Below are 50,333 nucleotides of genomic sequence, written 5' to 3'. Positions count from 1 at the left end.
GTTCGGGCCCCGGACCGCCTGCCGCCCAACACAACACGAGCGAAACTCACCGGCCGCCCGGCCCCACGCGCGCCCGACCCCCGCAACACATCCTCGAACATCCCTCCACCTCCCCGTCGCTGCCGCCCTTGGCGCACAACAACCACCCACGTGGAAGATGCCGCCAACCGCCCAAGGGCCATTTCCGGCCTCCCCAGGCGTGCTCCCAGCCCCCAGACACCGCCCCCAGACACCTCAGGCCCAGACCTCCCAGGGCAGCCCTTTTTCTTAGTCGAGCTCGGGCCACCAGGTGTGGTCTGCGCCGACGTAGTAGAACGCCGTGCGGATGCGTGACTCGGGCACGCCCTTCAACCGCGACCACGCCCTCCGGTACACGCGAAGCTGGAACGCCGCGTGCTCGGCATCCTCGCCCCGAGGCGGGCGCCCGGTCTTCCAGTCGACGATGTCGAAGCCGCCGTCCTCGCCGGCGAACACCGCGTCGATGCGGCCCCGCACGACCGTCCCTTCGAACTCGACGACGAACGGGACTTCCTGCGCGACGACCTGCCGGCTCGCCCATTCGGAGCCCTTGAAGGTCTCCTTGAGCCGGGCCAAGTCCTCGTCGGCGACCGTCTCGTCCGCCGCTCCAGGCAGGTCCGCCGGGTCGAATAGGGTCCCACCGCCGAAGAACTCCTCCACCCACGAGTGGAACTCCGTTCCCCGCTGGGTGACCTCCCGCGGAGGCTGCGGCATCGGCCGGCGCCTCGCCGCTGCGAAGGTCTCCTCGTCCTCCCGCATCGCCATCAGCTGCGAGGTCGACAGCCGTTCGGGCCGCGGCAGCCGCACCACGCCCGATTCGCGCTCGTCCCGCTCGGCCAGCAGCAGTTCCGCCTCCTCGGCCCACTGCCTGGCAGCCGGAGCGTCGCTCAGATCGCCCGCCGCGATCACCAGATCGGCCGCCTCGGCGAACGCCTCCTGCCGGGAGCCCAGCGGCGCCGCCTTCGGCCACTGCGCCGTCCTGGCCTGGTCTTCGAGCGGGTTCGACGGGCCCGGTTCGGTCCAAGCGGCGACCAGCGCCCCCGCATCACGCGCCTCCTCCAGATACGGCGCAGGCTCGCGGCTCCCGTTCTTCTCCGCGTCCCACCAGTACCCGCTCGCCAGCAGCGTATGGCGCGCTCTCGTCAGTGCCACATAGGCCAGTCGGCGCTCCTCGTCGAGCCTGGCGTCCTTGTCATCGGACCTGAAGGCGCGCAGCGCCTTCGCGACCTCGGCCGGTGTGCGGGCCTCCTCCAGGTACAGCAGCGGCAGGTTCGCCGCGTCGCCGCGCAGCGGATACGGCAGCCTCGAGGCGTCGGTCACCCACGTCGAGACCGCCCCGCCGCTCGGCAGGATCCCCTCGCACAGTCCCGGCACCGACACCACGTCCCACTCCAGGCCCTTCGCGGCGTGGACCGTCATCAGCTGCACCACACCGCCCGCCTCTTTCGCGCCTTCCACGACGAGGCCGCGTTCCCGCTCGGCCGCCGATTCGAGGTACGAAAGGAACCCCGGGATGCTCGCGGCGCTCGTGTCGTTCTCGTACGATGCCGCGATATCGGTGAATTCATCCAGGTTGGACAGGTCGCCCTGGTGGAGCATGACCTCCACGTCCAAGCCGGTATGCGCGATCACGTCGCCGACTACGTCCGGGAGGCTCTGCCCCAGTCGGCTCCTGATCCAAGTCAGCTCCTCGTGGAGCTGCCCGAACCGCAGCAGTCCCAGCGCCGAGTAGTTTCCAGGCTCTCCCGGGTCGGCCAGCGCGTCCGCCAGCGACGCCTCGGCCTCGACCCCGGCGTCCGGTTCGAACCCGCGCAGGTCCGGAGCGAGCTCCCGCGCTCTGCTCCACAGTGCGCCGATGTCCCGCGGGCCGATCCGCCACCGCGCCCCGGCCAGCAGCCGCATGAGCGCCGGCCCGTTCGTCGGATCGGCGGCGGCTCGCAGCATCGCGACGACTTCGGCGACCTCCGGGTAGTACAGGAGGCCCAGCGACCCCACGACTTGCACCGGCAGTCCCGCGGCTGTCAGAGCCCGGTGCAGCGGGGGGATCTGGCGCCGCTTGCGCACCAGCACTGCCGCCGTCTCGGTGCCCGCCGGGTCCCAGGCCTCGAGCAGCCGCTCGGCTATCCACGCCGCCTCGTCGTCCATGGTCAGGTGCATGGCCGCCTCGACCAGGCCGTCCCCGTCGACCCCGGCGGTCAGCGGCGGCACCGTCCCGGCGCGCAGCGGCGCCGACACTCCGTTGGCGACGTCGAGGATCCGGGCCCGGTTCCGCCACGACCTGGTCAGGTACACGGTGGACGCGGCCTCGCCAGACGGGGCGGGGAAGTCGGCGGGGAACCGCTGGAGCGTCCCGGCCGAGGCTCCGCGCCAGGAGTAGATCGACTGGTTCGGGTCGCCGACGGCCGTCACCGGGTGCCCGCCGCCGAACAGCTCCCGCAGCAGCGTCACCTGTGAGTGCGACGTGTCCTGGTATTCGTCGAGCAGCACCACCCGCCACCGGTCCCGCTCGGTCCGCGTGATCTCCGGCGAGAGCGCCACGAGTTCGGCGGCGAGCGAGAGCTGGTCGGCGAAGTCCATGACGCTGTGCTCCCGCTTGCGCCGTTCCCATGCCTCGACCAGCGGCAGCAGCTGACCGTGCTTGCGCAGCAGCGCCACGAACGAACGGAAGTCCGCGTTGTCCTTCTTCGCTCGCCGCTGTTCGAGTTCGATCGCCATGTGCCGGTCGAAGGAGCGCAGGTCCTCGCCGTCGCGCAGGTGCTCGGCCAGCTCGCCGGCCAGGCGCAGCACCAGTTCGGTGACATTGTCGACGCCGACGTCGAACTCGGTCATCTCCCCGTCCCAGGCCGTCACGAGGTCGCGCGCGAGCTGCCAGCGCCCGGTCTCGGTGACCACCCGCGTGTTGGGCTCCACGCCGATGCGGATGCCGTGCTCGGACACGAGGCTCGCCGCGTAAGCGTTGTAGGTGGAGACGGTCGGCTCGCCGTGCAGCTCTGACAGTTCGGGGATCCCCTCGGCGAGCTTGCCGAGCTTCTCTCGCACCCGCGCGGCCAGTTCCGCGGCGGCCTTGCGCGTGAACGTGAGGCCGAGGACGTGCTCGGGCCGGGCGACCTGGTTGGCGATGAGCCACACGACCCGGTCGGCCATCGTGGTGGTCTTCCCCGAACCGGCGCCGGCGACCACGAGCAGCGGCGCGGGCCCGGCCTCGATGACCGCCTGCTGCTCGGTGGTGGGCGTGGGCTGCCCGAGCCGGTTCGCTATCCCGACGGCGCTGTACGGGTGGCGTCTACTCATCGGTGACCTGCCGTCCCTCGTCGGCGATGGGGCAGCAGTTCCGGACCGAGCAGGTGGTGCACTTGCCGGAGTGCCGGGCTTCGAAGGTGGCCCCGCCCATCTGGTTCGCGGTGTCGGCGACGAGGTCTCTCGCCCAGTCGGGGTTCTCGGCTTCGCCGAGCGGGCCCTGCGAGCGGACGGTGATCGACCTGGCGTCCTTGCTCGGGTAGACCAGTTCGGCGCCTCCCGCCTCCGAGCCCTCCTCGAAGGCGCCTTCGGCGACGGCGAGCTGGTAGGCGCCCATCTGCGGGTTCTCCTCGGTGTCCTTCTGGCTGGGGACCTGCTTGCCGGTCTTGAGGTCGACGACGTAGACGCGGCCGTCCGCGTCGCGTTCGAGCCGGTCGACCTGGCCGGACATGACGACTTCGACGCCGGGCGGCCCGATCGCGAGCTCGACGCGGAAGGACCGCTCGGCGCCGAGCAGCTCGCGCTCGTTGGCGCGCAGCCAGCTCGCGAATCGCTCGACCGCGCCGGAGACGCGCCTGCGTTCCTGCTCGGCCTGCCACGGCGCTTCGAACGGCAGCCGGTCGAAGTGCTCGCCGACGACTCGCTCCATCACCTCGGCGGGTTCGGCGCCGGGGGATTCGGCGACGGCTTCGGCGGCGGCGTGCAGGAGGGTGCCCATGTGCCTCGGCAGCAGGTCGCCGTCGTCGCCGCCGTGGGATTCGAGGACCCACCGCAGCCCGCACTGCTGCGTCTTCTCCACTTGCGACGGCGAGATCCTGATCCTCTCCCCGGCCAGGGCGAGCGCGCGCTCGTCGGACAGCTCGGCCAGGCCCCACCAGCTCGCCGGGTCGGCGCCGGGCACGAGGGCCTCGGCGAGGCGCCGAAGCTGCGCCGCCGCGGCCTCGCGGCCGGGGTGCCGGGTGTCCACGACGACCTCGCGCAGCCGCGCGACCAGCGACGCGAGGCTCAACGGGCGCACGCTGCGCGGCGGCGTGGCCGGCTCGACCCCGAGCTCGGCGCTGAACCGGCTGGGCTGCATGTCGTCGGAGTCGACGGCGGTCACGGTCAGCGCCTTCCGCGCCCGCGTGCAGGCCACATAGAACAGCCGCCGCTCCTCGTCGAGCAGTTGCGCGACGGCGTCCACGTCGGCCCTCCCGTCGAGGAGGTCGACCAGCGCCTCGGCGCCCAGAACCGACCCGCGCAGGCGCAGGTTGGGCCACACACCCTCCTGCGCCCCGGCGACGACGACGAACTCCCACTGCCTGCCGTGGGCGGCGTGCGCGGTGGTGAGCGTGACCGCGTCGCCGACGTCGGCTGCGGCCGACAGGAAGTCGCCGGGGAGCTCCTGGTGCAGCACGTGCTCGCAGAACACGTCGACGCCCGCTCCGGGCTGCTTGTGCTCGTAGTCCGCGGCGAGGTCGAACAGGGCGATGACCGCGTCGAGTTCGGCGTCGGCGCGCTGCGCGCGCCGGTCCGGGGACAGGGCCCGGCGGCGCAGCCGCTCACCCATGCCCGAGGCCTCCCACACCGCCCACAGCACCTCGCACACCCCGTGCCCGGAACGGGCGGCCTCGAACAGCGTCGAGAGCCGCCGGGCCGGCTCGGCCCACGCCTCGTCCGGGAGCGAGGCGATCTCGCCGGGGTCGCTGAGGGCCTCCACGAGCAGGTCGGACGCGGGGGAGAAGTCGTCGGCGGCGACGGCGATGCGCCGCAGCTCCTGGCGCAGGCGCCGCTCGGCGAACGGGTCGGCGCCGCCGTACGCGGAGTGGAGGAGCCCCGCCGCGGTGGACTCGTCGAGCCTGCCGGGTTGGCGTCCGATGAGGATGATCCGCAGCAGGTCCCTGACGGTGGTGTGGGCCGGGAGCGGCACGTCGTCGGCGGCCTGCCGGGTGGGCACGCCCGCGTGCTGCATCGCCCGGCGCAGCTGCCCGATCGCCGAGGCGGACTTGACGACGACGGCCATGTCGCTGTATGCGGTGCCGTCGAGCAGGTGCGCGCGCCGCACGGTGTCGGCGATGTGGACGGCCTCCCGCGTGGCCGACGGCAGATGCACCACCGCCACCGATCCTTCCTCTTCGGAGTCGGTGCCGCGCCGCCGGTCGCGGTCCGGGCCTCGCAGCCGCCGTGACAGCGTCGTGGTGGCCGCCAAGGGCGCCAGCGCGACCGTGTGGGTGTTCGCCAGCTGCACCGTCGGCGCGTCCTCGCCGGTGGGCGTGGCGAAACGGTCGGGGAAGTCGCGGACGGCCTCGGGGTCGCCGCCCTGGTAACCGAATACGGCCTCGTCCGGGCAGGCCGCGGCTACCAGGTTGCCGCCGCCCCCGGCCAGCAGCTCCAGCAGTTCGAGGTGCGCGGGAGTGGCGTCCTGGAGGTCGTCGACGAACACCCATGCCGGGCGCGGCAGCAGGTCGGGACGCTCGCGCAGCTCGACCGCGGCGGCGCGGACGATCTCGGCCGAGTCGTACAGGGCGCTGGCGACCGACTGGACGGCCAGCGTCGTGACGTAGCGGTCGTAGAAGCGCGCGGCGGCGATCCACTCGGGCCGGTCGTGCTCGCGGCCGAACGCGGCCAGGGCTCGCTCGGAGACGCCGCGCTCGCCGCAGCGCAGCACCAGGTCCCGCAGCTGCTGCGCGAACGCGTACGTGCGCAGCGCCTCCGAGAGCCCTTCAGGCCAGCCGAAGTCCTCGGCGGCGAGCATGGAGCGGATGAGCGCGTCGGCCTCCGGTCCGGTGAGCAGCCGCGGCTCCTCTCGGCCGTCGGCGACGGCGGCGGCCCGCAGTACCGCGAACGCGAAGGCCGGGAAGGTGAACGTGCCGACCTCGGCGGCCGATCGCGGGGCCGTCAGGGCGTTCACGCGCCCGCGCAGATAGGCGGTGTCCTGCCGCCGGAGCCCGAGCACGAGCACCGAAGCCGGGTCGGTGCCGGCCTCGATTCGCGCCGCGGCACTTCGGATGAGCGCCTCGGTCTTGCCGGTGCCCGGCCCGCCGCGCACCAGCATCGGGCCCGAGGCGTGGGCGACGACCGCCCGCTGCGCCTCGTCGAGTGTGAACTCGGACGGCGCAGCGGGCGGATCGATCAGCTCGTATCGAAGTTCGGCCGGCCCCCTCATGGGTGCCTACTCAACCACAGGGGTCTGACAACCGGCTAGGCGAAGTGGAGATTGCGGCGCCGGACTCCCGCAAGGCCGAGCGCCGCGATCGCGGCCCCGACGACGAGCAGCACGGCGATCGACAGCCACTCCACGTCCTGGGCCGGGTACGCGCCGGCGTGCTCGAACGGCGAGACGTCTCTGGCCCGGCCCGGCACTTCCAGCAGGTCCCCGTAGTACCCGACCACGAACGTGTACACCCATGGCAGCCAGCGCAGCCAGCCCGCCCGCGGCAGCCAGCCGAAGCAGGCGAACGCGAGCGCCACCATCACCCAGACGGCGGGGATCTGGATGACGGAGGCGAGCAGCAGTTTGCCGAAGTAGGACCAGTCGCCGACCGAGCCGGCGGCGGCGAGTCCGAGGCCGATCCCGCCGACGACTGTGGCCGTGGCGCTGACGAGTAGTGCCGCGGGCAGGTACGAGCCGGGCCAGCCGGACCGGGGGACGGGCGCGGAGGCCAGGAGCTCTCCGCGCCCCCCGGTTTCCTCTTTTCTCGCCCGGCCGATGACCAGCAGCCCGAAGATCGTCGCGAAGAACGCGTCGATCTTGGCGATCGTGGCCGAGAAGTTCTCCGCCATGCTGCCCCCGCCCTGGTCGATGAGCTGGCGCTGCGTGTCCGAGAGCCCGGAGAGCATGTCGTCGGCGGATCCGACGACCGAGCCGTACGCGGCGCCGAGCACCAGCATCGTGATGACGCCGGCCCACAGCAGTCCGCGCGTGAGGCGGAACGTCAGCGTGCCGATGCTGTTCAAGCCGGGTGCGGCGATCGAGGGCCCGGGCCGTCCCGGGAGCATGCCGAGACCGAAGTCGCGCTTGGCGACCAGCGCGAACGCCAGCCAGACCAGGAGAGCTCCGACGACCGCGGCGACGGCGAGCGGCCACCAGCGCTGCTCGGGTGTGAACACGTATGTCAGCTGCGCCCATCCGACTGGTGAGAGCCACAACGGCCAGCTCTCCTGGGCGCTGCCGATCGCGCCCATGAGCACGGTGAAGCCCAGCGTGCCGAACGCGAGCCCGTTGGCGCTCGACCCGTAGCTCGCGAGCTGGGCGGCCACGGCGGTCACGGAGGCGAACACGATGCCGATCGCGGTGAATCCGAGCCCGTACAGCAGCGCGCCTTCGGCGTCGACCCCTTGCATGCCGGAGACGGCCAGCGCCATCAGCAGGCCGAGCGCCACGGCCGCGAACGCGGCCAGCATCAGCGCGGCGGCCAGGTCGGAGCGGCGGCCCACCGGCAGGGAACGGATGACCTCCAGACGCGAGGTCTCCTCGTCGGAGCGGGTCAGGCGGGTGATGAGCAGGATGAACATGACCGCGGCGATCGCCCCGGTCCACAGGATCATCTGGTGGGCGAACATCGCGCCGGTGCTGGCGGCGTAGGCGTCGAGGTACTCGCCCGGCCCGGTCATCGACCGCATCGCGGGCGTGTCGACGGTGAGCGCGAACTCGGCGCGGTCCTCGGGCGACGGGTACAGCTCGGGGAAGCTCGCGGCGACCAGCCAGGACATGCCGACCAGGCCGACGAACCAGCCGGTCAGGTAGACCCTGGTGCGACGGGCCTGGAAGCGCAGCAGCCTGCCGGTGCCGGCTAGCGTGCCGAGCGTTTGCTCGCGCGCGGTCGAAGATGCGGCGGTAGCGGTGGCCATGGCTAGTCCCCGTTGCCGTTGTCGAGGCCCCTGGAGGCCAGTTCATCGCCGTAGTAGCGCAGGAACAGCTCCTCCAGCGAGGGCGGCTCGCAGGTCAGTGCGGCCACGCCGGAGACGGCCAGCTGCGTGAGCACGTCGTCGAGCGCCCCGGCGTCGACCTGGAACCGCACGTCGAGGCCGTCCGCCTTGAGATCGTGGACACCTTCGTGGTCGCCGAGTCCTCTGACCGGGTTCTTCAAGGTCGCGTGGATCTGCGAGCGGGTGAAGTGCCGCATCTCGGTGAGCGTCCCCGACTCGACGACGACGCCCTTGCGGATGATGCTGACCTTCTCGCACAGCGCCTCGACCTCGCTCATGACGTGGCTGGACAGCAGCACGGTCTTGCCTTCGGCGGCGACCTCGCGTACGCACTCGTTGAACACGGCTGCCATGAGCGGGTCGAGACCGGAGGTGGGCTCGTCGAGCAGCAGCAGCGGGACGTCGGCGGCGAAGGCGGCCACGAGCGCCACCTTCTGCCGGTTGCCCTTGGAGTAGGAGCGGCCCTTCTTGCGCGGGTCGAGGTCGAAGCGCTCCAGCAGCTCGTCGCGCTTGCGCTTGTCGATCCCGCCCCGCAGCCGCCCGAGGACGTCGATGGTCTCGCCGCCGGACAGTCCGGGCCAGAGGGCGACGTCGCCGGGCACGTAGGCGAGCCTGCGGTGGAGCTCGGCGGCGTCGCTCCACGGGTCGGCCCCGAAGAGGCGGGCGGCGCCGCCGTCGGCTCTGAGCATCCCGAGCAGGACGCGGATTGCGGTGGACTTGCCGGCCCCGTTGGGGCCGAGGAAGCCGTGGGTCTGGCCTTCGGCGACTTCGAGGTCGAGTCCGTCGAGCGCGGTCACGTGGCCGAAGCGCTTGACCAGTTTCTCGGTGTGGATGACTGAGGTCATCCCAAGAAGCTATCACAAATTTCATAAAGTTGTGAAATGTATGATCGGTTGGCATACGATGAAGGCCGCTGACTAGGGGGAATGACGATGCCGGACCGCTTGAGAGAACGCGCCGACCTCCTCGACTACGTCGAGCGCTTCTCCGAGATCCTCATCGCCAGCGGCGTGCAGCGCATGTCCGCCCGGGTCTTCAGCTACATCCTCGCCGACGACGCCGCCTCCTACACCGCCGCCGAACTCGCCGACGGCCTCGACGTCAGCCTCGCCGCCATCTCCGGCGCCGTACGCGAACTCACCACCATGGGCCTGCTGTTCAAGGGACGGCGCCCCGGCACCAGAGCCGACGTGTACCAGCTGAACGAGGACGACATCTGGGGCTCGATCATCCTCGAACGCTCCCCGCTCATCGAGCGCTACAAGTCGCTCGCGCTCGAAGGCATGGACACCCTGCCCCCCGGCCCCGGCCGCGACCGCCTGGAGCAGACGGCCGAGTTCATGCAGTTCTGGCTCGACGAGGTCCAGGGCATGGGCGAACGCTGGACCGCCCGCCTCAGGGCGCGCCGCGCCGCCCAGGACCACGGCGACGGAAGCGAGGCCTGATCGGCACGTACGGTATGCTCCGGTTCTGAGTGCCCCACGCAGAAGACGCTGACGTTCACTCAGCCGACGAACCCTGGAGGAAGCCGACGTGGCCGACGACACCAGCCGCTCCGACACGACCGCGGGCAAAGGTCGTCCCACGCCCAAGCGCGGCGAGGGAAGGCCCGGGCGCAACCCCTTCAAGCTGCTGGGACGCTTTCTCCGCGAGGTCGTCGAGCAGCTCCGCAAGGTCGTCTACCCCACCCGCCGCCAACTGGTGACCTACAGCATCGTCGTGCTGGTCTTCGTCGGCATCATGATGGCCTACATCGGCGGTCTCGACCTGCTCTTCGGCGACCTGATCCGCCGTGCCTTCGGAGCCGACTCCTAAGCTCCCCTTCGAGGCGTGACCCGCGCCGTTTCCGAGGTGCCTGAGGTGCCTTGTCCGGGCCACCAGTTACTCTAGTGGTATAACGCGCGCTGGCTCTGCCGGCGCGTGCCTGTTAAGGAGCCGCGGCGACCTACGAGAAGCCGGGTGATTCTGCGGATCGTTCACCGCAGTCAAGAGAGAATTGTGGATCCCCGCGGGTGCGGGGAAGAGCCGGAATGAGAGCCAAGCGTGTCTGAGTTCGACGAAGCCTTCAAGATCGACGCCGAGGCCAAGGCGGCCGCGGCGAAGGGCGCGAGCGCCGACGAGGAGTCCGACCTCGAGGCCGTCGAGACCATGACCGCCGAGGTCGAGTCCGAGAGCGGCGAGCCCGACATCGACCCGGCCGAGGCGCTGCGCGCCAAGCTGCGCTTCGCGCCCGGCGAGTGGTACGTGCTGCACTCCTACGCCGGCTTCGAGAACCGGGTCCGATCGAACCTGGAGAACCGGATCCAGTCCTTTGACATGGAGGATTACATCTACCAGATCGAAGTCCCCACCCACACCGAAGTCGAGATCAAGAACGGCAAGCGGTCCAAGGTAGAGGCGAAGGTCTTCCCCAGCTACGTGCTGGTCCGGATGGAGATGACGCCCGAGTCCTACTCGGTCGTGCGCAACACGCCGGGCGTCACCGGCTTCGTCGGCGTCGTCGACCGCACCGACCGCCCCAGCCCGCTCCCGCTGGACGAGGTCATCCAGTGGCTGCTGCCGCCGGAGCAGAAGCCGGCCACCGAGGCAACCTCTGAGGAGGCCGCCTCCCAAGAGCCCGAGATCAAGGTCGACTTCACCGAAGGCGAGTCGGTCACCGTCGTCGACGGCGCCTTCGCCTCCATGCCCGCCACGATCGCCGAGATCAACGCCGAGCAGCAGAAGCTCAAGGTCCTGGTCTCGATCTTCGGGCGAGAGACCCCGGTCGAACTGAACTTCAACCAGGTCTCCAAGCTGTAGCGGGCCATGAGTTGGCTCGGTTACAGCTCACACCTGCCATTGCCGTCCGCGGCGGTGCGCAGGGTACCCTAGAAAAGTTGCGTGCCTGCTGGTCGCGGGCGCGCGCCATTCAAAGACGGGGCTCAACGCCCCGTGTCAGCCCAGGAAGAGAAGGACACGATGGCTCCCAACAAGAAGGCCGTTGTGACGTTCAAGCTGGAACTCGCGGGTGGCCAGGCCACTCCGGCTCCGCCGGTGGGTCCCGCCCTCGGTCAGCACGGCGTCAACATCATGGAGTTCTGCAAGGCCTACAACGCGGCCACCGAATCGCAGCGCGGCGAGGTCCTGCCCGCCGAGATCACGGTGTACGAGGACCGTTCGTTCACGTTCGTCCTCAAGACCCCGCCGGCGGCGAAGCTGCTGCTCAAGGCCGCAGGCGTCGCCAAGGGCTCGGGCGAGCCGCACAAGGCCAAGGTCGGCAAGGTGACCGAGGCCCAGGTGCGCGAGATCGCGGAGAAGAAGCTCCCCGACCTCAACGCCAACGACCTCGACGCCGCCTCGAAGATCGTCGCGGGCACCGCCCGCTCCATGGGCATCACCGTCGAATAAGCCAACCCTGTGGAAGGGCGAGCGCTCGCCCTCACCACGACATCCGAAGGATGGATCATGAAGCGCAGCAAGAAATACTCCGACCTCGCAAAGAAGGTCGACAAGACGCAGCTCTACGGGCCCACCGAGGCCGCCGAGCTCGCCAAGGAGACCTCGCCGACGCAGTTCGACGCCACCGTTGAGGTCGCCATGCGCCTCGGCGTCGACCCGCGCCAGGCCGACCAGCTCGTCCGCGGCACCGTCTCCCTGCCCCACGGCACCGGCAAGACCGTCCGCGTCATCGCCTTCGCCGAAGGCGACAAGGCCGAGGCCGCTGTCGAGGCCGGTGCCGACGAGGTCGGCTCCGACGAACTCGTCAAGCGGATCTCCGAAGGCTGGCTCGATTTCGACGCCGCCGTCGCCACGCCCGACCAGATGGCCAAGATCGGCCGGATCGCGCGGATCCTGGGCCCGCGCGGCCTGATGCCGAACCCGAAGACGGGCACGGTCACCCCGGACGTCGCCAAGGCGGTCACCGAGATCAAGGGCGGGAAGATCTCCTTCCGCGTCGACAAGCACGCCAACCTGCACCTGATCATCGGAAAGACGAGCTTCTCGTCCGAGCAGATCGCCGAGAACTACGCCGCCGCCCTCGAAGAGGTGCAGCGACTCAAGCCGGCCAGCTCCAAGGGCGTCTACGTCAAGAAGGTCACGCTGACCACCACGATGGGCCCGGGCATTCCGGTCGACCCGGCGGCCGTGAAGGCCGCCAAGTAACGGCGAGTGTGACGTGGCCCCGGCGCAGGCTCCTGCGCCGGGGCCTCTTCGTTTCCCCTGATAAGCTTGCTTCGTTTTCCACAACCCGAAGACCGTAGGTCACCGCCTCGCGCGGTTGTAAACCATCCGGGACCAACGTAGGGCGACTCGAAGCGACCATGGTGTCGGCCATTACCGGTTGACCTCCGTCAAGTGCTGAGGCGTCCCGAGGGGGCGCCTTTTTTGTCGCCCCCGTGACGGTTGGGGATGCATCAGCCGAGAAAGGAGGGAAACATGGCTGAACGACAGGAATACCCGGCGGACAAGCAAGCCGCCATCGCCGAGCTGACCGACCGCTTCTCGAACGCGTCGGCCGCCGTGCTCACCGAGTACCGCGGGCTGAGCGTCGAAGAGCTGCAGGAACTTCGGCGTTCCCTCGGCGAGGGGACGCGCTACCGCGTCGCAAAGAACACCCTTGCCAAGCGAGCGGCGACTCAGGCCGGCGTTACCGGTCTGGACGACCTGTTCACCGGCCCCACCGCGATCACCTTCATCGAAGGCGACCCGGTTGAAGCCGCGAAGGGCCTGCGCCAGTTCGCCAAAGAGCACGAAGCCCTGGTGATCAAGGGCGGATTCATGGAGGGCAAGTCCCTCTCCGTCGAAGAGATCACCCGACTCGCCGACCTCGAGTCGCGCGAAGTGCTCCTCGCGAAGCTGGCCGGTGCGCTCAAGGCCAACGCGCAGAAGACCGCTGCCGTCCTCGCCGCCCCTGCCTCGCAGGTGGCGCGTCTCGGTGCGGCGCTGCAAGACAAGAAGGCGGCCAGCGGGGAGTAACCCCGCCGGCCACAGACTTTAGAAAGGAAACACCATGGCTAAGCTGTCCACCGAAGAGCTTCTTGAGACCTTCAAGGAGATGACCCTTCTCGAGGTCTCCGAGTTCGTGAAGGCGTTCGAGGAAGAGTTCGACGTCACCGCCGCCGCCCCGGTCGCCGTCGCCGCCGCAGGCCCGGCCGCCGGTGCCGAGGCCGTCGAGGAGAAGACCACCTTCGACGTGGTCCTCGAGTCCGCCGGTGAGTCGAAGATCAAGGTCATCAAGGAAGTCCGCGGCATCACCAGCCTCGGCCTGAAGGAAGCCAAGGAGCTCGTCGAAGGCGCGCCCAAGGCCGTCCTCGAAGGCGCGAGCAAGGAAGACGCCGACAAGGCCAAGGAAGCCCTCGAGGGCGCCGGCGCGACGGTCTCCCTGAAGTAGGAGCCGCGCTCAGCGACCGCAGAAGGGGCCTCCCAGCCCTGTGCGAACCGGGGCCGCACCGCCGGAAGGCGGAGCGGCCCCGGTTCTTTCGTGCCCGGAGAAAAACTCCGATCCGCTTGCAACGATTCACGGTTCCCCAGGCGTCTTCCGCATAGGCGCCCGAAGGCGCCGTCGGCCGAATGAATCGGGGTACCGCCCGGGTCGCGCAGATGGGGCGCGGCCCGGGCATCTCCATGAATTCGGCGGAACATCCCTCATCCGCCCATAACCTCTAGATATCGGATATGTAACGACTCGAGGCACCTGCAACGAAACCGGGCACTGGTCACGTCTCCATGTCAAGACGTCTCCATGGAAGACGAACGAGGACCCGGAGGGAAGCCCGAAATGAGACAAGGGAAGCGAGCCTCAGCGCTCCTCGGCGCCGCTGCGCTGGTCGCCACCAGCTCCTGCGGCGTGTACGGCGGTGACGACGAGGGAGGCGGCGACGAGACCCGCCTGGTCGAGTTGATGAACGAGACCTACGGCCTCGAAGCCGACCTGTCCGAGGCCGAGTACCGCATCATCCAGAACTGCCTCGAAGAGCAGGGCCACACCGTCCACGACCAGTGGGAGATGCAGACCTGGGAGGCCTTCGAGCTGGAGTCCCTCACCGACTACTACCCGTACGAGTCGTTCCTGCCCGAAGCCGACAGCGCCGCGAAGTGGGGCTTCGGCCAGTGGAGCAACGCGGAAGAGGCCTGGGAGTCCGGCGAGGCCGATGAGTACCAGGACGAGCGGTCGGGCGAGGATGAGGAAGGCTTCGACGACGTCGACAACTCCGAGTTCGAGTCACTCTCCCCGCAAGAGCAGTTCGACTGGTACTCCGCCTACTACGGCGACGAGTACGCCCACGAGTACTACTCCTGGACCCTCGATCCCGAGGACGGGCTCGAGGACGGCGAGCCCTACGAGGAGGAACTCCTCGAAGAGGAGTCCGACGGCGAACTCGAGGTCGAGGGCGAATCCTACGACGAGCCCAAGCCCGGCGGCTGCAAGCTCGAAATGATCGAGGCCCTCTACGGCGAGCCGCGGCAGGTCACGAACGACGAGGGCGGCGAGGGGACCCACACCTACTGGGAGTGGCGCCCCTCCGGCCCCGAGGAGGAAGCGGACTGGGAAGAGCTCAGCCTGACCTACCGCGCCGCCGTCCAGGACGAGGAGTACGCGTTCCTCGACTGCATCGCCGAGGCCGGCTACGGCGACTGGGAGTTCAGCGAGTGGGGCGAACTGCTGATCTGGAGATACTTCGAACCGGTCTACTTCGAAGACGAGGAGGCCAGCATGGTCTACGCCGACGGCTACGCGCCCGAAACCCCCGAGCCTCCCGCCGACGTCCCCTCCGACTACGAGGGCAAGAAGGCCTGGGAGATCGACATGGCCGTGGGCTTCGTCGAGTGCGGTGAGTCCACCGGATACCGCGACGCCGCCGAGAGGGCCTGGGACGAGACTCAGCTCGACCACTACCTCGCCATGGAAGAGGACATGTTCGCCCACCAGGAGCAGATGCGCGAGGCCATCGCCAAGGCCCAGGACCTCATCGACTCCTGAGCCGCGACGACGTCCGGGCCGCGCCTCGCGCGGCCCGGACCGCGCGACCGGGGACAAGGCCGAACGAGTCCTGCAACGCCCCGGGCCCTCCGGCGGGTCTTGGAGGTCCGAGGCCCCGAGCATCGACGGCACTGCTATCGAAGACGCCTTCGCCGAGCGCACCGCCGCCGTCGGCGAGGACCTCCTCGCCTGCGTGGCCGAGCGCGGCAGGGGCGAGTGGCGATTCGCCGAGGACGGCCGTCTCCACACGGCCTCCTACGGCCTGCGGTTCTACCTCGACGGGAGATCGGGCATCGACGAGTCGTTCGAATCGGAGGGCGAGACGGAGATCCCCGAGGCCCCGGCGCTCCCCGACGACATCCCCGCAGACTTCGACGACAAGCGGGCCTACGAGGCCGACATCGCCGTCGACTTCGCCGAATGCGGGGACGAGACCGGCTATCGGCAGACGGCCACCGAAGCCTGGGAAGCGGCCCACGCCGAGCAGTATGCCGCGATCGAGGCCGAGACCTACGCTTGGCAGGAGGAGATGCGGGCCGATATCGAGCGCGCCCAGGACCTCATCGACTCCTGAGCGAAAAACTTCTGAGTTCGCGTCACTTTTTGAGCGCGGGCTCGTTGTACACGCTGAGGCGGCCTTTCCACGGCCGCCGAAGGTGCGGAGCGATCGGGCCGCGGCCCGCCGCGGCCCGCCGACCGGCCCGGTGTGCGGAAGACCAGGCGTCGCGAGGCAACAGGCGACGCAGCGGCGCCTCGTCCCCGCACACCGGGCGGCAATGCCGGCAGGCGCCCGCCCCCGCGAGCCCTCGCAGCGGCTCGCGAGCTCCGCGGCGCCGCGCGGCAGGCGCGGCCCGCGAGCGAACGCAGTGGCGCCGAGCCGGGGAGGGGACGGCTCGGCGCCCGCATGTTTGACCGTCCGCCGACCGGATACTCCACTGCCCGACCCAGCGCATGGAACCCGCGTCGTTATGAGGGCGACGGCACGAGGTCCCTTCGCCCGCCGGACCGGCCATCGGCATGCGCCACCGGGCGGGCCGCTCGGGAGTCGCCGGCGGCCGTCCAGGCCGCACCGGCGCTCCCGACGGCGCTGGGCCTCCACCGCCCCGACACGGAGCGGATCACGACACGCAAGGGCCAGCTGGGATCCCTGCGAACCATCGCACCGCGACGCATTAGACGCTTGACTTGACGAAGTGTGACTTGATCCTGCAAACTAGTGGCTCAAGCGCCACAACGTGGCGTGCGCAACGTCTGCATGTGCAGTGCGAGGCGGCCCCGTGGAGCATCCGGAGCACGCCGTCGGCACCGCCCGTCCAGCGAGGCGCTGGCAGGATCGGGCCTCGCGGCCCGTAAGGACACGACATTGAGTCGGGAGGAGCTTCGGCAGCCGGAGAGATCGTCGTCACCGCACACCCCGCTGACCCGGCGGGGAGTTGACAGTTGCCGAAGCTTACACTAAGCTATTAATTTGCGCTGCCTCCTTCACGCCTTCTTGACGCGGTGAGGGGCGTGGACGGTGGGAAACCCAGGCTATCGACGCTCGATCAATCGAGCATTTGCGCTCATAGGAGCACATGTTCCGGTGCCTGCCTCCGGCTGTCCTCGTCGATCCCGCTCTCGTCGTGACCCTGGCACGCGCCGGCCGTCGTAACAATCAGGTCCTCGGAAGGACGAATCTTGGCAGCTTCCCGCACTGGCAAGACCAGCTCCAGCAAGAGCAAGCACGCACCCAGCCGGACCTCGTTCGGCAGGATCGAAGAAAAACTGGAAGTCCCGAACCTACTGGCGCTCCAGACGGATTCCTTCGACTGGCTTATCGGCAACGAGGCCCACAAGGGCCGTGTCGGTGAGGACGCCAAGTGCGGTCTGGACGAGATCCTCGAAGAGATCAGCCCGATCGAAGACTTCTCGGGCACCATGAGCCTGTCCTTCTCCAACCCGCGATTCGACGAGGTCAAGGCCCCGATCGAAGAGTGCCGTGAGAAGGACCTCACCTACTGCGCTCCGCTGTTCGTCACCGCGGAGTTCATCAACCACACCACCGGCGAGATCAAGAGCCAGACGGTGTTCATGGGCGATTTCCCGATGATGACCCCGAAGGGGACGTTCATCGTCAACGGGACCGAACGCGTCGTCGTGAGCCAGCTGGTCCGCTCGCCCGGCGTGTACTTCGACAAGCAGCCCGACAAGACCTCCGACCGCGACCTCACCAGCGCCAAGGTCATTCCCGGCCGCGGCGCCTGGCTCGAGTTCGACGTCGACAAGCGCGAGACCGTCGGCGTCCGCGTCGACCGCAAGCGCCGGCAGGCCGTCACGGTCCTGCTCAAGGCGATCGGCTGGGACGCCGACCGCATCCGCGAGCGCTTCGGCTGGTCCGAGCTCATGATGGCGACCTTGGAGAAGGACACCATCAACTCGCAGGACGAGGCGCTGCTCGACATCTACCGCAAGCTCCGCCCGGGCGAGCCGCCGACCAAGGACAACGCGCAGACGCTGCTGGAGAACCTGTTCTTCAACCCGAAGCGCTACGACCTGGCCAAGGTCGGCCGCTACAAGGTCAACAAGAAGTTCGATCTCGACAGCCCGATCAGCACCGGCGTCCTCACCGAGGACGACCTGGCCGCCACGATCGAGTACATGCTGCGGCTGCACTCGGCCGAGCCCGGCCACCAGGCCGACGACATCGACCACTTCGGCAACCGCCGCCTGCGCACCGTCGGCGAGCTCATCCAGAACCAGATCCGGGTGGGCCTGTCTCGCATGGAGCGCGTCGTGCGTGAGCGCATGACGACGCAGGACGTCGAGGCGATCACGCCGCAGACGCTCATCAACATCCGCCCGGTCGTGGCCGCGATCAAGGAGTTCTTCGGAACCTCCCAGCTGTCGCAGTTCATGGACCAGGTCAACCCGATCACGGGTCTGACCCACCGCCGGCGCCTCTCGGCGCTGGGCCCGGGCGGTCTGTCGCGCGACCGCGCCGCGATGGACGTCCGCGACGTCCACCCGTCGCACTACGGCCGGATGTGTCCGATCGAGACGCCGGAGGGCCCGAACATCGGCCTCATCGGCGCCATGTCGACCTTCGCGCGGGTGAACCCGTTCGGCTTCATCGAGACGCCGTACCGCAAGGTCGTCGACGGCCTCGCGACCGACCAGATCGAGTACCTCACCGCCGACGAAGAGGACAAGTTCGTCATCGCGCAGGCGAACGCGAAGCTCAAGACCGACGGCACCTTCGTCGACGCGCAGGTCCTGGCCCGTGGCCGGGGCGGCGAGGCCGAGCTGGTGCCCGGTAAAGAGATCGACTACATGGACGTCTCGCCGCGCCAGATGACCTCGGTCGCGACCGCGCTCGTGCCGTTCCTGGAGCACGACGACGCCAACCGCGCCCTCATGGGCGCGAACATGCAGCGCCAGGCCGTGCCGCTCATCAAGACCGACTCGCCGCTGGTCGGCACCGGCATGGAGTACCGCGCCGCGGTCGACGCCGGCGACGTCGTCGTCGCCGAGGCCGAGGGCCTTGTGGAGGACGCCAGCGCCGACTACATCACCATCGCCCAGGACGACGGCATGCGCCGTACCTACCTGCTGCACAAGTTCCGCCGCTCCAACGCGGGCTCGTGCATCAACCAGGTGCCGCTGGTCACCGAGGGCGAGCGGGTCGAGGCCGGTCAGCCGATCGCCGACGGCCCCTCGACCGACAAGGGCGAGATGGCCCTGGGCAAGAACCTGCTCGTCGCCTTCACCTCGTGGGAGGGCCAGAACTTCGAGGACGCGATCATCCTGTCCTCACGCCTGGTCGAGAACGACGTGCTCACCTCGATCCACATCGACGAGCACGAGGTCGACGCCCGCGACACGAAGCTGGGCCCCGAGGAGATCACCCGGGACATCCCGAACGTCGGCGAGGAGATGCTCTCCGACCTCGACGACCGCGGCATCATCCGCATCGGCGCCGAGGTCGAGGACGGCGACATCCTGGTCGGCAAGGTCACGCCGAAGGGCGAGACCGAGCTGACCCCCGAGGAGCGCCTGCTGCGCGCGATCTTCGGCGAGAAGGCCCGCGAAGTCCGCGACACCTCGCTCAAGGTCCCGCACGGCGAGGCCGGCACCGTCATCGGCGTCCGGACCTTCAGCCGCGAGGACGGCGACGAGCTGTCCCCGGGCGTCAACGAGCTGGTCCGCGTCTACATCGCGCAGAAGCGCAAGATCGGCGTGGGCGACAAGCTCGCCGGCCGCCACGGCAACAAGGGCGTCATCTCGAAGGTGGTGCCGCAGGAGGACATGCCGTTCCTGCCGGACGGCACGCCGATCGACATCCTGCTCAACCCGATGGGTGTGCCGGGCCGTATGAACATCGGCCAGGTCCTGGAGGTCCACCTCGGGTGGGCCGCGAAGTGCGGTTGGAAGATCGAGAACTTCGACGAGGCCTGGGCGCAGGCGCTCAAGGACATCGGGGCCGACGAGTCCGAGTCGGGCACCAAGGTCGGCACTCCGGTGTTCGACGGCGCCCACCCGGACGAGGTCCAGGGCGTGCTCGCGAACGCGCTGCCGAACCGCGACGGCGACCGCATGGTCGCCCCGACGGGCAAGGCGCAGCTGTTCGACGGGCGCACCGGGGAGCCTTTCCCGGAGGCGATCAGCGTCGGGTACATGTACATCCTGAAGCTGAACCACATGGTGGACGACAAGATCCACGCCCGCTCGACCGGTCCGTACTCGATGATCACCCAGCAGCCGCTCGGCGGCAAGGCCCAGTTCGGCGGCCAGCGCTTCGGTGAGATGGAGTGCTGGGCCATGCAGGCCTACGGCGCGGCCTACGCGCTGCAGGAGCTGCTGACGATCAAGTCCGACGACGTGGTCGGCCGCGTGAAGGTCTACGAGGCCATCGTCAAGGGCGAGAACGTCCCCGAGCCGGGCATCCCGGAGTCGTTCAAGGTGCTGCTCAAGGAACTCCAGTCGCTGTGTCTCAACGTGGAGGTGCTGTCCGCCGACGGGCAGGCCATCCAGATGACCGAGACCGACGACGAGGTGTTCCGGGCGGCCGAGGAGCTGGGGATCGACCTGTCGCACGAGGAACCCAACAGCGTCGACTTCGAAGGCGCCTGACGTCGAGTGAGGGCAGAGCGGGAAACCGACGCTCTGCCCCGCCAACGTCTCATCCAATCCTTACAGCAACATCTGAGCAATCAGGGACAAGGGAAGAGTTCAGTGCTCGACGTCAACTTCTTCGACAAGTTGAAGATCGGCCTCGCCACCGCCGAGGACATCAGGCAGTGGTCGCACGGCGAGGTGAAGAAGCCCGAGACCATCAACTACCGGACCCTCAAGCCCGAGAAGGACGGCCTCTTCTGCGAGAAGATCTTCGGCCCGACCCGGGACTGGGAATGCTACTGCGGCAAGTACAAGCGCATCCGCTTCAAGGGCATCATCTGTGAGCGCTGCGGCGTCGAGGTGACCCGCTCGAAGGTCCGCCGCGAGCGGATGGGCCACATCGAGCTGGCCGCCCCGGTCACGCACATCTGGTACTTCAAGGGCGTCCCCTCCCGCCTCGGGTACCTGCTCGACCTGGCGCCGAAGGACCTGGAGAAGGTCATCTACTTCGCCGCCTACGTCATCACCGGCGTCGACGACGAGGCCCGCCAGCGGGACATCCCGACGCTGGAGAACGAGATCGTCGCCGAGAAGCGCACGCTCGAGCAGCAGCGCGACGCCGCGATCGAGGACCGCGCCTCGAAGCTGGAGGCCGACCTGGCCGAGCTGGAGGCCGAGGGCGCCCGCGCCGACGTCCGCCGCAAGGTCAAGGACGGCGGCGAGCGCGAGATGCGCCAGATCCGCGACAAGGCCCAGCGGGAGATCGACCGCCTCGACGAGGTCATGGACACCTTCCGGAAGCTCGAAGTGCGCCAGCTCATCGGCGACGAGATGCTCTACCGGGAGCTCCAGCAGCGCTTCGGCGAGTACTTCCAGGGCGGCATGGGCGCCGAGGCGATCAAGAACCTGCTGCAGACCCTCGACCTCGACGCCGAGGCCGACCTGCTGCGCGAGATCATCGCCACCGGCAAGGGCCAGAAGAAGCTGCGCGCGCTCAAGCGCCTGAAGGTCGTGGCGGCGTTCCAGGCCACCGGCAACTCGCCGCTGGGCATGGTGCTCGACTGCGTGCCGGTGATCCCGCCGGAACTGCGCCCGATGGTGCAGCTCGACGGCGGCCGCTTCGCCACCTCCGACCTCAACGACCTGTACCGCCGGGTCATCAACCGCAACAACCGCCTCAAGCGACTGATGGACCTCGGCGCGCCCGAGATCATCGTCGCGAACGAGAAGCGGATGCTGCAGGAGTCGGTGGACGCGCTGTTCGACAACGGTCGGCGCGGCCGCCCGGTCACCGGGCCCGGCAACCGCCCGCTCAAGAGCCTGTCCGACATGCTCAAGGGCAAGCAGGGCCGGTTCCGCCAGAACCTGCTGGGCAAGCGCGTCGACTACTCGGGCCGTTCGGTCATCGTGGTCGGCCCGCGCCTGAAGCTCCACCAGTGCGGTCTGCCCAAGCAGATGGCCCTGGAGCTGTTCAAGCCGTTCGTGATGAAGCGTCTGGTCGATCTCAACCACGCGCAGAACATCAAGTCCGCCAAGCGGATGGTCGAACGCGCCCGGCCGGTGGTGTGGGACGTGCTCGAAGAGGTCATCTCCGAGCACCCGGTGCTGCTCAACCGCGCACCCACGCTGCACCGCCTCGGCATCCAGGCGTTCGAGCCGCAGCTGGTCGAGGGCAAGGCCATCCAGCTGCACCCGCTCGTCTGCACCGCGTTCAACGCGGACTTCGACGGCGACCAGATGGCGGTCCACGTGCCGCTGTCGGCCGAGGCACAGGCCGAGGCGCGCATCCTCATGCTCGCCTCGAACAACATCCTGAAGCCGTCGGACGGCAAGCCGGTGGCCCTGCCCACGCAGGACCAGATCATCGGCCTGTACTACCTGACCCACGGCAAGGACGGCCTGGTCGGCGAGGGACGCGCGTTCACGGACGTCGGCGAGGCCATCATGGCCCACGACCGGCGCGAGCTGAACATCCAGGCGCCCATCAAGATCCGTCTCGACGGGATCACCTCCGTCGACAACGGTCCGGCCGAGGCATGGAAGGCCCCCGAGGACTGGGAGCCGGGTCAGAGGCTGCTGGTCGAGACGACGCTGGGCCGGGTGTTCTTCAACGAGTGCCTGCCGCCGGACTTCCCGTACATCAACTACGAGGTCCGCAAGGGCCAGCTGTCGGACATCATCCACGACCTGTCGGAGCACTACTCGAAGGTGCAGCTGGGCGCCTGCCTGGACGCGCTGAAGTCCGCGGGCTTCAAGTGGGCCGGCTGGTCGGGTGTCACGATCGGCATCGAGGACGTCATCGAGCCGGCGCACAAGGCCGAGATCCTCGAGAAGTACGAAGCCGACTCCGCCAAGATCGACAAGCAGTACATGCGCGGCCTGATGACGGCCGAGGAGCGCCGCGGCGAGCTGACGGAGATCTGGACCAAGGCCACCGCCGAGGTCATGGAGGACCTGAACGACACCCTCCAGCCCGACAACCCGCTGTGGCAGATGATCAACTCCGGGGCGCGCGGCAACATGCTGCAGCTGCGGCAGATCGCCGGCATGCGCGGCCTGGTGGCCAACCCGAAGGGCGAGATCATCCCGCGCCCGATCAAGTCCTCGCTGCGCGAGGGCCTGACGGTGCTGGAGTACTTCATCTCCACGCACGGCTCCCGGAAGGGCCTGGCCGACACCGCGCTGCGGACCGCCGACTCGGGTTACCTGACCCGGCGTCTGGTGGACGTGTCGCAGGACGTCATCATCCGCGAGGAGGACTGCGGCACCGACCGGGCGCTGGACTACCCGATCGCCACCGACGTCGACGGCCGGCTCATCGAGTCCGACATCGCCGAGACCGCAGTCGACGCCCGAACGCTGGGCGACGACGTCGAGGTCGACGGCAAGGTCGTCCTCGAGCGGAACACGGCGCTGAACTCGGACAACATCGCCAAGCTCATCGCCGCGGGCGTCACGACCGTCAAGGTGCGCTCGGTGCTGACCTGCGAGTCCCGCCAGGGCGTGTGCGCCGCCTGCTACGGGCGCTCCATGCCGACCGGCGAGAAGGTCGACCTGGGCGAGGCCGTGGGCATCATCGCCGCACAGTCGATCGGTGAGCCCGGCACCCAGCTGACGATGCGGACCTTCCACACCGGCGGTGTGGCCGGGGACGACATCACGCAGGGCCTGCCGCGTGTGCAGGAGGTCTTCGAGGCCCGCATCCCGAAGGGGAAGGCGCCGATCGCCGAGGCGAGCGGCACCGTGCGGATCGAGGACGCCGAGAAGAGCCGGAAGATCATCATCACGCCCGACGACGGCTCCGAGGAGATCGTGGTCGACAAGGTGCCGAGGCGCCTGCGCCTGCGCGCGGTCGACGGCGAGCACGTCGAGGTCGGCGAGAAGCTGGTCGAGGGCACGATCGACCCGCACGAGCTGCTGCGTGTGCTGGGCCCGCGGAAGGTGCAGCGGCACCTGGTCGGCGAGGTCCAGGACGTGTACCGCTCGCAGGGCGTCATGATCCACGACAAGCACATCGAGATCATCGTCCGTCAGATGCTCAAGCGGATCACGATCATCGACTCCGGCACCTCGGAGTTCCTGCCCGGTTCCCTGGTGGACCGCCTGGAGTTCGAAGAGGTCAACCGGAAGATCATCGCCGACGGCGGCGAGCCGGCCTCCGGCCGTCCGCAGCTGATGGGCATCACCAAGGCGAGCCTTGCGACCGAGTCGTGGCTCTCGGCGGCCTCCTTCCAGGAGACCACCCGGGTGCTCACCGAGGCCGCGATCTCCGGCAAGTCCGACAGCCTCGTCGGCCTGAAGGAGAACGTCATTCTCGGCAAGCTGATCCCGGCAGGCACCGGCATCGCGAAGTACCGGAACGTCTCGGTGGAGCCCACCGAGGAGGCGAAGGCCGCGGTGTACAGCCTGGGAGGCTACGAGGACACTGCGACGCCGGCGTTCTCCTACGGAGCGGGCCCGGCGGTGTCCCTGGAAGACTCCTACGACCTGGGCACCTACTAGAAGCTGAACCCAAGCCGATTCCCGACGGCTGATCGAGAGGGGCCCGCCGCGCGAAGCGCGGCGGGCCCCTCTTCTGCTCATCCGCGTGTAGTCGAGGCGGTGGGTCCGATATGCCCGTGCAGAGACGCGGGCATGGCGACGATTCACATTCGAGAGGCCCCGGGAGAGGTTCGAGCAGCGATCGTTGCGGAACCGAAGAGCTGGGAAAACCATGAGTCCTACCTGCTGGAGCTGCCACAGCGGGTACGGAAGGCGGGGCCGTCGGGCGGTCGAGGCACGGAGCGGCGGGTGCTTCTCGGTCGCCTACAGGAGCGGGTTGCGTGTCTTGAGCCCGGGGAAGCGGGAATAGTCCCTGTCGACGGTCCAGAACTCCTCGATGCCGTTCTCTATGCAGATCGCGGCGATCTTGGCGTCGTAGACCATCGACCCGCGGACCTTGCCGGTTTCGAGCAGGGGCCTCAAGCGTGGCCAGTATCCTCCGCTTTCGCTGAACAGCGCCAGCGCTGGTGAGCTGATCCAGGCATCGATCTGGTGGATGGCCTGCTCGGCCGGTGTAGGCGGGTCGTAGATCTTCGGGTGAGTGACCACGCAGAAGAACTCATGCAGACACGGCCATGGCAGGGCCCAAAGCCGATTTCCTTCACTCAAGTCTCGAATGACTTCCGCCGCGGTTGAGTGGAACTCGCTTTCGGTTCGGTGGGCGTAGACCAGGATGTTCGCGTCGACGGCGATCACAGGCGTTCCTCCCGCGCGAACGTCTTGATCGTCTCCCAGTCGGCGCCTTCGAGATGCTGTTGCAGTCCGTTGCCCTGAAAACTGAAGTCGGGCAAGGTGTAGCCCGACTTGCCGCTCCCCGGCTTGGCGAGGATGACGCGAAGTCCTTCCTCGATCAGCGCTCTGAGAGTGGTGCCTTCGTTGCGTGCGTGTTCCTTCGCCTCTTCGAGCAGGGCATCTGCGATCACGACCGTCGTCTTCATATTGGCAACCATACCTCGGGAACCATATAGCCGTACACTGATTCGAAGTGCATCGGTCTTCCATCAGGGGATGTCGTTCGAGCCGAGAATCCTGTCCGATTCGTAAACCGTGCGAACGACGAACCGCCGCCGGAGCGCGATGGCGACTCGCGGGAAGTCCGGGGAGCGGAACCGAGGCGGGTTCTTCCATAGCCTGGAAGAACTTTTCCAACCTCGACCGGGACCGTGGGCCCGGGGACTGTGAGGTGCCAGGCGAATAGGATGGGCCGGTGATCGAAGTGCAGCAGGGAGGCGGGGTCCGCCACCCCGATGATCCGGACCCGGTCGAGTCGACCAAGGTGGTCGCGGCAATGACGCTCGCGGTCCTTTCGGTCGCGTTCGCCCCGTTCGTCGGCGGCGCCGTCCCGGCTCTCATCGCGCTCATGCTCGCCCGACAGGCCGAGGCCGACATCCGGGCCTCCGAAGGCTTCCTCCTCGGGGCCGGGAAACTGCCCCGCATACGGCGGCTGGCCTGGATCGCCCTCGGAATCGCCGCCGCCGTTGTCATCGCGATCGTGCTGGTCTGGGTCATCGAGGCGGCCCGCTCGGCGGGGGAGCCGACCTACGGGGGCGATTTCGCCGCGCGCTCGCCCGGGCAGTGAGGCGGGATACCCCCGCGACGGGGCGGCCCCCTCGATCCACCTGCGTTCGGCGAGCTACGATAGGACACGGTGTGTCTACCGCATCGAACGAACAATGCCACTGCCCTTCGCCTGTCCCGCACTCCGTGACTCTGAACACGGATGCATTGGGGCCGAAATCGGCTTTGACGCAGTTCGTTAGGCTAGGTAGGCTTCTCCCTTGCGCCTGGACACCGCTTTGAGCGGCATGGTGGCCCTGTCTACTCCGGCAGCTCGGTCCCCGTGAGAGCCAGGCCAGGTTGCGTGCCTGCAAGGCGGCAAGGCCCTCATTAGGCCGCCCCGCCTGGCGTCATCGGCACGCACACCCTCGCACTGGGGGCTTCGTGAATATTGACTCCTATAGTCAGTCTCGCTTGGCTCGAGCCGGTCATCGGCTCGCAGGCTTCGCCGAGTGACCTCACGAACGCGTCTGAACCAGCCAGAACGGCGAAGTTCGCTTTGCCCAAAGGACTGGTATGGGTCCGGAGAGACGCGACACGCCCGAACGCGGGGGCCGGGAACCTGCTCTTCTGAGCAGGCTTTCAGATGGCGCCGCCAAGACAGGAATACGCAACCGTCACACTGCTGAAAGGGGTCTGGCTCAGTGCCAACCATCCAGCAGCTGGTCCGCAAAGGCCGCAAGGCCAAGGCCAGCAAGAACAAGACGCCCGCGCTGAAGGGCAGCCCGCAGGCGCGCGGTGTCTGCACGCGCGTGTACACCACCACGCCCAAGAAGCCGAACTCGGCGATGCGCAAGGTCGCCCGCGTCCGGCTCATGAACGGCACCGAGGTCACCGCCTACATCCCGGGTGTGGGCCACAACCTCCAGGAGCACTCCATCGTGCTCGTGCGCGGCGGTCGTGTCCGCGACCTCCCCGGTGTCCGATACAAGATCATCCGCGGCGCGCTCGACACGCAGGGTGTCCGCGACCGCAAGCAGGCCCGCAGCCGCTACGGCGCTAAGAAGGAGAAGTAAGCCATGCCGCGTAAAGGTCCCGCGCCGCGCCGGCCGCTTACCGCCGACCCGGTGTACAACTCGGTGCTCGTCACCCAGCTCATCAACAAGGTCCTCAAGGACGGCAAGCGCCGCCTCGCCGAGCGCATCGTCTACGAAGCCCTCGAGAACTGCCGCCAGAAGGCCGACCAGGATCCCGTGGTCGTGCTCAAGCGCGCCCTGGACAACGTCAAGCCCACCCTGGAAGTTCGCTCCCGCCGAGTCGGCGGCGCGACCTACCAGGTCCCGGTCGACGTCCGTCCGCAGCGCGCTACGACCCTGGGCCTGCGCTGGCTGGTCGGCTTCTCGCGCGACCGCCGCGAGAAGACCATGGTCGAGCGGCTCACCAACGAGATCCTCGACGCCTCCAACGGCCTCGGCGCCGCGGTGAAGAAGCGCGAGGACACTCACAAGATGGCCGATTCCAACAAGGCATTCGCCCACTACCGCTGGTAGTGACCTCAAGAGAAGGCAATCGTGGCTAATAAAGCGAACGAGGCCCTGGCCAAGCTCCGCAACATCGGCATCATGGCCCACATCGACGCCGGCAAGACCACCACCACCGAGCGCATCCTGTACTACACGGGTGTCTCGCACAAGATCGGTGAGGTCCACGACGGCGCGGCGACCATGGACTGGATGGAGCAGGAGCAGGAGCGGGGCATCACCATCACCTCCGCTGCTACCAAGTGCGAGTGGGACGACCACATCATCCAGATCATCGACACGCCCGGCCACGTCGACTTCACGGTCGAGGTCGAGCGGTCCCTGCGTGTTCTGGACTCGGCGATCGCCGTCTACGACGGTGTCGCGGGTGTGGAGCCGCAGACCGAGAACGTCTGGCGTCAGGCCGACAAGTACAGCGTTCCGCGCATGTGCTTCGTCAACAAGCTCGACCGCACCGGCGCGAACTTCTTCCGCTGCGTCGAGATGATGACCGACCGCCTCAACTCCAATGTCGCGGTGATCCAGCTCCCGATCGGGAACGAGTCCGACTTCATCGGCGTCGTCGACCTGGTCGAGATGAACGCCAAGGTGTGGCGCGGCGAGACCGGTCTCGGCGAGAGCTACGAGACCGAGGAGATCCCCGCGGACCTGGCCGAGCAGGCCGAGGAATACCGCGAGAAGCTCCTGGAGACCCTCGCCGACTGCGACGACGACTTCGCCGAGAAGTTCCTCGAGGGCGAAGAGATCACCGCAGCGGAGGTCAGGGCCGCGATCCGCAAGGGCACCATCGCGAACCAGATCAACCCGGTGCTGTGCGGCACGGCTTTCAAGAACAAGGGCGTGCAGCCGCTGCTCGACGCGGTGGTCGACTACCTGCCTTCTCCGCTCGACATCCCGGCCATCCAGGGGACCCTCCTCGACAACGAGACCCCGGCCGAGCGTCACCCGGACGTCACCGAGCCCTTCAGCGCGTTGGCGTTCAAGATCCAGACCGACAAGCACCTTGGTCGTCTCACCTACGCCCGTATCTACTCGGGCACCATCGAGACCGGCACTCAGGTCATGAACTCGACCAAGAGCCGCAAGGAGCGCATCGGCAAGATCTACCAGATGCACGCCAACAAGCGTGAAGAGCGCAGAGAAGCCCAGGCGGGCGACATCATCGCGATCCAGGGCCTGAAGCAGACCACCACCGGTGACACGCTGACGGACTCCGGAAGCCAGGTCATCCTGGAGTCGATGATCTTCCCCGAGCCGGTCATCGACGTGGCCATCGAGCCCAAGTCGAAGGCCGACCAGGACAAGCTGGCCACCGCGATCCAGCGTCTCGCCGAGGAAGACCCGACCTTCCGGGTCCAGACCGACGAGGACTCCGGCCAGACGATCATCTCCGGCATGGGCGAACTGCACCTCGACATCCTGGTCGACCGCATGAAGCGGGAGTTCAACGTCGAGGCCAACATCGGCAAGCCGCAGGTCGCCTACCGGGAGACCATCACCCAGCGGGTCGAGAAGATCGAGTACCTGCACAAGAAGCAGACCGGTGGTTCCGGTCAGTTCGCGCGGGTCATCGTCAACCTCGAACCGCTGAAGATGGACTCGAACGAGAGCGAGATCTTCGCCTTCGACGACCAGGTCACCGGTGGCCGCATCCCGCGCGAGTACATCCCGTCGGTCAAGGCCGGCGCGGAGGACGCGCTTCCGGACGGCGTCCTTGCGGGCTACCCGCTGGTGGGCGTGAAGCTGGAACTGGCCGACGGCCAGTACCACGAGGTCGACTCCTCGGAGATGGCCTTCAAGATCGCAGGCAAGATGGTGCTGAAGGAGGCCGCGAAGCGGGCGAAGCCAGTACTGCTCGAGCCGATGATGTCGGTCGAGGTCATCTGCCCTGAGGAATCGATGGGCGATGTCATCGGCGACATCAACTCGCGACGCGGCATGGTCCAGGAGATGGGCGAACGGGGCAACGACCGGACGGTCAAGGCCCAGGTGCCGCTGTCGGAGATGTTCGGCTACGTCGGAGACCTCAGGTCGAAGACGGCCGGCCGCGCGAACTACTCAATGCAGTTCGACACCTACGCCGAAGTCCCGGCGAACGTCGCCAAGGAGATCATCGCCAAGGCGACAGGCGAGTAATCGGGACCGGGAGGGCAAGCCTGCCCTCCCGCCCGTGAACCCACCTGTTGCCGGCGGGGCATCCGCGACGCAATGGGTCAGTTAAGTCAATCCAGATTTATTCAGTCCACAGGAGGACGAAGTGGCTAAGGAAAAGTTCGAGCGGACTAAGCCGCACGTCAACATCGGCACGCTCGGTCACGTCGACCACGGCAAGACCACGCTGACGGCCGCCATCACCAAGGTCCTGCACGACAAGCACCCGGACCTCAACCCGTACACGCCGTTCGACGAGATCGACAACGCGCCGGAGGAGAAGCAGCGCGGTATCACGATCTCCATCTCGCACGTCGAGTACCAGACCGAGGGCCGGCACTACGCCCACGTCGACTGCCCGGGCCACGCCGACTACATCAAGAACATGATCACCGGCGCGGCCCAGATGGACGGCGCGATCCTGGTCGTGTCGGCCGCCGACGGCCCCATGCCGCAGACCCGTGAGCACGTGCTGCTCGCCCGCCAGGTCGGTGTCCCGTACATCGTCGTGGCGCTCAACAAGGCCGACATGGTCGACGACGAGGAGATCCTCGAGCTCGTCGAGATGGAGGTCCGCGAGCTGCTGTCCGACCAGAACTTCCCGGGCGACGACGCTCCGGTCGTTCAGGTCTCCGCTCTCGGCGCCCTGGAGGGCGAGGAGAAGTGGGTCGACGCGGTCGCCGAGCTCATGCAGGCCGTCGACGACTCCATCCCGGAGCCGGAGCGCGAGATCGACAAGCCGTTCCTCATGCCCGTCGAAGACGTCTTCACGATCACCGGCCGCGGCACCGTCGTGACCGGTCGTGTCGAGCGCGGCGTGCTGCTCCCGAACGAGGAGGTCGAGATCACCGGCATCAAGGAAGGCTCGATCAACACCAAGGTGACCGCGATCGAGATGTTCCGCAAGACCCTCGACGACGCGCGCGCCGGTGAGAACGTGGGGCTCCTGCTCCGCGGCACCAAGCGCGAAGAGGTCGAGCGCGGCATGGTCGTCGTCAAGCCCGGCACCACGACTCCCCACACGGAGTTCGAGGCCGAGGTGTACATCCTGTCGAAGGACGAGGGTGGCCGCCACACGCCGTTCTTCAACAACTACCGTCCGCAGTTCTACTTCCGGACCACGGACGTGACCGGCGTCGTGACCCTCCCCGAGGGCACCGAGATGGTCATGCCCGGCGACAACACCTCCATGAAGGTCGAGCTCATCCAGCCGGTCGCCATGGACGAGGGCCTGCTCTTCGCGATCCGCGAGGGTGGCCGCACCGTCGGCTCCGGCCGTGTGACCAAGGTCGTCAAGTAGCACCGAGTACCGGGGAGGCCCCGCCGAGGCGATGTCATCTAGCCTTGAATCGGCACAGGGTCTCCCCGGTCCTTTTGCGTTACAGCTCCATACGCGTAACCTGCCCCACTGTCTCCGCCCCGCCTTACCGGGCGAGTGCGGGGACCTGCATAATAGGGAGGTTGCGTTTGCATCGGGCGTGCCCAGTCGGACCCCTGATGCTCACGCCCGGCCCGCGGGCCCAAGTAGGCACCACCAGGCGCCGAGAGGGACCGTTCACGGCGGGCAGGCGGGCGAGCCAAGACCTCAAGACACGGGAACTCCTGTGTCCAACTCCGTCTGAAGCTCGCGACACGCCCGACCGCGTGGAGCGGTCTCAACAGCCAATTTACGTTAGGTAAGGAACCATGGCGGGACAGAAGATCCGCATCAGGCTGAAAGCCTACGACCACGAGGTCGTGGACTCCTCGGCCCGCAAGATCGTGGAGACGGTCACCCGGACCGGGGCTGCCATCTCGGGGCCGGTGCCGCTGCCGACTGAGATCAACCGTTTCTGTGTTATCCGGTCGCCGCACAAGTACAAGGACTCGCGCGAGCACTTCGAGATGCGCACGCACAAGCGCCTCATCGACATCCTCGACCCGACCCCGAAGACGGTCGACTCGTTGATGCGCCTCGACCTGCCGGCGGGTGTCGACATCGAGATCAAGCTGTAGGGGCACCAATGGACAGGCAGATCAAGGGAATCCTGGGCACCAAGCTCGGCATGACCCAGGTTTGGGACGAGAACGGCCGCGCCGTTCCCGTCACCGTGGTGCAGGCCGGGCCGAACGTCATATCCCAGATTCGTAAACCGGACGTCGACGGCTACTCGGCTGTGCAGCTGGGCTTCGGCGACGTCAAACTCAAGAACGTCACCAAGCCGATTCAGGGCCACTTCGAGAAGGCGGGCGTCGCTCCGCGTCGCCACCTCGTCGAACTGCGCACTTCGGATGCCGCCGACTACGAGCTCGGCCAGACCGTCGAGGCCTCGATCTTCGAGGCGGGCGACCTGGTCGACGTCACCGGCACCACCAAGGGCAAGGGCTTCGCCGGCGTCATGAAGCGTCACGGCTTCGGCGGCCTCGGCGCCAGCCACGGTGCGCACAAGGTCCACCGTGCCCCCGGTTCGATCGGCGGCTGCGCCACGCCGGGCCGCGTGTTCAAGGGCATGCGCATGGCCGGCCGTATGGGCGGCAACCGCCACACGACGCAGAACCTGCGCATCCAGGCGGTCGACGCCGAGCGCGGGCTCCTGCTCATCGTGGGCGCCGTCCCCGGCCCGAAGAACGGCCTGGTGCTCGTCCGCAGCGCAGTGAAGCAGGTGGCCTAGCAATGAGCCTTGAAATCAAAGTCAAAGACGCCGCTGGCAAAGAGACCGGGAAGACCATCGAGCTCCCGGCGTCGATCTTCGACGTCGAGCCGAACATCCCGCTCATGCACCAGGTCGTGACCGCGCAGCTCGCTGCCGCGCGTTCCGGCTCGGCGAACACCAAGACCCGCGCAGAGGTCCGCGGCGGCGGCAGGAAGCCGTACCGCCAGAAGGGCACCGGTCGCGCCCGCCAGGGCTCGATCCGCGCCCCGCAGTTCGCCGGCGGCGGCGTCGTCCACGGCCCCAAGCCGCGGTCGTTCGCCGAGCGCACGCCCCGCAAGATGAAGGCGGCGGCCCTGGCCGGCGCTCTCACCGACCGGGTGCGCGGCGGCAACGTGCACGTCGTCTCCTCCTTCATCGACGGGGACTCCCCGAAGACGAAGGACGCCAAGGCGGCTCTGGCGGCCAACACCGAGGGCAAGAAGGTCCTCGTGGTACTGGCCCGCGACGAGTCCACGGCCCAGCTGAGCCTGCGGAACCTCCCCGAGGTCCACATCCTCGACTGGGGCCAGGTCAACACCTACGACGTGCTCAACAACGAGGACATCGTGTTCAGCGAAGCCGCCATTGAGGCGTTCATCGCTGACCGGACCGAGCAGGAGGTCGCGGCATGAGCGAAGTGACCGTCGCCGACCCGCGCGACATCATCATCAAGCCGGTCATCTCGGAGAAGACCTACACCCTCCTCGGCGAGGGCAAGTACACCTTCGAGGTCGACCCGCGCGCCAACAAGAGCCACATCAAGATCGCGATCAAGCAGATCTTCGGTGTGGACGTCAAGAGCGTCAACACCCTGAACCGTGACGGCAAGCGCAAGCGAACCCGTGACGGCTGGGGCCAGCGCAAGAGCGTCAAGCACGCGATCGTCACCGTCGAGGGCGACCCCGGTCGTCTCGGTGAGATCTTCGGCGGACAGATCTCGTAGGGACGCAGGGAGTTAACCGATTATGGCTATTCGCAAATACAAGCCGACGACGCCAGGGCGTCGTGGTTCCAGCGTCTCCGACTTCGCCGAGATCACGCGCTCGACGCCCGAGAAGTCGCTCGTCCGTCCGATCACCAAGACCGGCGGCCGCAACAACTCGGGCAAGATCTCGACCCGCCACCGCGGCGGCGGCCACAAGCGCCGTTACCGCGTGATCGACTTCCGCCGCCACGACAAGGACGGCGTGCCGGCCAAGGTCGCGGAGATCGAGTACGACCCCAACCGCACCGCGAACATCGCGCTGCTGCACTACGCCGACGGCGAGAAGCGCTACATCCTGGCCCCCAAGGGCGTCAAGCAGGGTGACCGGGTCGAGAACGGCCCCGAGGCCGACATCAAGCCGGGCAACTCGCTGGAGCTGCGCTACATCCCCGTCGGTACGACGGTCCACGCGGTGGAGCTCAAGCCCGGCGGCGGTGCCGCTCTGGGCCGCAGCGCCGGCGCCTCGATCCAGCTGCTCGCCCGCGAAGGCAAGTACGCGCACCTGCGCATGCCCTCCGGTGAGATCCGCCTGGTCCAGGTGACCTGCCGCGCCACGGTCGGCGAGGTCGGCAACGCGGAGCAGGGCAACATCAACTGGGGCAAGGCGGGCCGCATGCGGTGGAAGGGCTGGCGCCCGACCGTCCGCGGTGTCGTCATGAACCCGGTCGACCACCCGCACGGCGGTGGCGAGGGCCGGACCTCCGGTGGTCGTCACCCGGTGAACCCGCAGGGTAAGCCGGAGGGCCGCACCCGGAAGAAGAACCACCCGAACGACAGGCTCATCGTCCGTCGTCGCAACGCCAGCCGGAAGCGGGGTAAGTAAGCATGGGTCGCAGCCTTAAGAAAGGGCCGTTCGTCGACGACCACCTGCAGAAGAAGGTGGACGCGGCGGTCGAGTCCAAGTCGAAGACCGTCATCAAGACCTGGTCGCGTCGCTCCACGATCACGCCCGACTTCATCGGGCTGACCTTCGGGGTTCACGACGGGCGGAAGCACGTTCCGGTGTACGTCACCGAGAACATGGTCGGGCACAAGCTCGGGGAGTTCGCTCCCACCCGCACGTTCCGGGGCCACGAGAAGGACGACCGCAAGAGCCGTCGCCGCTAGGCCACGGGCTTGAAGTAACGAACGAAGGAATAGAACGATGGCAACACTGGAGCAGGAGGCTCCGAAGGCGCGCGCGTCGGCGCGGTATGTCCGCGTCGCTCCGCGCAAGGCGCGCCGCGTCGTCGACCTCGTGCGTGGCCTGCCCGTGGACGAGGCTCTGACGACCCTCGAGTTCGCGCCCTACAGCGCGGCCGAGATCGTCTACAAGGTCATCGCGTCGGCCTCGGCCAACGCGGAGAACAACCTTGGCCTCGACCCCGAGTCGCTTTTGATCTCCGAGATCAAGGTCGACGAAGGCCCGACGATGCGCCGCTACCGCCCGCGCGCCCACGGCCGCGCCTACAGGATCAACAAGCGCACCAGCCACATCACCGTGGTGGTGGAGTCCGTCCAGGCCGCTCAGGCCGACGCGGGTTCGATCCGCCGGCCGAAGGCCGCAGCCAAGGCCGAGCCGAAAGCGGAGAAGCCGGCCGAGACCGGCGAGTCGAACGAGTCCGCTGAGAAGGAGGAGACCGAGTAATGGGTCAAAAGGTTCACCCGCACGGGTACCGCCTCGGCATCAGCAGTGACTGGACGTCGCGCTGGTACGCCGACAAGGAATACGCCGACTACGTCGGCGAGGACGTGAAGATCCGTCAGCTCATGACGAAGGGTCTGGAGCGGGCCGGCATCAGCAAGGTCGACATCGAGCGCACCCGCGAGCGGGTCCGCGTCGACATCCACACCGCCCGCCCGGGCATCGTCATCGGCCGCAAGGGCGCCGAGGCGGACCGGCTGCGCGGTCGTCTGGAGAAGCTGACCGGCAAGCAGGTGCAGCTGAACATCATCGAGGTCAAGAACCCCGACGTCGATGCGCAGCTCGTCGCCCAGGGCGTCGCCGAGCAGCTGGCCAGCCGCGTCAACTTCCGTCGCGCGATGCGCAAGGCCATCCAGTCGGCCATGCGCAACCCGACGGTCAAGGGCATCAAGGTCCAGTGCGCCGGCCGTCTGGGCGGCGCCGAGATGAGCCGTTCGGAGCAGTACCGCGAGGGCCAGGTCCCGCTGCACACGCTCCGCGCGAACATCGACTACGGCCTGTTCGAGGCCCACACGACCTTCGGCCGCATCGGCGTGAAGGTGTGGATCTACAAGGGCGAGGCCACGCTCAAGGAGCAGGCCGAGCAGGTGCAGCGCCGTCGTGACGCCGGTGGCGGCGACCGCGGTGGACGCGGTGGCGGCGGACAGGCCCGCGGTGGACGCGGCCGTGGCGGCCGCGGTCGCCAGGGTTCGGCCCCCGCCGGCGCGAGCGCCGCTCCGGCCGCCGAGGCTCCCGCCGCGCCCGCCGAGACTCAGAAGCAGGAGGGCTAAGCGACATGCTCATGCCACGGAAACCGCCGCGCGGTTACCGCAAGCCCCACGCGCCGAAGCGCAAGGGCAAGGCGACTCGCGGCACCCGAGTGACGTTCGGCGAGTACGGCATCCAGGCGATGGAGCACAGTTATGTGACCAACCGCCAGATCGAAGCGGCTCGTATCGCGATGACCCGCCACATCAAGCGTGGCGGCAAGGTCTGGATCAACATCTTCCCGGACCGCGCCATCACGAAGAAGCCGGCCGAGACCCGTCAGGGCTCCGGTAAGGGCTCGCCCGAGTTCTGGGTGGCCAACGTCAAGCCGGGCCGCGTGATGTTCGAGATCTCGTACCCGACGGAGACGATCGCCCACGAGGCGCTCATGCGCGCTATTCACAAGCTGCCCATGAAGTGCCGCATCGTGACGCGTGAAGGTGCAGGTGAGCTGTAATGGCGACTGGTATCGACACCGGTGAGCTCCGCGAGCTCAGCGACAAGGAGCTCCAGGCCAAACTCCTGGACAAGAAGGAAGAGCTGTTCAACCTGCGCGTCCGCGGAGCCACCGGGCAGCTGGAGAACAACCACATGCTCGGCCTGGTCCGCAAGGAGATCGCGCGGATCTACACCGTCATGAACGAGCGCCGGTTGGGCCTCAGCGCCACGCCGGAGGAGGTTGAAGAATGAGCGAGGAAGAGATCACTCGCGGCCGGCGCAAGGTGCTCGAGGGCGTCATCGTCGGCGACAGGATGGACAAGACCGCTGTGGTCGAAGTCGAGGACCGCAAGAAGCACCCGCTGTACGGCAAGGTGCTCCGGTCCACCAAGAAGTACAAGGCCCACGACGAGACCAACGAGTGCGGCGTCGGCGACCGCGTCTCCATCATGGAGACCCGGCCGCTTTCCAAGACCAAGCGCTGGAGGGTCGTCGAGATCCTTGAGAAGGCCAAGTAGGGAGATCGGGACGTGATTCAGCAAGAGTCGCGGCTGAAGGTCGCCGACAACACCGGTGCGCGGGAGATCCTGTGCATCCGGGTGCTGGGCGGCTCTGGCCGACGCTATGCCGGTATCGGCGACACGATCGTGGCCTCCGTCAAGGACGCCATCCCTGGCGCCGGAGTCAAGAAGGGCGATGTGGTCCAGGCCGTCATCGTGCGCACCGTCAAGGAGCGCCGCCGCCCGGACGGCTCGTACATCAAGTTCGACGAGAACGCCGCCGTCCTCGTCAAGGACGGCGAACCGCGAGGGACCCGTATCTTCGGGCCGGTCGCCCGCGAGCTGCGCGACAAGCAGTTCATGAAGATCATCTCCCTCGCACCGGAGGTGTTGTAAGAGATGAAGGTGAAGAAAGGCGACCGGGTCCGCATCATCGCGGGCAAGGACAAGGGCGCCGAGGGCCTGGTGCTGGAGGCGTACCCCACCCGCGAGCGCGTGCTCGTCGAGGGCGTCAACCGCATCACCAAGCACACCAAGGCCGGACAGACGGCGCGCGGTTCGCGCACCGGTGGGATCGTCACCCAGGAGGCGTCGATCCACGTGTCCAACGTGCAGGTGCTCGACGCGGACAACCAGCCCACTCGCGTGGGCTACCGGATCGGCGACGACGGCCGCAAGGTCCGCGTCTCGAAGCGGACGGGTAAGGACCTGTGATGACTGACGTTGCAGAGAAGATCGCTCCGCGCCTGAAGGAGACCTACAAGTCCGACATCAGGCCGCAGCTGACCGAGCAGTTCAAGTACGGCAACATCCACCAGATCCCCGGTCTGACGAAGATCGTGGTGAACATGGGTGTCGGCGAGGCGGCCCGGGACTCCAAGCTCATCAACGGTGCGCTTGAGGACCTGGCGACGATCACCGGGCAGAAGCCCATCGTGCGTCGTGCCAAGAAGTCGATCGCGCAGTTCAAGCTGCGCGAGGGCCAGGCGATCGGCGCGAAGGTCACCCTTCGCGGCGACCGCATGTGGGAGTTCCTCGACCGGCTGCTGTCGATCGCGCTGCCCCGTATCCGCGACTTCCGCGGCCTGTCGGACCAGCAGTTCGACGGCAACGGGAACTACACGTTCGGCCTGACCGAGCAGGCGGTGTTCCCCGAGATCGACCAGGACAAGATCGACCGGGTTCGCGGCATGGACATCACGGTGGTCACCACCGCGAACACCGACGACGAAGGCCGGGCGCTGCTGAAGCTCCTCGGCTTCCCGTTCAAGGAGAACGACTAATGGCGAAGAAAGCCCTCATCGCGAAGGCGAAGCGCAAGCCGAAGTTCGCCGTGCGCGCCTACAGCCGCTGCCAGAAGTGCGGTCGCCCCAAGGCGGTCTACCGCAAGTTCGGCCTCTGCCGTGTGTGCGTCCGCGACATGGCCCACGCGGGAGAACTCCCGGGCGTCCACAAGGCCTCCTGGTAGCGACTTCGACTCCGATCGCCACAGGCCCCCGACATCGCGGGGGAACCGGGGTGAGAAAGGTAAAACACGAGCATGACAATGACCGACCCGATCGCAGACATGCTGACGCGTCTGCGAAACGCCAACCAGGCTTACCACGACACCACGTCGATGCCGCACTCGAAGATGAAGGCCTCCATCGCGGAGGTCCTCAAGAACGAGGGCTACATCGCCGGCTGGCGCGTCGAGGATCCCGAGGAGGGCAAAGTCGGCAAGAAGCTTGTCGTCGACCTGAAGTTCGGCGAGCACCGCGAGCGTTCCCTGGCAGGGGTTCGCCGCGTCTCGAAGCCGGGCCTGCGGGTATACGCCAAGTCCACTGAGCTGCCGCGAGTCCTCGGCGGCCTGGGTGTGGCCATCGTGTCCACGTCCCAGGGCCTGCTGACCGACCGCCAGGCTCGCAAACGCGGCGTGGGCGGCGAAGTCATCGCCTACGTCTGGTAGTCAAGGAGGGTATGAAGCATGTCCCGCATTGGGAAGCAGCCGATCCAGGTGCCCTCCGGCGTCGACGTCAAGATCGACGGCGCGACGGTCACCGTGAAGGGCCCGAAGGGCCAGCTCGTCCGCGAGCTGCCCGAGCCCATCGGTATCGAGAAGAACGAGGACGGGTCGCTCCAGGTGACCCGCCCGAACGACGAGCGCAAGTCGCGGGCCCTGCACGGTCTGGCGCGGAGCCTCGTCAACAACATGGTCGTCGGCGTCTCCGAGGGTTACAAGAAGTCCCTGGAGATCAACGGCACCGGTTACCGGGCGCAGGCCAAGGGCAAGGGCGTGGAGATGAGCCTCGGCTTCTCCCACACCATCCAGGTCGACGCCCCTGAGGGCATCTCGTTCCAGGTCGAGAGGCCGACCCTGCTGCACGTCGAGGGCATCGACAAGCAGCTCGTGGGTCAGGTCGCGTCGAACATCCGCCGACTGCGTCCGCCGGAGCCCTACAAGGGCAAGGGCGTGAAGTACGTCGACGAGCGTATCCGCCGCAAGGCCGGGAAGGCAGGTAAGTAATGGCGAGCAAACTCGAGCGCCGTCGCCCGTCTGGGTCCGTCTCCCAGCGCCGTCGGATCGCGAAGAACCGGCGCCACTTCCGTGGCCGCAAGAAGGTCGAGGGCACGGCCGGCCAGCCGCGCCTGGCGGTGTTCCGCTCCTCGAAGCACATCGTGGCCCAGGTCATCGACGACGTGAAGGGCCACACGCTGGCCGCCGCGTCGACGGTGGAGCCGGGTCTGCGCGCCTTCGAGGGCGACAAGACCGCGAAGGCCAAAGAGGTCGGCAAACTCGTCGCCGAGCGCGCGAAGGAAGCCGGCGTCGAAGCGGTCGTGTTCGACCGCGGCGGGCTGAAGTACCACGGCCGCGTCGCGGCCCTGGCCGACGCCGCCCGCGACAACGGCCTGAAGTTCTAGCAGCTAGAACGGCTTGAGAGGCCGGGACGGAGCCCAGCTCCGTCCCGGCTTTTCGTGTGTCTGCGGGAGAACGCCTCCACCGGTTCTCCATACCTCGCCCTGCGGCTGTGCCCGGCTATGGCCTGGTGACGCGCGATACGGCACGGTTCAGGCCTGTTCTCCTGAAATCGAGGTCATGAGGCCCGAATGATCTCCTTTGGGTGATCCGACACAGGCATCCCTCCCCGGTTGGATCCCGCGGCGGGCTTCGGGAAGACTGGGCGCGTGGGATCCGCCAAGATGAGCCGCAAGACCGTACTCGCCTCCGGCCTCGCCGGAGCCCTCGCCGCCGCCGGCTGTTCAAGAGCCGAGCCCCCGCCCGAGGACGCTCCGAGGGAGGATGAGGCCATCGACGATACCGAGACGTATGTGACCGAGCGGCTGGCGTCGATGACCGTCGAGGAGAAGGTCGGCCAGCTGTTCATGGTCTACGTCTTCGGTTCGAGCGCGGAAACCGACCATCCGGACTACGTCGCCGCCAATCGCGACCACCTCGGCGCCGACAACGCCGCCGAGTTCATCGAGGCCTACCGGCCCGGCGGGATCGTGTACTTCACGTGGTCGGACAATGTGAACGACCCAGGGCAGATCGCCGAGCTGTCGAACGGGCTCCAGGAGGCGGCGACCGCGGGCGACGGCGTCCCGCTGCTCATCGCCACCGACCAGGAGTACGGCCAGATCGTGCGCATCGGCGAGCCCGCCACGCAGTTCCCCGGTGCGATGCCGCTCGGGGCGGCCCGCGACGCGAAGGCCGCCGAACGGGCCGCCGAGTTCGCCGGCGTCGAACTGCGGGCGATGGGCCTGAACCACGACTTCGCGCCCGACGCCGACGTCAACGTCAACCCGGCGAACCCGGTCATCGGGGTGCGGTCCTTCAGCTCCGACCCGGACCTCGCCGCCGAGCTGACCGCGGCGCAGGTGACCGGCTACCAGGCAGGCGGCGTCGCCGCAACGGCGAAGCACTTCCCGGGCCACGGCGACACCGATGTGGACAGCCATGTCGGGCTGCCGGTCATCACCCATTCCGAACAGGAGTGGTCCGAGATCGACGCGCCGCCGTTCGAGGCCGCGATCAAGGCCGGCGTCGACATGGTCATGTCGGCCCATATCCAGTTCCCGGCCCTCGACGACTCGCTCACCCCCGCGACGCTGTCCGAGCCGATCCTCACCGGGCTCTTGCGCGAGCGGCTCGGCTTCGAGGGCGTGATCGTCACCGACTCGCTGGAGATGGAGGGCGTGCGCAGCGAGTACGGCGACGACCGTGTCCCGGTGCTGGCGCTCTTGGCCGGAGCGGACCTGCTGCTCATGCCGCCGGACTTCCGCCAGGCCCGGGACGCGGTCCTCGCGGCGGTCGAGTCGGGGGAGTTGACCGAGGAGCGCCTTGACGCCTCGGTGGGGCGCCTGTTGGCGCTCAAGCACTCGCGGGGCATCGTCGAGGACCCCTTCACCGACGCCGATGCGGTGTCCGATCTGGTCGGCACCGACGAGCACGTCGCGGTTGCCGACGACATCTCGGACCGCGCGGTGACCCTGCTGCAGAACGACGGCGTCCTGCCGCTGACCGCGGACGGCGCGTCGGTCCTGGTGACCGGTCGGGGCGAGCAATCGGTCGCCGCGATCGCCGACGAGCTGAACCGCCTCGGGCTGCGGGCCGAGGCGTTCCCGAGCGGTGACGATCCCGACGGAGCCGCGATCGATCGGGCACTCGGCCTCGCCGATGGCAAGGACGCCGTCGTGGTCGCGACGTTCAACGTCGCCGCCGGTTCGGCGCAGGCCGACCTCGTCGAGTCCCTTCTGGGCTCCGGCGTCCCGGTGGTCGCCGCCGCCCTCGGCACTCCCTACGACATCGCGCATTTCACCGGAGTCAACGCGTATCTGGCGACCTACTCAGGCACCACGGGTTCACTCGCCTCGCTGGCCGGAGTCCTCACCGGGGAGATCCGTCCCCAAGGCAGTCTCCCGGTGGACGTTCCAACAGCTCAAGACCGCGATGAGGTCCTGTTCTCCTTCGGTTCCGGTCTGGACTACTAGAGGCCGAACCGCCGTGAAGTCCAGGTCGTGTCGCGAAGTCGCAGAGGATCTTTTTCACGCGCTCGGCCATTCGGGGGAGTGCTCACCATGATGAGGACCGCCGGCACGGCCTCCAAGGCCCGCTGCGGGCGGCCCACCGGGGCGTCTCCCGGCCTTCCCGGCGGAGGCCGCCGGACACCCTCTACGAGGCGGGCCGCAGCCGGTCGGAGACGGCGGCGGCAGTGGCGGCCAGGGCTTTGGCGCTGCGGCGCCGCAGTTTCGCCGCGACACCGACGAAGAGGCAGTCGACGACCATGAGCTGCGCGATCCGGCTCACCGTCGCCCCCGAACGGAACGTCGTCTCCCTGGCGGCCGTGGTCAGCACGTGATCGGCCACTGCCGCCAGCGGCGACCTCGCGTGGTTGGTGATCGCGATCGTCGCCGCGCCGCGGTTCCCGGCCGCCTCCAGGAATTCGACGGTCTCCGTCGTCGCACCGGAGTGCGAGATCGCCACGGCCGCGTCGCGATCGCTCTGCAAGGCGGTCGCGACGAGCGCTGAGTGGATGTCGGGCCAGCAGAACGCGGTGCGGCCGATGCGGTGCAGCTTCTTCGTCAAGTCGGCGGCGACGATCCCGGAGGCCTCGACGCCGAACGCGTCGATGCGCCCGGCGGCGGCGAGCGCGGCCACGGCGGCTTCGCAGGCGGCCGTGTCGAGCGCGTCGGCGGTGTCGGTGATCGCCCCCATGTCCGCGTAGCCGACGGTGGCGATGATGCGCGACATGTCGGCGCCGGCCGGAATGTCGCCGCCGGCGATCTCCCGGTCAGGGCCCGCCTCGGCCCCGATGATGGCCTGCGCCGCCCGAATCCGCAGCTCGCGGTGCCCGTCCAGGCCAAGCGACCGGCAGAACCGCACGACGGTGGCCTCCGAGGTCCCGGCGGCCCGCGCCAGCTCGGTGATCGTGCGCGCCGAAGCGGCCTCAGGCTCGCGGATGATCTCCTGCGCGACCTTCGTCTCCGCCTTCGAAAGGGACGGCAGGACGGACTTGATGAGCACCAGGAGGTTGGGGGTATCGGTGCGGCTCACAGACATGAGCACACGGTACACCCGAACGTCCGGTGTATTTCTTCATCAAACCGTATGATAGTGAAATTTATCTTCACTACGCTAGGCTCTCACCTGTGAGTGACACGACCGACGACCCAGACCGTGCGCATGCCGCACTGGCATCGCTGGCAACCGAACAAGCCGACCCGCGATACGCCTCGATCGACCGCCTCGGGACGCTCGAACTGGCCCGCACCATGAACGAGGCCGACGCGACCGTGCCAGCCGCCGTGGCCCGGGCGCTCCCCGAACTGGCCGAGGCCATCGACGCCGTCGTCGCACGCCTCGAAGCCGGAGGGCGACTGCGGTACGTAGGCGCCGGGACCGCCGGACGGGTCGCTCTCATGGACGCCGCCGAATGCCCGCCGACGTTCTCCACCCCGCCCGACCTCGTCAAGGCCATCCTCGCCGGAGGCAGGGCCGCCGAAGGCGGCGCCGTCGAAGGCACCGAGGACGACGCGGACTCCGGCAAGGCCGCCGTCGCCGCCGAGGACGTCGGGCCCGACGACGTCGTCGTCGGCATCGCCGCATCGGGCCGAACGCCGTTCGTCGTCGCCGCCGTCCGCGAGGCGCGCCGCCGCGGGGCGCTCACCGTCGGCCTCTCGTGCAACACCGGGACCGTCCTGTCGCGCGAGGCCGAGCACGCCATCGAGATCCCGGTCGGACCCGAGGTCGTCGCGGGTTCGACGCGCCTCAAATCCGGCACGGCCCAGAAGTTCGCGCTCAACATGATCTCGACGATCACCATGGTCAAACTTGGCAGGGTCTACCGCAACCACATGGTCGACATGCGTGTGCTCAACTCCAAGCTCGCCGACCGGGCCGTCCGGATGGTCAGCGAGATCACCGGCGCCGATGAGGGTATCGCCGAGGCCGCGCTCGACGAGGCCGGGAACCGCATCAAGACCGCCGTGGTCATGATCGAACACGGCGTCGACGCGAAGAGCGCCGATCTGGCGCTCGACGAGGCCGGAGGAAGGCTCGCCAGGGCCCTGGCCGATCCGAGAGGTGAGGCTGGAGGTGCTATTGCTTGACCCAGGAACCGCAGCCCGAGGTCTCGAACGCCGCATCGCTGTTATGGAGCTCGACGGTGACCTTCGCTGAGCCGAAATGGTTGTCGAGGATGTCGGAGGTGTCGAGCGAACCGAGCCGGGCCCAGTAGCAGGCCGATCCCGAGCCCTGCGCCTTATAGGTTCCAGGCTCGACTTCGTCGCCGACGACCCAGATGCCGTCTCCCGGTATGGTGTTCTCTTCGATTTCATCTTCGGTCTCGGTGATCGACTCTTCGCGCGAGTCGAGCTCTCCCGCCAGATCATCGAGTTCCTGTTCGCGCTCGTCCATCGCGGATTCGCGCTCGTCGAGCTCGGCTTCGCGCTGATCGACCTCGTCGAGCTCGGCTCCTTGCTGCTCGATCTCGAACTCGAGATCGGCGATGTGGTCCTTGAGGCCATCGAGTTGGTCCTGCAATGCCTCCGCTGACTCGACTTCGGCGGCGTACGTCGCCTCGAGGTCGGTCAACCGGGACCTATCGGAGGCGGAGAGGGCGTATCCCGCGATCATTCCCAGTACGAGAGCGAACACGGCCGCCGCCAAGGGCGGCATGAGACGGTTCGCGAGGAATCGGTCCCCGGTGTGTTTGAGGCGTTGGCGCCAATCCGGCGGGCGGTATTGAGCGTCTGATGGCGGTCCGTTTCCCCCGCTGAAACGCGAGGGATTTTCGTCAGGGCCCATCAGTTCACATTAAGTCATTTCCGGATCGGGTGTTCCTGGCTGCGACTAATCCGTTCCAAGGGGTAGGGGGCATTTCGAACCCCCAGCGATGTCGTTCGCCGATGTCGAAACCTCGGTCATCGCGCGAATTCCCGCTCCCATCCCAGGTGCCGCGCGGATGGCCGCTGAGGTCCGATTCGTGCACGTCGGCGAAGATATCGTCCCGTGCGCCTAGCGCCGGGCGAGCTCGCGGTGGAGCCGCTGGCGCTCCTCCTCGTCGGGCCGGAACGTGCGGGCCGCCAGCCAGGCGGCCCCCACTGCCGGGGCGGTCGCCTGGCTGATCCCCGCCTTCGGGTAGACGAGCCGGAAGCGCTCGCGCAGCATCACCGCCACCGGCGTCGGGCGCGTCAGCAGGGACCCTGCCATGACGATCGGCAGCTCCGGGTCCACGACCGACGCCGCCGTCTCGGCCAGGTGCCCCACGGCCCTGGCTACGATCGACTTCGCCATGGCGTCGCCGCCGTCCGCGGCCTCGCACACCAGCGACGCGAACCGCGCCAGGCGCGCCGGAGGGTCGGTCATGCACCGCGCGACGAGCGCGCCCGAGCGCCGCTCGCCCGGCGAGACCGCCGAGATGATCGCCTCGACCAGTCGCCCGCCCGGGCCGCTCCCGTCGATGTGCCGCAGCGCTGCGACCACGGCCTCCCGCCCGATCCAGAACCCCGAGCCCGCGTCCCCCAGCAGCCAGCCGTACCCGTCGGCCCTGCGCGCGGGCACCATATGGTCGCGGATCCCGAACGCCACCGCTCCGGTCCCCGACACCACCACGGTCCCGTCCGGGGATGCCGATCCGGCGGCGAACGCGATGACGGCGTCGCTGACCAGCTCCACTTCGCAGTCGGTGCCGAAGCGGCCCCGCAGTTCGGCGGCGAGCTCCCTGACCTCGTCGGTCACCGACAGCACCCCGGCCGTCCCGGCGCACACCGCCGCGATCTCGCGCGGATCGATGCCGCCCAGGGCCCGCCGCAACGCCAAGGCCATATTCGACAGAGCGGTCTCGCGGTCGCCGCCGACCGGATTGGACGGCCCTGCGGCCCCGGTCCCGAGCACCGCGCCGGTCTCGTCGATGAGGATGGCACGCGAGCTCGTGCCGCCGGCGTCGATGCCGACGGCGAGTTTCTGATCCATGGCGTCCCCCTGCCTCTAGGGTTACCGGCACTGTCCACGAGAGCCAGTAAAAATAATTCTCGTGTTATTGACATGCGGGTGTCTCGGACAATAGTTTTTCTTGAGCACACGTTGTGAAGGGGGTCACGTGGATCGGAGTGAAGTTGACGACGCGGTGAACGGGAGCGTCCTCGACAGGATCCGCCGCCAGGCCGGCGAACTGTCCGATGCGCTGTCCAAAGTCGCCGACCAAGTCCTCGCCGATCCCGAGGGCGCCGCCCACGCGACCATCATGGACCTCGCCGAACTCTCCGGCACCTCCCCGGGCACCATCACCCGATTCTGCCGCCACCTCGGCTACGACGGCTACGCGGCCCTCCGCGTCGCCATCGCCACCGAGACCGGCCGCGCCTCCGCCCGATCCGAGACCGGCTGGGACGTCAACATCGGGCAGGAGATCGCGCCCGACGACCCCCTCGACCGCGTCCTCAAACAGCTCATCACCGTCGACGCAGCCATGTTGCGCGACACCGTCGACACCCTCGACCTCGACGCCGTCGAACGCGTCGCCGCCCGAGTCTGCGACGCCCGCCGCGTCGACGTCTACGGCGTCGGCACCAGCGCGATCGTCGCCCGCGAACTCCAAATGGGCTTCTACCGCACCGGCGTCGCAGCCTGGGCCTGGACCGAGGTCCACGACGCGCTGGCCAGCGCCGCGCTGCTCGGCGGGGACGACGTCGCGATCGCCGCGTCCCACTCCGGGACGACCGCCGAGACCATCGAAATGCTCACCGAGGCCGGCAGCCGCGGCGCTCTCACCGTCGCGATCACCGCCTACCCCGACTCGCCGATCACCGAGGTCGCCGACGTCGAACTGCTCTCGGCTACTCGCCAGACCGGCTTCCGCGCCGATCTGCTCGCGGCCCGGCACTCCCAACTGCTCGTCGCCGACCTCGTCTACATCGCCGTCGCGCAGCGGCGCTTCCCCGAAACGATGGAGGCCCTCGAATCCCGTGCTCGCGCCGTGGTGGGCCACCGTCCACTGAAGCGCACCGACATCTGAAGGAGCAACAAGCCCATGAGGAAGCCGATCTCAACACCGAACTTCACCCGCCGCCGACTCCTGGGGACCGGCGCCGCCGGACTGGCCGCGAGCTCCCTGGGAGCCTGCGCCACCAGCGGCGCCGACGACGATTCCGAGGACGTGAGCGTCGGCGACGACGCCGAGAACCCCTTCGGCGTCGACCCGTCCGCGCCGCTCGACGTGGTCATCTTCGACGGCGGCTTCGGCAACGAGTACGCCGTCCAGCACCAGGAGCTGTACAACGAGAAGTTTCCCGACGCCGAGATCTCCCACCTGGCCACCCAGCAGATCTCCGAGACCCAGCAGCCGCGCTTCGCCCAGGGCGAGCCGGCCGACGTCATCGACAACTCCGGGGCGCAGGAGATCCCGATCGACTCGCTCATCAACGACGGCGAGCTGGCCGAGCTGACCCCGCTGCTGGACGCCCCCTCGATCGACGACCCGAACGTGACCGTCCGCGACACGCTCCGCCCGGGATCGCTCGCCAAGGGCACCTTCAACGGGAAGGTATACGGGCTCAACTACGCCTTCTCGGCGTGGACGATCTGGTACGACGACAAGCTCTTCACCGACCACGGCTGGACCGCGCCGACCACCTGGGAGGAGATGCTCGACCTGTGCCCGGCAATCCAGGCCGAGGGCATCGCGCCGTGGGTGTACACGGGCGTCCACCCGGTGTACCTGTACGACATGTTCCTCATGCTCACCGGCCGCCACGGCGGCGTCGACGTCCTCAAGGCGATCGACAACCTCGAACCCGACGCCTGGTCGCAGGAGTCGGTGGGACTGGCCGCCGAGGCGATGTACAAGCTCTGGGAGGACGGCTACATCCTCGAAGGATCCCCCGGACTCGACCACATCCAGTCCCAGACGGCGTTCAACGAGCGCCAGGCCGCGTTCATCCCGGTCGGCTCCTGGCTGCCCAACGAGCAGAAGGGCATCGCGCCCGACGACTTCGAGTACGCCCCGATCGGCGTGCCCTACCTCGAAGGCTCGCGGCAGCCGGGACTGATCAGCGCCGGCGGCGAGGAGCCGTTCATCGTCCCCCAGAAGGCCGCCAACAAGCCGGGCGCGTACGAGTACCTGCGCATCATGCTCTCCAAGGAGGGCGCGCAGATCTTCGGCGACACCGTCTCGGCCGCGACCGTCGTCGAGGGCGTGAAGCTCGACAACCTGGCCGCCAAGCTCACCGACGAACTCGTCTCCAACCCCGACGACCTGTTCCAGCCGCAGTTCCGCTTCTGGTACTCCAAGATGGACGAGGAGGTCAGGCCCGCGCTCGGCGCGCTCATGTCCGGCGAGTCCACGCCCGACGAATTCGTCGACCGGATGCAGACCATCGCCGACGAGACCGCCGCCGACGACTCCATCGAGCATTTCACCCACGGCGCATAGCGACGAGGGTCTGAGGAGAGCGGTCCACTCATGAGACACGGCAAGTACCCGTTCATCCTGAGCTTCCTGGCATTGCCGGTAGGGCTGTACGCCTGGCTGGTCATCCTCCCGTTCGCCCAGGCCTTCCAGATCTCCTTCACCGACTGGAGCGGATCGACCAACCAGTTCGACTACATCGGGTTCGACAACTACGTCAACCTGTTCAAAGACGGTCGCTTCGTCATCCCGGCTATCAAGCACACCGCAGTCATCCTCGTGGTTCTGCCCATCGTCACCATCGCCCTGGGCCTGTTCTTCGCGTTCATGCTGAACATCGGGGGACGGTCCCGGCAGGGCCGCATCGAGGGCGTGCGCGGCGCCCGCTTCCACAAGATCGTCTACTTCTTCCCGCAGGTGCTCTCGCTGGCCATCATCGGCATCCTGTGGAAGCAGATATACGCCCCGCCCGGCTTCGGGGGGCTCCTCGCCAACGGGCTGCAACTGTTCGGGCTGCCGGCGCCCGCCAACGGCTTCTTGGCCGAACGGGCCCTGGTGCTGGGCGCCGTCATCGCAGTTCTCGTGTGGAGCTCGGTCGGGTTCTACCTGGTGTTCTTCTCATCGGCGATGGCCGCCATCCCGCGAGACTTCTACGAAGCCGGCATCATCGACGGCGCCGGCCGGTTCCAGCTGTTCTTCCGGATCACCCTGCCGCTGCTGTGGGAATCGGTCCAGACCGCTTGGATCTACCTGAGCATCGTCGCGCTCGACGTCTTCGTCCTGATCTACACGATGACGCCCGATCAGGGCGGCCCCGACGGTGCCAGCGAGGTCGTCGGCGGCGTGATCTGGAAGTACGCCTTCAGGTTCGCCGACCAGGCATTCGCGTCCGCGCTGGGCGTCGTCCTGTTCTTCGCCGCGCTGACCCTCGCGGTCGTGGCGCTGCGGGCGGGCCGACGCGAGACGATCGAGTACTGAGGAGCGGACCATGGCGACCCGGACCCCCGAAACGACCGACCAGTCCCAGGCGAAGCCCCCACGGCAGGGCCGCCGTCCGGCGCGGCGCGAGGGCGCGGTCATGAACGTCTTCTCCCAGGGATTCCTGTGGCTGTGGGCGGTCATGGTCGTCGTCCCGATCGTTTGGATCGTGCTGACTTCGTTCAAGACCGATCGCGAGATCGCCTCCGACCCGTTGGGCCTGCCCGCCGCCCTCCAATGGGAGAACTACGTCAACGCCTGGAACAACGCGCGCATCGGCCAGTACTTTCTCAACACCGTCCAGGTCATGGTCTTCTCCGTCACCGGCACCATGCTGCTGGGCGCCATGGCCGCATACGTGATCGCCCGCTACACCTTCCGCGGCAACCGACTGCTGTACTTCACTTTCGCCGGCGGCATGATGTTCCCGGTGTTCCTGGCGTTGTTCCCGCTGTTCAAGACCCTGCAGAACGCCGGACTGCTCTTCACCTACCCCGGCCTGATCCTCGTCTACATCGCCTACTCGCTGCCGTTCACGGTCTTCTTCCTGACCGCGTTCTTCCGCACCCTGCCCAGCGGCGTCGCCGAGGCCGCCCTCATCGACGGCGCCGGGCACTACCGCCTGTTCTTCCAGGTCATGCTCCCCATGGCCAAGCCCGGCCTGATCGCCATAACCATCTTCAACGTCATCGGACAGTGGAACCAATTCCTGCTGCCGCTGGTGCTGCTCAGCCGCAACCCCGACGACGCGGTCATCTCGCAGGGCCTGGCCAACCTGGCAGTGCGGCAGGGATACGAGGGGGACCCCGGCGCCCTGTTCGCCGGGACTGTGCTGGCCATGGTTCCGATTTTCATCGCCTACATCATCTTCCAGCGCCAGATCCAATCCGGCCTGACGGCCGGCGCGATCAAGTGACACGCGGAGACCGATCCGATGACTAGAGCCAGGACGACTTTCGCGGGCCTGCTGGCGGTCGCGGCGCTCTTGGCGGGTCGCCTCCCCGTCCCGATCGGCCCGGCTTGCGGCAAAGCAATGGCGCCCGGATGAATTGCTGCTTTCGCGTGCATCGGCGGTCGCCGTCTTTTTGATTGGGGTTCGCCTGGGGAGTCCGGCAATGGCCGCGCGTGCGCTGGCGGGGGCAGTGTTGGATGGATGGTTGCTCTGCGCCAAGAGCGGCAGCGATAACGAGGTAGCGGGATGGGAGGGCTGAGGTCGTCGGCTCGCTCGTGCTTTTCGGTCGGTCTTCAGGCGGGCAGCGATGAGGAGCTGAGTGGAGGTCGGGGGTGCCCTGTCGGCCACGGAGGTTAGTCGTGGGGAGCAGGAGCAGGAGCAGGAGCGGGACCGTAGGGTCCGGTTCGGCGGCTGTGGCGGGGCGCGGGGGGTTGTGGCGGTGTCGGTTTCGGGGGCTGTCGCATCTGGTTCGGTGGGCTGCGGGGGTGTGGAGACTTGGGGCGCTTGGGTGTGGTGTTCTGGTCCTGGACACGGGGAATGGC

49 protein-coding genes are annotated in these 50,333 nt (G+C 68.0%); 40 read left to right on the top strand and 9 right to left on the bottom strand.

The features are described 5' to 3' along the window. Positions 1–267: 267 nt before the first annotated feature. The 4 genes from L0U85_RS15385 to L0U85_RS15370 are packed head-to-tail and all read right to left on the bottom strand — an operon-like array spanning position 268 to position 9,008. A complete protein-coding gene (locus tag L0U85_RS15385) occupies positions 268–3,309 on the bottom strand; it encodes a UvrD-helicase domain-containing protein (RefSeq protein ID WP_277605875.1) in 3,042 nt (1,013 codons plus the stop codon). Next, positions 3,302–6,400 (bottom strand): ATP-dependent DNA helicase, encoded by a 3,099-nt coding sequence (locus L0U85_RS15380; protein WP_241378641.1) that lies wholly within the window; start codon positions 6,398–6,400, stop codon positions 3,302–3,304. The genes L0U85_RS15385 and L0U85_RS15380 overlap by 8 nt, the downstream gene beginning before the upstream one ends. Before the next feature lie 35 nt (positions 6,401–6,435). After that, positions 6,436–8,085 (bottom strand): hypothetical protein, encoded by a 1,650-nt coding sequence (locus L0U85_RS15375; RefSeq protein WP_241378640.1) that lies wholly within the window; start codon positions 8,083–8,085, stop codon positions 6,436–6,438. A gap of 2 nt (positions 8,086–8,087) precedes the next feature. Continuing rightward, positions 8,088–9,008, bottom strand: a complete 921-nt coding sequence (locus L0U85_RS15370) for an ABC transporter ATP-binding protein (RefSeq protein WP_241378639.1) — start codon at positions 9,006–9,008, stop codon at positions 8,088–8,090. A gap of 87 nt (positions 9,009–9,095) precedes the next feature. Here L0U85_RS15370 and L0U85_RS15365 point away from each other — a divergent pair, with 87 nt between their 5' ends. From L0U85_RS15365 to L0U85_RS15315, 11 genes are all read left to right on the top strand, one after another. Next, the gene (locus tag L0U85_RS15365; protein ID WP_241378638.1) at positions 9,096–9,608 is read left to right on the top strand and encodes a MarR family transcriptional regulator; all 513 of its coding nucleotides are present in this window, start codon (positions 9,096–9,098) and stop codon (positions 9,606–9,608) included. An 88-nt stretch (positions 9,609–9,696) separates the two neighbouring features. Beyond that, positions 9,697–9,978 carry a preprotein translocase subunit SecE gene (secE, locus tag L0U85_RS21405; RefSeq protein ID WP_241378637.1) on the top strand — a complete coding sequence of 94 codons (282 nt, stop codon included), beginning with the start codon at positions 9,697–9,699 and terminating at the stop codon, positions 9,976–9,978. Positions 9,979–10,206: 228 nt separating this feature from the next. Beyond that, positions 10,207–10,962, top strand: coding sequence for a transcription termination/antitermination protein NusG (gene nusG, locus L0U85_RS15355; RefSeq protein ID WP_241378636.1), 756 nt, complete (start codon positions 10,207–10,209; stop codon positions 10,960–10,962). Positions 10,963–11,121: 159 nt separating this feature from the next. Further along, the gene (rplK, locus tag L0U85_RS15350) at positions 11,122–11,550 is read left to right on the top strand and encodes a 50S ribosomal protein L11 (RefSeq protein WP_241378635.1); all 429 of its coding nucleotides are present in this window, start codon (positions 11,122–11,124) and stop codon (positions 11,548–11,550) included. A gap of 57 nt (positions 11,551–11,607) precedes the next feature. Further along, positions 11,608–12,306: a 50S ribosomal protein L1 gene (gene rplA, locus L0U85_RS15345; RefSeq protein ID WP_277605874.1), complete on the top strand. Its 699-nt coding sequence runs from the start codon at positions 11,608–11,610 to the stop codon at positions 12,304–12,306. A gap of 273 nt (positions 12,307–12,579) precedes the next feature. Then, positions 12,580–13,119 carry a 50S ribosomal protein L10 gene (rplJ, locus tag L0U85_RS15340; protein ID WP_241378634.1) on the top strand — a complete coding sequence of 180 codons (540 nt, stop codon included), beginning with the start codon at positions 12,580–12,582 and terminating at the stop codon, positions 13,117–13,119. A 34-nt stretch (positions 13,120–13,153) separates the two neighbouring features. Continuing rightward, positions 13,154–13,534 (top strand): 50S ribosomal protein L7/L12, encoded by a 381-nt coding sequence (gene rplL, locus L0U85_RS15335; RefSeq protein ID WP_241378633.1) that lies wholly within the window; start codon positions 13,154–13,156, stop codon positions 13,532–13,534. A gap of 387 nt (positions 13,535–13,921) precedes the next feature. After that, positions 13,922–15,124, top strand: coding sequence for a hypothetical protein (locus tag L0U85_RS15330; protein ID WP_241378632.1), 1,203 nt, complete (start codon positions 13,922–13,924; stop codon positions 15,122–15,124). Between the two features lie 193 nt (positions 15,125–15,317). Continuing rightward, positions 15,318–15,698: a hypothetical protein gene (locus L0U85_RS15325; protein WP_241378631.1), complete on the top strand. Its 381-nt coding sequence runs from the start codon at positions 15,318–15,320 to the stop codon at positions 15,696–15,698. A 1,103-nt stretch (positions 15,699–16,801) separates the two neighbouring features. Beyond that, complete coding sequence (locus L0U85_RS15320) at positions 16,802–20,233, top strand: DNA-directed RNA polymerase subunit beta (RefSeq protein ID WP_241378630.1); 3,432 nt, start codon at positions 16,802–16,804, stop codon at positions 20,231–20,233. 102 nt (positions 20,234–20,335) lie between these two features. Then, the gene (locus tag L0U85_RS15315; protein ID WP_241378629.1) at positions 20,336–24,220 is read left to right on the top strand and encodes a DNA-directed RNA polymerase subunit beta'; all 3,885 of its coding nucleotides are present in this window, start codon (positions 20,336–20,338) and stop codon (positions 24,218–24,220) included. A 303-nt stretch (positions 24,221–24,523) separates the two neighbouring features. On the opposite strand, the gene L0U85_RS15310 is transcribed toward L0U85_RS15315, so the two are convergent. Together L0U85_RS15310 and L0U85_RS15305 are read right to left on the bottom strand one after the other, a co-directional pair. Further along, positions 24,524–24,955 (bottom strand): TA system VapC family ribonuclease toxin, encoded by a 432-nt coding sequence (locus tag L0U85_RS15310; protein ID WP_241378628.1) that lies wholly within the window; start codon positions 24,953–24,955, stop codon positions 24,524–24,526. Then, positions 24,952–25,197, bottom strand: coding sequence for a type II toxin-antitoxin system VapB family antitoxin (locus L0U85_RS15305; protein WP_241378627.1), 246 nt, complete (start codon positions 25,195–25,197; stop codon positions 24,952–24,954). The genes L0U85_RS15310 and L0U85_RS15305 overlap by 4 nt, the downstream gene beginning before the upstream one ends. A 269-nt stretch (positions 25,198–25,466) precedes the next feature. Between L0U85_RS15305 and L0U85_RS15300 the strand changes: the two genes are divergently transcribed. From L0U85_RS15300 to L0U85_RS15185, 24 genes are all read left to right on the top strand, one after another. Next, the gene (locus L0U85_RS15300) at positions 25,467–25,838 is read left to right on the top strand and encodes a hypothetical protein (RefSeq protein ID WP_241378626.1); all 372 of its coding nucleotides are present in this window, start codon (positions 25,467–25,469) and stop codon (positions 25,836–25,838) included. A gap of 622 nt (positions 25,839–26,460) precedes the next feature. Beyond that, positions 26,461–26,832 carry a 30S ribosomal protein S12 gene (rpsL, locus tag L0U85_RS15295; RefSeq protein WP_241378625.1) on the top strand — a complete coding sequence of 124 codons (372 nt, stop codon included), beginning with the start codon at positions 26,461–26,463 and terminating at the stop codon, positions 26,830–26,832. Positions 26,833–26,835: 3 nt separating this feature from the next. Then, the gene (rpsG, locus tag L0U85_RS15290; protein WP_241378624.1) at positions 26,836–27,306 is read left to right on the top strand and encodes a 30S ribosomal protein S7; all 471 of its coding nucleotides are present in this window, start codon (positions 26,836–26,838) and stop codon (positions 27,304–27,306) included. Between the two features lie 18 nt (positions 27,307–27,324). Beyond that, the gene (gene fusA / locus L0U85_RS15285; protein WP_347177457.1) at positions 27,325–29,433 is read left to right on the top strand and encodes an elongation factor G; all 2,109 of its coding nucleotides are present in this window, start codon (positions 27,325–27,327) and stop codon (positions 29,431–29,433) included. Positions 29,434–29,554: 121 nt separating this feature from the next. Then, positions 29,555–30,748 carry an elongation factor Tu gene (gene tuf, locus L0U85_RS15280; RefSeq protein WP_241378623.1) on the top strand — a complete coding sequence of 398 codons (1,194 nt, stop codon included), beginning with the start codon at positions 29,555–29,557 and terminating at the stop codon, positions 30,746–30,748. A gap of 386 nt (positions 30,749–31,134) precedes the next feature. Further along, on the top strand, positions 31,135–31,443 hold the full coding sequence (gene rpsJ / locus L0U85_RS15275) for a 30S ribosomal protein S10 (protein ID WP_026922761.1): 309 nt from the start codon (positions 31,135–31,137) through the stop codon (positions 31,441–31,443). Positions 31,444–31,451: 8 nt separating this feature from the next. Next, positions 31,452–32,099, top strand: a complete 648-nt coding sequence (gene rplC, locus L0U85_RS15270; protein ID WP_241378622.1) for a 50S ribosomal protein L3 — start codon at positions 31,452–31,454, stop codon at positions 32,097–32,099. 2 nt (positions 32,100–32,101) lie between these two features. Next, entirely contained in the window at positions 32,102–32,752 is a 651-nt protein-coding gene (gene rplD, locus L0U85_RS15265) for a 50S ribosomal protein L4 (RefSeq protein ID WP_241378621.1), read from the top strand. Beyond that, positions 32,749–33,063, top strand: coding sequence for a 50S ribosomal protein L23 (gene rplW / locus L0U85_RS15260; RefSeq protein WP_026928998.1), 315 nt, complete (start codon positions 32,749–32,751; stop codon positions 33,061–33,063). The genes rplD and rplW overlap by 4 nt, the downstream gene beginning before the upstream one ends. A gap of 22 nt (positions 33,064–33,085) precedes the next feature. Then, entirely contained in the window at positions 33,086–33,928 is an 843-nt protein-coding gene (gene rplB, locus L0U85_RS15255) for a 50S ribosomal protein L2 (RefSeq protein WP_241378620.1), read from the top strand. A 2-nt stretch (positions 33,929–33,930) separates the two neighbouring features. Further along, on the top strand, positions 33,931–34,212 hold the full coding sequence (gene rpsS / locus L0U85_RS15250) for a 30S ribosomal protein S19 (RefSeq protein WP_241378619.1): 282 nt from the start codon (positions 33,931–33,933) through the stop codon (positions 34,210–34,212). A 37-nt stretch (positions 34,213–34,249) separates the two neighbouring features. Continuing rightward, positions 34,250–34,732: a 50S ribosomal protein L22 gene (gene rplV / locus L0U85_RS15245; RefSeq protein ID WP_347177455.1), complete on the top strand. Its 483-nt coding sequence runs from the start codon at positions 34,250–34,252 to the stop codon at positions 34,730–34,732. Next, positions 34,732–35,559: a 30S ribosomal protein S3 gene (rpsC, locus tag L0U85_RS15240; RefSeq protein ID WP_277605873.1), complete on the top strand. Its 828-nt coding sequence runs from the start codon at positions 34,732–34,734 to the stop codon at positions 35,557–35,559. Before rplV ends, rpsC begins: the two co-directional genes overlap by 1 nt. A 5-nt stretch (positions 35,560–35,564) precedes the next feature. Beyond that, positions 35,565–35,993 carry a 50S ribosomal protein L16 gene (gene rplP, locus L0U85_RS15235; RefSeq protein WP_241378618.1) on the top strand — a complete coding sequence of 143 codons (429 nt, stop codon included), beginning with the start codon at positions 35,565–35,567 and terminating at the stop codon, positions 35,991–35,993. Further along, positions 35,993–36,226: a 50S ribosomal protein L29 gene (rpmC, locus tag L0U85_RS15230; RefSeq protein WP_241378617.1), complete on the top strand. Its 234-nt coding sequence runs from the start codon at positions 35,993–35,995 to the stop codon at positions 36,224–36,226. The genes rplP and rpmC overlap by 1 nt, the downstream gene beginning before the upstream one ends. Beyond that, positions 36,223–36,492, top strand: a complete 270-nt coding sequence (rpsQ, locus tag L0U85_RS15225) for a 30S ribosomal protein S17 (protein ID WP_241378616.1) — start codon at positions 36,223–36,225, stop codon at positions 36,490–36,492. Before rpmC ends, rpsQ begins: the two co-directional genes overlap by 4 nt. A gap of 12 nt (positions 36,493–36,504) precedes the next feature. Further along, on the top strand, positions 36,505–36,870 hold the full coding sequence (rplN, locus tag L0U85_RS15220; RefSeq protein ID WP_136536814.1) for a 50S ribosomal protein L14: 366 nt from the start codon (positions 36,505–36,507) through the stop codon (positions 36,868–36,870). Positions 36,871–36,873: 3 nt separating this feature from the next. Then, positions 36,874–37,188 carry a 50S ribosomal protein L24 gene (gene rplX / locus L0U85_RS15215; RefSeq protein ID WP_241378615.1) on the top strand — a complete coding sequence of 105 codons (315 nt, stop codon included), beginning with the start codon at positions 36,874–36,876 and terminating at the stop codon, positions 37,186–37,188. Continuing rightward, positions 37,188–37,757, top strand: coding sequence for a 50S ribosomal protein L5 (rplE, locus tag L0U85_RS15210; protein ID WP_241378614.1), 570 nt, complete (start codon positions 37,188–37,190; stop codon positions 37,755–37,757). The genes rplX and rplE overlap by 1 nt, the downstream gene beginning before the upstream one ends. Beyond that, complete coding sequence (locus tag L0U85_RS15205) at positions 37,757–37,942, top strand: type Z 30S ribosomal protein S14 (protein ID WP_026929009.1); 186 nt, start codon at positions 37,757–37,759, stop codon at positions 37,940–37,942. The genes rplE and L0U85_RS15205 overlap by 1 nt, the downstream gene beginning before the upstream one ends. Positions 37,943–38,014: 72 nt before the next feature. Beyond that, positions 38,015–38,422: a 30S ribosomal protein S8 gene (gene rpsH / locus L0U85_RS15200; protein ID WP_241378613.1), complete on the top strand. Its 408-nt coding sequence runs from the start codon at positions 38,015–38,017 to the stop codon at positions 38,420–38,422. Positions 38,423–38,440: 18 nt separating this feature from the next. Further along, on the top strand, positions 38,441–38,980 hold the full coding sequence (gene rplF / locus L0U85_RS15195; RefSeq protein WP_026922777.1) for a 50S ribosomal protein L6: 540 nt from the start codon (positions 38,441–38,443) through the stop codon (positions 38,978–38,980). Next, positions 38,980–39,375: a 50S ribosomal protein L18 gene (gene rplR, locus L0U85_RS15190; RefSeq protein ID WP_241378612.1), complete on the top strand. Its 396-nt coding sequence runs from the start codon at positions 38,980–38,982 to the stop codon at positions 39,373–39,375. Before rplF ends, rplR begins: the two co-directional genes overlap by 1 nt. Positions 39,376–39,639: 264 nt before the next feature. Further along, the gene (locus L0U85_RS15185) at positions 39,640–41,445 is read left to right on the top strand and encodes a glycoside hydrolase family 3 protein (protein ID WP_241378611.1); all 1,806 of its coding nucleotides are present in this window, start codon (positions 39,640–39,642) and stop codon (positions 41,443–41,445) included. Positions 41,446–41,626: 181 nt separating this feature from the next. On the opposite strand, the gene L0U85_RS15180 is transcribed toward L0U85_RS15185, so the two are convergent. Beyond that, the gene (locus L0U85_RS15180; protein ID WP_241378610.1) at positions 41,627–42,514 is read right to left on the bottom strand and encodes a MurR/RpiR family transcriptional regulator; all 888 of its coding nucleotides are present in this window, start codon (positions 42,512–42,514) and stop codon (positions 41,627–41,629) included. A gap of 89 nt (positions 42,515–42,603) precedes the next feature. Between L0U85_RS15180 and murQ the strand changes: the two genes are divergently transcribed. Then, the gene (gene murQ, locus L0U85_RS15175; RefSeq protein ID WP_241378609.1) at positions 42,604–43,563 is read left to right on the top strand and encodes an N-acetylmuramic acid 6-phosphate etherase; all 960 of its coding nucleotides are present in this window, start codon (positions 42,604–42,606) and stop codon (positions 43,561–43,563) included. On the opposite strand, the gene L0U85_RS15170 is transcribed toward murQ, so the two are convergent. Both L0U85_RS15170 and L0U85_RS15165 read right to left on the bottom strand, forming a co-directional pair. Continuing rightward, a complete protein-coding gene (locus tag L0U85_RS15170) occupies positions 43,553–44,110 on the bottom strand; it encodes a hypothetical protein (protein WP_241378608.1) in 558 nt (185 codons plus the stop codon). The two genes, murQ and L0U85_RS15170, sit on opposite strands and share 11 nt — an antisense overlap. 360 nt (positions 44,111–44,470) lie before the next feature. Further along, on the bottom strand, positions 44,471–45,427 hold the full coding sequence (locus tag L0U85_RS15165; protein WP_241378607.1) for a BadF/BadG/BcrA/BcrD ATPase family protein: 957 nt from the start codon (positions 45,425–45,427) through the stop codon (positions 44,471–44,473). A 127-nt stretch (positions 45,428–45,554) separates the two neighbouring features. On the opposite strand from L0U85_RS15165, the gene L0U85_RS15160 reads away from it, so the two are divergent. The 4 genes from L0U85_RS15160 to L0U85_RS15145 all read left to right on the top strand — a co-directional run bounded on the left by L0U85_RS15160 (position 45,555) and on the right by L0U85_RS15145 (position 49,755). Beyond that, positions 45,555–46,469: a MurR/RpiR family transcriptional regulator gene (locus tag L0U85_RS15160; RefSeq protein ID WP_241378606.1), complete on the top strand. Its 915-nt coding sequence runs from the start codon at positions 45,555–45,557 to the stop codon at positions 46,467–46,469. Between the two features lie 15 nt (positions 46,470–46,484). Continuing rightward, on the top strand, positions 46,485–47,885 hold the full coding sequence (gene ngcE, locus L0U85_RS15155) for an N-acetylglucosamine/diacetylchitobiose ABC transporter substrate-binding protein (protein WP_241378605.1): 1,401 nt from the start codon (positions 46,485–46,487) through the stop codon (positions 47,883–47,885). 30 nt (positions 47,886–47,915) lie between these two features. Next, on the top strand, positions 47,916–48,839 hold the full coding sequence (locus tag L0U85_RS15150; protein WP_241378604.1) for a sugar ABC transporter permease: 924 nt from the start codon (positions 47,916–47,918) through the stop codon (positions 48,837–48,839). Positions 48,840–48,939: 100 nt separating this feature from the next. Then, positions 48,940–49,755: a carbohydrate ABC transporter permease gene (locus L0U85_RS15145; RefSeq protein ID WP_347177456.1), complete on the top strand. Its 816-nt coding sequence runs from the start codon at positions 48,940–48,942 to the stop codon at positions 49,753–49,755. Positions 49,756–50,333 lie beyond the last annotated feature (578 nt).

The sequence above is a fragment of the Glycomyces sp. L485 genome (assembly GCF_022548875.1).
GTDB lineage: Bacteria > Actinomycetota > Actinomycetes > Mycobacteriales > Micromonosporaceae > Glycomyces.
This window is presented reverse-complemented; position numbering and strand designations above follow the sequence as displayed.

Bases quoted from the DNA above. Each gene is read 5' to 3' on its own strand.
- L0U85_RS15385 (WP_277605875.1), bottom strand. From the start codon at position 3,309: ATGAGTAGACGCCACCCGTACAGCGCCGTCGGGATAGCGAACCGGCTC.
- L0U85_RS15380 (WP_241378641.1), bottom strand. From the start codon at position 6,400: ATGAGGGGGCCGGCCGAACTTCGATACGAGCTGATCGATCCGCCCGCT.
- L0U85_RS15375 (WP_241378640.1), bottom strand. From the start codon at position 8,085: ATGGCCACCGCTACCGCCGCATCTTCGACCGCGCGCGAGCAAACGCTC.
- L0U85_RS15370 (WP_241378639.1), bottom strand. From the start codon at position 9,008: ATGACCTCAGTCATCCACACCGAGAAACTGGTCAAGCGCTTCGGCCAC.
- L0U85_RS15365 (WP_241378638.1), top strand. From the start codon at position 9,096: ATGCCGGACCGCTTGAGAGAACGCGCCGACCTCCTCGACTACGTCGAG.
- rplK (WP_241378635.1), top strand. From the start codon at position 11,122: ATGGCTCCCAACAAGAAGGCCGTTGTGACGTTCAAGCTGGAACTCGCG.
- rplA (WP_277605874.1), top strand. From the start codon at position 11,608: ATGAAGCGCAGCAAGAAATACTCCGACCTCGCAAAGAAGGTCGACAAG.
- rplJ (WP_241378634.1), top strand. From the start codon at position 12,580: ATGGCTGAACGACAGGAATACCCGGCGGACAAGCAAGCCGCCATCGCC.
- rplL (WP_241378633.1), top strand. From the start codon at position 13,154: ATGGCTAAGCTGTCCACCGAAGAGCTTCTTGAGACCTTCAAGGAGATG.
- L0U85_RS15330 (WP_241378632.1), top strand. From the start codon at position 13,922: ATGAGACAAGGGAAGCGAGCCTCAGCGCTCCTCGGCGCCGCTGCGCTG.
- L0U85_RS15305 (WP_241378627.1), bottom strand. From the start codon at position 25,197: ATGAAGACGACGGTCGTGATCGCAGATGCCCTGCTCGAAGAGGCGAAG.
- rpsG (WP_241378624.1), top strand. From the start codon at position 26,836: ATGCCGCGTAAAGGTCCCGCGCCGCGCCGGCCGCTTACCGCCGACCCG.
- rpsJ (WP_026922761.1), top strand. From the start codon at position 31,135: ATGGCGGGACAGAAGATCCGCATCAGGCTGAAAGCCTACGACCACGAG.
- rplC (WP_241378622.1), top strand. From the start codon at position 31,452: ATGGACAGGCAGATCAAGGGAATCCTGGGCACCAAGCTCGGCATGACC.
- rplD (WP_241378621.1), top strand. From the start codon at position 32,102: ATGAGCCTTGAAATCAAAGTCAAAGACGCCGCTGGCAAAGAGACCGGG.
- rplW (WP_026928998.1), top strand. From the start codon at position 32,749: ATGAGCGAAGTGACCGTCGCCGACCCGCGCGACATCATCATCAAGCCG.
- rplB (WP_241378620.1), top strand. From the start codon at position 33,086: ATGGCTATTCGCAAATACAAGCCGACGACGCCAGGGCGTCGTGGTTCC.
- rpsS (WP_241378619.1), top strand. From the start codon at position 33,931: ATGGGTCGCAGCCTTAAGAAAGGGCCGTTCGTCGACGACCACCTGCAG.
- rplV (WP_347177455.1), top strand. From the start codon at position 34,250: ATGGCAACACTGGAGCAGGAGGCTCCGAAGGCGCGCGCGTCGGCGCGG.
- rpsC (WP_277605873.1), top strand. From the start codon at position 34,732: ATGGGTCAAAAGGTTCACCCGCACGGGTACCGCCTCGGCATCAGCAGT.
- rplP (WP_241378618.1), top strand. From the start codon at position 35,565: ATGCTCATGCCACGGAAACCGCCGCGCGGTTACCGCAAGCCCCACGCG.
- rpmC (WP_241378617.1), top strand. From the start codon at position 35,993: ATGGCGACTGGTATCGACACCGGTGAGCTCCGCGAGCTCAGCGACAAG.
- rpsQ (WP_241378616.1), top strand. From the start codon at position 36,223: ATGAGCGAGGAAGAGATCACTCGCGGCCGGCGCAAGGTGCTCGAGGGC.
- rplX (WP_241378615.1), top strand. From the start codon at position 36,874: ATGAAGGTGAAGAAAGGCGACCGGGTCCGCATCATCGCGGGCAAGGAC.
- rplE (WP_241378614.1), top strand. From the start codon at position 37,188: ATGACTGACGTTGCAGAGAAGATCGCTCCGCGCCTGAAGGAGACCTAC.
- L0U85_RS15205 (WP_026929009.1), top strand. From the start codon at position 37,757: ATGGCGAAGAAAGCCCTCATCGCGAAGGCGAAGCGCAAGCCGAAGTTC.
- rpsH (WP_241378613.1), top strand. From the start codon at position 38,015: ATGACAATGACCGACCCGATCGCAGACATGCTGACGCGTCTGCGAAAC.
- rplF (WP_026922777.1), top strand. From the start codon at position 38,441: ATGTCCCGCATTGGGAAGCAGCCGATCCAGGTGCCCTCCGGCGTCGAC.
- rplR (WP_241378612.1), top strand. From the start codon at position 38,980: ATGGCGAGCAAACTCGAGCGCCGTCGCCCGTCTGGGTCCGTCTCCCAG.
- L0U85_RS15180 (WP_241378610.1), bottom strand. From the start codon at position 42,514: ATGTCTGTGAGCCGCACCGATACCCCCAACCTCCTGGTGCTCATCAAG.
- L0U85_RS15165 (WP_241378607.1), bottom strand. From the start codon at position 45,427: ATGGATCAGAAACTCGCCGTCGGCATCGACGCCGGCGGCACGAGCTCG.
- ngcE (WP_241378605.1), top strand. From the start codon at position 46,485: ATGAGGAAGCCGATCTCAACACCGAACTTCACCCGCCGCCGACTCCTG.
- L0U85_RS15150 (WP_241378604.1), top strand. From the start codon at position 47,916: ATGAGACACGGCAAGTACCCGTTCATCCTGAGCTTCCTGGCATTGCCG.
- L0U85_RS15145 (WP_347177456.1), top strand. From the start codon at position 48,940: ATGAACGTCTTCTCCCAGGGATTCCTGTGGCTGTGGGCGGTCATGGTC.